Source organism: Pseudoalteromonas sp. S8-8 (assembly GCF_000497875.1).
Classification (GTDB): Bacteria; Pseudomonadota; Gammaproteobacteria; order Enterobacterales; family Alteromonadaceae; genus Pseudoalteromonas; species Pseudoalteromonas arctica.
This window is the reverse complement of record NZ_AUTR01000017.1, coordinates 1-57671: the sequence shown is the minus strand read 5'-3', so window position 1 is coordinate 57671 and position 57671 is coordinate 1. Positions and strand designations below refer to the sequence as shown.

The following is a 57671-nucleotide window of genomic DNA, read 5'->3' as shown; positions in this document are numbered from 1 at the left end:
GCAACGCAAATGTTAGTTGAGCGTAAACTGCATGCCGAAGAAGGCAAAACACGCCACGATTTAGGCCGCGAAGATTTTATTAATAAAATCTGGGAATGGAAAAAAGAATCGGGCGGCACTATCACTAAGCAACTTCGCCGCCTTGGCGCATCTGTTGATTGGGATCGTGAACGTTTTACAATGGATGATGGTTTATCTGAAGCTGTTAAAGAAGTGTTTGTACGCCTTCACAAAGAAAACCTAATTTACCGAGGCAAGCGCCTAGTAAACTGGGATCCAAAATTACACACGGCTATTTCTGATCTTGAAGTTGAAAACAAAGACAAGCAAGGCCACATGTGGAACTTACGTTACCCACTAGCTGATGGCGTTACAACGCAAGATGGAAAAGACTACATTGTAGTAGCAACTACGCGTCCAGAAACCATGCTTGGCGACTCGGGTGTTGCAGTAAACCCTGATGACGAACGCTACATAGATTTAATCGGTAAAGAGATTTTATTACCTATCGTTAATCGTCGTATTAAAATTGTTGCTGACGAACATGCCGATAAAGATAAAGGCACGGGCTGTGTAAAAATAACCCCAGCGCACGACTTTAACGATAACGAAGTGGGCAAGCGTCATCAAATGCCGATGATCAACATTTTCGATAAAGACGCCGCTATTTTAACCCAAGGTGAAACATACACCTTTGACGGTAAAGAGCTTGAGTTTGATGCGCCAATTCCTGAGCGCTTGCGCGGGCTTGATCGTTTTGCAGCGCGTAAAGCAATTGTGGCAGAATTTGAAGAACTAGGCCTACTTGAAAAAATTGAAGACCATGGTTTAACGGTTCCTTACGGCGATCGCTCTGGCGTGGTAATTGAGCCACTACTTACCGACCAATGGTATGTACGTGTTGCACCACTTGCTGAACCTGCAAAAGACGCTGTTAAAAATGGCGATATTCAATTTGTACCTAAGCAATACGAAAACATGTACTTCTCGTGGATGAACGACGTACAAGATTGGTGTATTTCACGCCAGCTTTGGTGGGGTCACCGTATCCCAGCTTGGTACGACAATGAAGGTAACGTATTTGTTGGTCGCGACGAAGCTGAAGTACGCCGTGAAAACAACATTGCAGATAGTGTAACACTAAGCCAAGACGAAGACGTACTTGATACGTGGTTCTCATCAGCGCTTTGGACGTTCTCTACACAAGGTTGGCCAGAAAATACCGATGATTTAAAAACCTTCCACCCGTCTGACGTGTTGGTAACTGGTTTTGATATTATTTTCTTCTGGGTTGCGCGCATGATTATGATGACGCTGCACTTTGTAAAAGACGAAAATGGCAAACCACAAGTCCCGTTTAAAACTGTGTATGTAACTGGCTTAATACGTGACGACAATGGCGATAAAATGTCTAAGTCAAAAGGTAACGTACTTGACCCACTAGACATGATTGACGGCATTGAACTTGAAGACCTAGTACAAAAACGTACTGGTAACATGATGCAGCCAAAACTTGCCGCTAAAATCGAAAAAGATACGCGTAAAGTATTTGCAGGCGGTATTGAAGCACACGGCACCGACGCCCTTCGCTTTACCCTTGCTGCAATGGCATCTACCGGTCGTGATATTAACTGGGATATGAACCGCCTTGAAGGTTACCGTAACTTCTGTAACAAATTATGGAACGCGAGCCGTTACGTATTAATGAATACAGAAGAGCAAGACTGTGGTTTTGCAAACGGTGCTCAAACGGAGCTTTCATTAGCTGACCGCTGGATTTTAGGTCAATATGAAGCAACCGTTAAAACCTACACAGAGCATTTAGATAACTACCGTTTTGACTTAGCTGCTAACACACTTTACGAATTCACTTGGAACCAGTTTTGTGATTGGTACTTAGAGCTAACTAAGCCGGTATTATTTAAAGGTAATGAAGCGCAGCAACGTGGTACACGTAATACACTTATTACCGTACTTGAAAGCTTACTGCGTTTAATGCACCCAATGATGCCATACATCACTGAAACTATTTGGCAGCGTGTTGCACCACTTGCAGGCCTTGAAACAGCAAACACCAGCATTATGGTTCAGCCGTTCCCTGTATATAATGAAGCAAGCGTTGATGCTAAAGCAATGGACGACTTAGAGTGGGTTAAACAATTCATTTTAGCTATTCGTAATATTCGTGGTGAAATGGATATTAGTCCAAGTAAACCACTTAGCGTATTACTTGCTAATGCATCGAGCGACGACGTGCGACGCATTGAAGAAAACAAATCATTTTTAGCATCACTTGCAAAAATTGAAGAGTTTACAATGCTTGAAAACAAAGACGATGCACCAGCATGTGCCACGTCTTATGTTGGCAACCTTGAGATCATGATCCCAATGGCGGGCTTAATTGATGTGGAAGCCGAGCTTTCGCGTATTAATAAGCAACTCGAAAAAGCAGAAAAAGGCCTAGCACAAGTGCAAAACAAACTCGCTAACGAAAAGTTTGTAAACAACGCACCAGAAGCTGTACTTGCTAAAGAAAATGCAAAACTAGCTGAGTTTAGCGATGCTAAAACTAAGCTACTTGAGCAAAAAACTAAAATAGAAAGTTTATAAGCTTTCATAAAATGCCTATTAACACTATTTAATAGGCATTAAAAAAGCCGCTCACTTTAATTAAAGTGAGCGGCTTTTTTGTGCCCTGTGATTAACCACAAGACACTTCTACATTAAAACTTGTAGTTGTACTGAGCACCAACTAGTACTGCGTGACCTTTAGATTCAAAAGCCCACTGACTACCTGAGTCATCAGTTTCTGTAAACGTTTGTGTTTTACCACGGATAATACTCACACCAAGATCAACATTAGAGTTTTGATCAATTGTGTAGTTACCACCAAACGAGAACCAGAAACGGTCTGTATCAGGAATAGAGATTGATAAGTGCGTTTGTGATACCGGCGACTCATCAAATGCAACACCAGCACGAAGTAGTATGTCTTCATTTAACTGGTAATCAGTACCTACTGAGTAGCGGAAAGAGTCAGAGAAGTCTTCTGTTTTTTCAAAACCTTGCTCTGGTGGTAAACCAACTTCAGCTTCTAATTTGTCAAAGCTACTCCATCCAGTCCATAGTACGCTGTAGTGTAAACCTAACTTTTCATCTAACTGATGTGAACCAGAAAATTCAGCGATAGCGGGTAGAGTAATATCAACAGAACCTGAGCGCTCAGCGATACCACGTGCAGCGCTTGAATAAGTTCCTTCAAATGTTATATCTGTTTCTGTACGATAATTAAAACCAAAACGGCTATTTTCATCAAGTTGATACATTAGGCCAACATTTAAGCCGTAGCCAGTATCATCACCCTCAAGATCAACAACGTTCGTTGAACTTGGAACGCCAAAAGGGTTTACACCTATTTTTCGAACTATAGTTGCATCAGCATAAATTACATTTAGGCCAACACCAAAACTAAACTGCTCAGTTACTTTATAGGCAACACTTGCATTCATATTAACTGTAAAAATCTCAGTCTCACCCGCAATCTGGCCTGCGGCGTAGTCATCATTAAATTTAGTTGACAAACCAAAGTTAGAAAATGCACCAAAACCAAGCGATACTTTATCGTTGTAAGGCATAGTAAAGTAAGCTGCTGGTACCACTGCACTTGGTGCAATGCTATCGTCATCTAATGAAGATTGATCAATACCAGTTGGCGCGCCTTCACCTTCTAAGCTTACATCTGGGATTACGCCAATAGCAGCAACACTTAGTTGCTTTTCTTTAAATAAAGTCATTAGTGCAGGGTTACGTGCAACTACAGACGCGTCGTCTGCGATAGAAGCTTCACCAGCGTATGCACGGCCTAAACCCGATGCATTTTGCTCTGATAATTGAAACGCAGCTGCAAAGCTATCAGCTGAAACAAATGCAAGCGAAGCTGCAATAAGAGTTTTAGAAAATTTCATTGTTGAGTCCTTAACCAAACTGACTGTCTGGGTACTATGTGTGTTGTTATTAGGATTTAAAACTTGGCTACACTACCTTAATTTTTTGTAAAAAACTCTATGAAAGTGTCAAAAAACAGCAAAAAAACCGGTTTTTAACCACATTTTAACGACAAATTAACGGTAATTTAAAACTCATCGGACTAGAAGCGTGGTATTAGAGCAAACACTCTAAATGTAATTAATTATCATTTAGATTGACTTGAAATTAGTAGCAACTTACACTCATTATAAAATCGCAATGGAAGTAAAACTGTGATCATTTTATTTATTATTACAGGGCTAATATTTTGTGGGGCGAGTGTGTTTTGCTTTTACAAAGCAAACTACTGCGCATGTACTCAAGCAGGACAATGCGATAACCCCGTAAACCATTATTGGCTAGGGGCAATGTTAAATGCGTTAATATCTTTAGCGCTGTGTTGTTTTGCATTGCACGTAGAGCTAGGCACTTTGTTATGGTTAACACTGATGGGAAATTGCTTTTTGGGTGCGTTTATTTCTGCAAAACAAACTAAAAAAAGGCAATGCAGTAAAACTAGTTCAACAAATGCTCTTTTAGCAGGCGAGACAAATTAATCTGATAATCTAAGGGCTTAACACTTGATAGTATTTTAAGCTCTTGGGTGTGCTCACTTAAATCGATGTCTTTCGGTGTAACATGATGATTGTGCTTAGCATTATAAAATAGCTTAATTTTAGGTTTAATAGGATTTAATACGTTCCCTTCAAGCACTAAAGCTAAACGTTCATTCGTTAATTTTACAATAGTTCCTACTGGATGAACCCCTAAACACTTTATAAAACGCTGTACTAACTCACCATCAAACAATTGCTTATTGGCTAATAAGTACCGCAATGCGTTGATTGGTTCATCACCATCTTGATGCATTCTATCGGCAGTCATTGCATCGTACACATCTACAATTGCCATTATACGCGCTGGACGACTTAACTTCTCTGCCTGTAGGCCTCGCGGATAACCAGAGCCATCTAAGCGCTCATGATGATTCACTATCATATCAAGCATAAGGGGTGTTATACCCTTCTCGCCTTTAACTAAACCCAAACCTTGCGCTACATGCTTTTTAATCGCTAAGAGCTCATTATTAGTAACCTTAGTTGGCTTTGAAAATATACCCTGCGGTAATTTAGCTTGGCCTAAATCATGAAGTAACGCGCCCATGGCAAGCTCTTGCACAACAGCCATTTTGTACCCTAAGTATTTAGCAAATACAGCGGTAAAAATGGCGCAGTTGATCATATGCCGCCAGTTATAGCTGTGTTTATCTTTTATACGAGTAAGAATAGTCATGGCGTTGGCGTTACGAAAAACTGAGCTGACTATTTCGCTGGCTATTTCATCAAGCACTTTTATATTAACACTCAGGCCAGATGTTAAGTCACCGTATAACGACTGTAGCTTTCGGCCATGCTGATCGTAATTGACACTCGCTTTAGCAAATTCTTGTTCAATTGAGATTGCTATAGGTGTTTTTTCGGCTTTTTGCTGGCTATTAGATGTTTTAGGTTTGCTTTGAGGCTTATATTTGGCAGGAACTGGGGCATCACCTTTAGCAAAATCTATAAGCAGCTCAAGCACCCCTTCGGAAACTAAACGCTTAATAATAGATCTATCGCGCACTAAGCCACTGGTCTTAATTTTTATGCTATTGATCCCTTCATGTTGCTTAGTAACGCTATCAACATACATACCAGGAGTAAGCTCAGACACGGGCAAAGTAATTAGCATAAAGGCGGGATTTTTCTATTAAGGAATATGTACCTTAAATAGCATTAATTAAGCCTAAAAGTCTAGTTTTTGAGTTGTAAGTAGTTATATATAACTAAAACCATTATTTACAGCCCTATTAGAGCTGCACTGTAATTCTGATTATTTTACTTTTTAATAATTAAACGCTTTCATCTCAACTACACTAAATTGCTTATCACTAAAAAGCAGGTGATTTAGCTATAAAATTTATCTAATCATTATAAAAAAGCGAACTTTATTAACCTTTCTTGAACATAATATTGTTTTGCCTCGGTCTCAATATACACAGCACTTAATAACAACTGCTTTAAATTCTTAAGAGTACTAATATATGACAAAACTAAACCACCCCGTATCAAACCTAAGTGTGGCTGCAATAAACACAGCCTCGCCTTTGGGTCATATATTAAAAGTAGCCGCTCCACTGCTCGATAGCTTACTAGGTATAAATAAACTGCGTGATATATACCTCTCTAATAATTTATCGGGTTTAGATAAGCAGAAGTTTAGTGAAAAGCTTTTAAATGTATTGGGTATTAATGTACTTGGCGCACAAGGTGTTATTAACAAAATACCTAAGCAAGGCCCTTGCATAGTAGTATGTAACCACCCTTATGGCATGATTGAGGGCGTAATAATTGCTAAATTACTCACCCATTATCGTAGCGATACTAAAGTAATGGCTAACGTTGGTTTAAAAATATTTACAGAAATTAAAGACTATTTTATTTTTGCCAATCCGCTAAAACCAAAAGCAGCCATTAACACCAGTGCAATTAAACAGTGTTTTAAACATGTAAATAACGATGGTTTACTTGTGGTTTTTCCTGCTGGCAGGGTTTCGTTTTTTCAATCAAAAAAACAACGTGTAACCGACGGTCAATGGAATCGCTTAGCGGCTCAACTAGCCTTAAAAACACAAGCCCCTTTATTACCTGTGTTTATTAGTGGTCAAAATAGCCCTATGTTTTACAATTTGGGACGTATTTACTACCGATTTAGATTATTAATGCTAATACGTGAATTACTTAAAATTCAAAAAAGGTCCATTAATTTAGGTGCTGGTAATTTACTTACACCTAAGTTATTAAATAAATTTGAGAAAACTGACGACATTAACGATATTGCGCGCCTGCTTTGCTATTTAAACGATGAACGCTTTGTAACACCTTGGCAAGACGATGCCCAATCAATGCAACTAAAAGCGATTATGCAGGATGTTGATAAAACAAAAATGACGAGTGAACTTGCTAGCTTACCAAGCGAGCAGCACTTATTAGACTTTAAAAGTTACTCCGTTTATTACGGTTATCAAGATCAAATACCTAATTGTGTTGCTGAAATAACACGCCTTAGAGAAATAACCTTTCGTACATTGAACGAAGGAAGCGGTGAGCCATGTGATACCGATAAGTTTGACGCAAGCTACATGCATTTATTTATTTTTGATCATAAAAATGAAGAGATCATTGGAGCTTATCGAATTGGACAAACTGATTTATTACAAAAAAATAGCGACGTGAGCGCCCTTTATTTATCGCAAATGTTTAATTTTGAACCCTCTTTTATTAATCAACAACAGCCGTGCTTGGAAATGGGTCGCTCGTTTATAGTTCAAAAACATCAAGGCAGTTACCATGGCTTATTACTGCTATTTAAAGGGATCGGTGCGTTTATGGCGCAAAACCCACGTTATAGGACTTTATATGGCACGGTTTCATTAAGTAAGCTTTACGACCCTCGTTCTGTCGCAATTATTGACCATGCAATGGTTAATAATAAACAAGGTGTTAGCGCCAATACGCCTTTTAATAATAAAATTCATCCAGAGTTTGAAGACTTCATTATTGATCACACGTTAAACATAGATCATGTATCAACATTGGTTATGGGAATAGAAGAAGATAAAAAAGACATACCGATTTTATTAAAGCAATATCATAAGCTAGGCGCTCAATTTCATTGTATGGGAATTGACAGTAACTTTAATCACACCCCAGGATTACTTTTAAGTGTGCACCTACCAAGTGCGCCTGAAAAGCTACTTAAACTCTACCTTGGTGATAAAAAAGATGATTATATAAATCACTCATAATTTTCACCTGCTGTATTAATACTGCAGATGAAAATAGAGCAACAAAAAAGTCGACGCAACTAATTGCGTCGACTTTTTTAGTTATGTAACAGCTATAAAAATATTTAGTTAAGCTGCAGCCACTTTTAAACAACTAATGCTGCTAATGAGCTGAGACTGCTTATCAAAATAATTAAAGCGTATAGTGTTACCAACTTTAATATGGCTAATACTGACTGTCATTGCATCTTCTCTTTGCATATTTACACCATATTGGCCTTGATCAGCTTTGCTGTAATGAAATGCTAAAAACTGCTCACTTGCAGGATATCTTAAGTCAATAAATTGCTTAAATTGTTGTTTACGCTTTTGTGTAACTGTTTCTAGCTCAACGCCAGATGACGTTGCAAGCGATTCAACTTGGCAATCGATTAATTGTTTTGAGTCCCATCGAACAAAAGCGATGTGACCATTATTTAGCGATAATTTATCCGGAAAAATACACAATTTAAAAGGCGCGTAACCCGATAAATCCATATTTTTTAATTGAGACAATGCAGGGGTATTATTGCTTAGTAAATGCGGGATTAAGAGGCCTCTGCTGTGCTTTACGGCATTTATATCAAATGCACTTTGATAATCGTTTAATAAAGCTAATGTTTGCCCCCAATGCGATACACCAAGCCAAGTACCACCCCCTTGCGGATCGATAGGGTAAATTGCGTTACCTGTGTGCTTACTCGGGGCGATTGCCATTTCTCGCGTTTTTTGTTCATCACGATTAAAAAACAACTCGTAGCCATCATCAGTTAGGAAGTAACTTAAAGTGCACATATTAACTTTGCAGTGATTTTAATTGGCTTTGTTGGCTTTTTTCTCTCAAAAAAGTGGCTGTACTTGGTGCTAACCCAAAGTTCTGGTCGAATGATGCTTTTTGTGCAAAGGTAATTTGTGAAATCATCGCATAGTGATGTACTGCATGGCTTCCTACAAATATAAGCTCTCGTGCTAATGAGGTTGTTACAGTTTGTACATTTTTACTTTTAATTGATACTTCGCTTGAAAGTAACAGCGGTTTATTAAAATCATCTGTACTTAGCTGTTCAATCCACGATGCTATCTCTGCAATTTTTTTTATAGCTTCACAGGGGTTACTTTCAATATTGCTGCCGCGTAGGCGACTATCGTAATCAATATTATTTATACCAAAGCCCGTCATTAAAGATTGGTAATGATCGATAATGTGGCGCATATGTGACCCAGCTGAACTAATGAAATTAGGAGCAACGATTTGCGAATAATCCTCTTTAGTTACACTTTCAAGATAAGCATGTCCTTGAGCGAGTATTTCTAACTGACTATTTAACATTGAATCGGTTTTCCTCATTTATAATTTCGTCGTATATGCATACATAACGTTAGATAACATTTTGAATAATGCAATTTTGCATTGTATAAATAACTAGAAAGCTGTTCTTACAATAAAATTTCAAAATTTATGCAGTAATACATTTTTAAATATAAAAGTAATTAATGAGAAGCTAGATAATATAGAGGGGAATATTAGTAGATGTAAAAGCAAATGGCGCTCTCGGTAGGGATCGAACCTACAACTCAGCCTCCGGAGGGCCACGTGATATCCATTTCACCACGAGAGCACATTTGTTGCCGCCACACCAACTCGCGATATCAGTGCTTTAGCATCAGCAATGATAAAGAGATCTTTAAATAAATACCAGTAACATCAGCTTATATGCTTATTAATTAAACTCTTTTAAATAAAACACTTCACAATGGCTTAAAAACACGCTATTTATTCTTATTGAATAGGAAACAGTAACGGTTTAGTAACATTGAAACTATGATTGTCGCTGTGCGGATGGATTTAATACGAGGAAATAATGATGAGTTTAATGTCTACTGAGCAAGTTGCTGAGTTTTTAGGTGTAAAAGTAGAGCGTGTAAAACGCCTCTCTAGAGAAAGTTTATTAATTGCTAAATCAGAAGATGAAAATGGTGAACCACAATTTGATACAGCCGAAGTAACAAAATACAAAGAGCTCGCCGAGCGCTTTGGTGGTCTTTAACATCTATAAAAAAGTATTATTAACGAGTTTAGTTAGCTGCGCGCGTAACATTACAGATTTACTAGTTATGCTGCGCTCTTCATACCAGCCAATACATAACACTAAAAAAAACAGCTTATAGTAATTCAGCTTATCCATTGAAGGATTAAACGTTTTTGTTTTATCGATACTATTTTTATAGTTATTTAACAATGCGCTTTCACTGCTCTTATTAAGATTAAAGCTCACTGCAAGGGCTGCCAAATCAAAATACACATCATTAGTTTGTGCATATTCAAAGTCAATTAAATACATGCCTGAAGCATTTACAATAATGTTATCTTTTACTAAGTCGTTATGACAAAAGCCTCCATTAAATGACATAGCTGCAACGGCTTTGAGTGCCTTCTCTATTTGAGGTTTATATTGCGTATAGACGTCGGTGCTTTGATAAAAATGAAGCTCTTTAGCTATATCCATTGGCGCGGTAGATACTTTGTAATTGTGCACTTGAGCAAGTTTATTAATAAAGCTAAGCGTTATATCCGATTGCGCGCTCTTGCCTTCAATATAATTAAATACCGCACGACCGTTTTCTTTATCAAGCCAAATAGGCGCAGGACATATATTAAAGTTACTTAAAAAGCGCTGCGCTTCAAGGCCGTCACTTGGCCAATGGCTTTTATAACACTTTAACAAATACCCTTGTTGCTCGGTACGTATTAAAAAATTATCGTTACTAAAGCCATTAAGTAATCGCTCGCTTGAAACAATGCTTGTAGGCTCTATAAACGCACTACACATTTTTACTAACTGAGTATGCTCAATCATTGATTAAAGCTGTGCTAGAGGCTTAGCTTGGCTTTGTTCGTACTCTTCGTACCAAGTTTTAAAGCCCCACGCTGCCATAATGGTATAAAATATAAAGAGTGCTAGCGTTGGGTAATAGCCTTTTTCGTAATATAAATACATAGAAGCGGCATCTATTACAATCCAGTACAGCCAGTTTTCGAGGACTTTCTTAGCCACTAAGTAAGTAGTTACTACGGCAAAACACGTTGTAAAACTATCAAGATAAGCAAAATCGGCATGAGTATAGTTTTGCATAACGTAACCAATAACTATTGCAGCTACGGTTGTTAAACTAATTAAAACAGCATGACGGTTTATCGACCACGATGTAATATTTAAATTTGCAGCTTTGCCTTTACGCCATACAACCCAGCCAAATACAGCCATATACATATAATAAAAATTAAGTAATGACTCCATAAGCAATGCGCCATTCCAGTACATTATTGTATAAATGAGCGTGCTAAAAAATGCCGCGGGCCAACACCATAAGCTTTCTTTTATTGCTAATAATAAATAAGCCATCGACAACCCTACCGCAATATATTCCCAATGCGACATTGCTGTAAAACCACTTAAGGTTTGTGTTAAAAAGTCCATATTATGCAGTTACCGTTTAGTTGTGCCGATTGTTATACCAATCTGCTTATATACGGGGTCTATTTAACGTTAAGAAAATTACGCTAGAACTAGGCAAAAATTTTTGTATCTAGTTGTTCTAAATAAAAAATTTTTAACGACGTTATAGTGCAATTTAATTCGTTAAATTGATCAAAGATTTATGCAGGTTGGTATTATAGGTTATTCAGGCGATAAGTCGCCAGAGAGAAACTTACATACAAAAATAGCTTTACCAAATTCTTCATATGAACGTTTAATTTCGGTATTTAACACCTGCATTACTAAATCGTAATCACCAAAAATTTGCGTTGATAACGTGTTAGTAATCACTTTTAAATCATCGTATTCGTTTAATCTGTCAATAAAGCCCTGAATAAACGGGATATAATCTTGGTGAAGTGGGTATTTACTGATCTCTACTGATAATTTCATTTTTGACTCTTTATTTTAATTACCGATTACAACAAGTCATTCAATGCTAGAGCCGTTATTAAATACAGTGTAAAATCGCTGCAACACTCAATTGAAATGAGCTTAATATGGCACGTAGAATAACCTACAAATATAAAAACGAACCGCGCGAGATTAATTTCGCTAAAGATAAATACCACGACATGTATCAAGCAATTGCTGCCGCCGAAGGTATTGATCTGACTAATTACTTAAGCATGGTACAGCAAATAGAAATGACCTCAAAAGGGTCTGCTTCTGTTCGTAACTTTCGCGACCAAGAATTTGCCCGTATGGGCTTTAGCGACGTTTACTTTATAAAAGAGTAAATACCGCTTTATAGCTGTATTAACGCTGATACTCATAACTTACGCGCGGTGTAATATTACATAATAGCTCGTAAGGGATAGTATCAGCGCACAATGCTATTTCTTCAACTGGTAGCTCAGGGCCCCACATAGTGACTCTGTCGCCCACTTTAATATTGTGCTCATTAGCGCCTATATCTACGCTAATCATATCCATAGCAACACTGCCAACAATACCATAACGCTGCTTACCAATTATTACTGGTGTGCCCTCTTTAGCGTGCCGAGGATAACCATCGCCATAACCCATAGCCACAACAGCTAATTTGGTTGGTTTATCGCTTTTCCAACGACCACCATACCCTACCGCCTCATTCGCTGGTACATTACGCACCGCAATTACGCGCGTAGTTAAGCGCATAACAGGCTTTAACTTGTGTTGTTGCCCAATACTATTTGCCATTGGTGATACGCCATATAGCATAAGCCCAGGGCGCACCCAATCACCATGGCCGCTCGGCCACGCGATAATACCAGCAGAATTTGATAAACAATGTGCTTGGTCAATACCATTCACTAAGTTATCAAATAACGTGATTTGTTGAACCGTTTTGGCATTATCAACATCATCAGCACACGAAAAGTGGGTCATTAAATTAACGGTATTTTTGGCGTTAGGTGTTTTTTGTAAGCGGTTATAAAACTCTTCAAACTGCTCTGGTGCAATACCTAGTCGATGCATACCTGTATTTACTTTTAACCAGCATGTTATTGGCGCATCAAGCTTTGCTTTTTCAAGCGCGGCTAATTGGTATTCATCATGAATAATAGTTTGAAAGTTATTAGCGAGTAAAATAGGTAAGTCGGCTTTGTTAAAAAAGCCTTCTAGTAAAACTATTGGCTTTGTTAAGCCCCCAGCTCGAAGGGCAAGCCCTTCATCTATACGCGCCACAGCAAATGCGTCAGCATTATTTAAATGCTGCGCAATCGTTACTAAACCATGCCCGTAAGCATTTGCTTTTAGCACCGCCATTACTTTGCTGTTAGGTGCAAAGCACTTAACTTGCGCTAAATTATGCGCAAGTGCAGCTAAATTAATTTCAGCAGTGGCTAAGCGCATTAGTAATCGTCATCTACCGCTGGTCCCGCGTAATTATCAAAGCGAGAAAATTGACCTTGGAATGTTAAACGCACTTTACCAATTGGGCCGTTACGTTGTTTACCTATGATAATTTCGGCAATACCTTTGTCAGTACTGTCTTCGTTATAAACTTCATCACGGTAAATAAACATGATTAAATCGGCATCCTGCTCTATCGACCCCGACTCACGTAAATCTGAGTTAATAGGACGTTTATCGGCACGTTGCTCTAGCGTACGGTTAAGCTGCGAAAGCGCAACAACCGGACATTTTAGCTCTTTTGCTAGTGCTTTAAGTGAACGTGAGATTTCAGCAATTTCGAGCGTTCGGTTATCAGCAAGGCTTGGTACACGCATTAACTGCAAGTAATCGACCATGATCATACTAATGCCACCGTGGTCGCGGGCTATACGCCTTGCACGTGAACGAACATCGGTAGGTGTTAAGCCCGATGCATCATCAACGTACATTTTACCTTTTTCCATCAACAAGCCCATTGTTGATGAAAGTCGTGCCCAATCGTCATCATCTAATTGACCAGTACGTACCTTAGTTTGGTTAATACGGCCAAGAGACGCTAACATCCTCATCATAATTTGTTCTGAAGGCATCTCTAGAGAGTAAATTAATACTGGTTTGTCTTGAGTCATTGCAGCATGTTCTGCAAGGTTCATCGCAAAAGTGGTTTTACCCATTGATGGACGCGCTGCAACAATAATTAAGTCAGAAGGCTGTAAGCCCGTCGTCATTTTATCAAGATCGGCATAACCTGTACTTACACCCGTAACACCATCTTGTGGTGATTGATAAAGCTCTTCTATTTTATCAACGGTTTTTTCAAGGATGCTATGAATGCTTTGCGGGCCTTCATTATTTTTTGTTCGTTGCTCAGCTATTTTAAACACTTTGCTTTCGGCAAAATCGAGTAAGTCGTGACTGGTACGTCCTTCGGTATTAAAACCCGCTTCTGCAATTTCGTTCGCTACGCCAATCATTTCACGTACAACAGCACGTTCGCGTACAATACTTGCGTAAGCGTCAATGTTAGCAGCACTTGGCGTGTTTTTAGCTATTTCTGCTAAATAAGCAAAGCCACCAATTCCTGCCAGTTTATTATTTTTTTCTAAACTTTCAGAAATAGTGATTAAATCTATCGGATCGCCAATCTCAGCAAGTGCCGTCATCGCCTCAAAAATTAACTTGTGCGTGCGGGTATAAAAATCCTGTGATACAACAAGCTCCGCTACGCGGTCAAAAGCTTGGTTATCAAGCATTAAGCCACCTAAAACAGATTGTTCAGCTTCTATTGAATGGGGAGGAACTTTAAGTGTATCGACTTGCTTATCTGGTTTGGCCATAACTTCACAGTAGTAAAATTGAATGGCTCTATTCTATCGACTTGAAGGGGCTGTGCAAATAGAAAAGCAGGAAATCTTTTCCTGCTTTTTGTAATCGTGAAGGTGAATGAGCGTTATTTAATACGAAGCTCTATGCGTCCACTAATTGTATCCATTTCAACATTAGCATTACCGCCATTAATGCTAAATTCTAAATCACTGGCTGGGCCGTATTTAGCTTTACTGACTTTATCGCCAGTAACTTTATTAATGATTTTGCCATTAGCGTGCGCTTTAATTTCAAAATTTGCAGATACGCTGTCAGGAAAGTAAAAATCACCATCGCCACTTACCGATTCAAAACGTACATCACCGCCTTTTAAAAGCTCTTTAATATGTACTTCGGCTTCGCCATTCACCGTGTTAATACGTAAGTTTTTAATTGACGATAGCGTAAAATCTATATCGCCATTTACATTTTCAAGGCGCACATCATTGGCACTTGAGGTTGATTTAATATCGCCATTAACAGCGCTAAAACGTAGTTCACCACTTGATTCTCTATCGTTAATTTCGCCATTTACGGTTTCAAATTGAATATTCCCACTTAGGTTTTCTGCATTTACATCGCCATTTACGGTGGTGAGCTTAATGTTGCCAGTAATATCATCTACCGTAATTTCGCCATTAACCACGTCAACTTCAGCGCCATTTTTTAGCTCTTTCGCAGTCACCGATACATTAACGCCAGCAAATTCTAAACTACTGCTTTTAGGCATAAATATGGTTAGGCTTGAGCCATCGCCATTATTACTCCAATTTGATTTACGTGGCATTTTTACAATAAACTGAGTTTTATCGCCATTTATTTTAAGCTCATAACCCTCGGCTTTGTCATCAAGCTCGCCAGATACTTTAAATTCGTTTTTATCCCAGCCTGTAATATGTATATCACCGCGTTGGTTTTCAATAAAAATAGTGCCGCCACTTGGTACGTCTATTTGCTTATCTATTTTTTCACCCGCTAATACTGCCAACGGAAATAAGCTCAGTCCTAATAAAATCGCTTTCATGTCGTACTCCTAAATGTGCTGCCAACGTGGCGCGTGCACCTTGTTAATTAAATCAAGTTGTTGTTGATATACTTGCGCTAACATTGTTAGTAGCGCTTGGTTTTGTGGCTCATTTTCAAGAACTTGCTTTATTGCTTGCTCTGCGTTTTCAAGCTCTTGTAGCTGCGTTTGCCAGTTAGTGGTCAATGCTTCTTTATTTTCATATTCAACCAACAAACTGTTTTTTTGCGCCGAAAAGTAATCACTTATAGCCACTACGGGTTGTGGCTCGGGCGCTATAACAAATAGATTTACAGCAATTAAAGCAGCTAATGTGCAGGCAGCTATTGCTGTTAGTTTTGGCCAAATAGCAGTGCCTTTTAGGTCCTGCTTATTACTAACCATTGCTCGCTCAATTCCCGCCCACAGGTCTTTTTGTGGCGTAATGTCTTTATCAAGCGTGTTTAATGACTCATTTAAATAGTCGTCAAAATTTGGTTTATTCATTTTCATACCACTCTTGTAGTAGCTGCCTAGCACGATGATATTGCGATTTACTTGAACCAACAGCCATACCTAATTGCTCGGCTATTTCCTCGTGCCTGTAACCTTCGATTGCAAATAACACAAACACCATACGTGCGCGCTCAGGAAGCCTTACTATTAATTTATCGAGACCATTTAAGCCTTTGCAGTCATTAGCTGATTGCTCATCCATACCGCAGTGTTCAATGCTCACTACTTTTTGCAGCCAATTTTTTTGCTTGCGTAAGTAACTAATTGCTACATTACTGGCAACGCTGTAAAGCCAAGTAGAAAACTGCGAGCGACCGTCAAATTGCGCTATTTTACGCCATACCTGTACAAACACTTCTTGGGCTGCATCTTCAGCATGCGCTTGGTCCGCTAATAAGCGTAAACATAAACCGTAGACTCGTTTTATATGTAACTCATAAAGCGTTGTGTATGCGCTTTGATCACCTGATTTAACACGCTCAATGAGTTTAGCTTCGCATAAAGGCGTTTGTTCGGGTTTAGCGTGTAACATCCGTTATGTCGCCTTTTAATTATTATTATTGAGTTAGTGTATTGATAAGTTAGACGTAATAACAGTTCGAAAAGGTTTAAAGGGAATGAAAAAATAATTGAATAAAAAAGGGGCTTATACGAGGTTGTATTTAACAGTGCCCTTAACTAATTAAAATTAGCCAAATTACAGACACAAAAAAGCCGTGCTAATAGCACGGCTTTTGTCGCTTAATTAAAAATTAAGCTTCAGCGATTACGATTACTTTAATAGTAGCCGTTACGTCTGAGTGAACTGAAATTGATACGTCAAATTCACCTGTCTCACGGATAGTACCTAGAGGCAAACGAACTTCTGACTTAGCAACTTCAACACCAACAGCTGAGATAGCGTCAGCGATGTCACGAGTACCGATTGAACCGAATAACTTACCTTCGTCACCAGCTTTAGATACTAATGTAACTTCTGCTAATGCTTCTAGTTTTTCAGCGCGTGCTTGTGCAGCAACTAACTGTTCAGCGATTTTCGCTTCAAGTTCTGCACGACGAGCGTCAAACGTTTCAATGTTAGCTTTAGTCGCAGGAACTGCCTTACCTTGAGGGAAAAGGAAGTTACGTGCGAAACCAGATTTAACTACAACCTGTTCACCTAGGCTACCTAGGTTAGCGATCTTATCTAGTAGAATAACTTGCATGTTTCTACACCTTTTAAAAACTGTTAATCCGCTGCTTACTTATGTAAGTCAGTGTATGGAAGAAGGGCTAAGTAGCGAGCACGCTTAATAGCAGTTGCTAGCTGGCGCTGAAATTTAGCGCTAGTACCTGTGATACGGCTAGGTACGATTTTGCCACTTTCTGTAACATAGTTTCTAAGAGTAGCTAGATCTTTGTAATCGATTTGTTTTACGCCTTCCGCTTTAAAGCGGCAGAACTTACGACGTCTGAAATAACGTGCCATGAGATTAATTCCTCAAATAATTCTTTCTATATGCTGAGCATGCAAAACCAATTGGCTAAGGCCGTTACGACCTTCGTGGCGATTTAAAAAACCACTCACTTGCAATGCCTGCCCAACGTGCAAATGTTGAGTCTGTTGTTGCATTTGCTTTCCACTGGCAACTACCTGAAGCCTCACGTAACTATTACGGTTAAGGTCTGCTTCGGTTTGCATCGATTTATGTTCTACAACAAAAATACAATGCGGGATGCCAGCAGGGCTTTGGCTAAACTTGGGAGTTTTACAAACTACCCCAGATATAACCAGCTGATTCATATATGGGCTAACCATTATAGTAACTGCTGATTACATGCCATGCTAGGACTCAAAACAATTAAGCAGCTGGTGCTTCTTTCTTCTCTTCTCTTGCAAGAGGAGACGCTTCAGTTTCAGCAGTTTTAGTGCGGATAACTAAGTTACGAAGCACTGCATCGTTGTAGCGGAAAGTAGTTTCTAGCTCGCTGATTACTTCAGTTGGTGCTTCAACGTTCATAAGAACATAGTGAGCTTTATGAAGCTTGTTAATTGGGTAAGCCAATTGACGACGGCCCCAATCTTCAAGACGGTGGATAACACCACCAGCTTCAGTGATAGAACCAGTATAACGTTCGATCATACCAGCAACTTGCTCACTCTGATCTGGGTGAACCATGAATACGATTTCGTAATGACGCATGGATATTCCTTACGGTTAATAGAGCCTTCTACCGTTTCGGCCGGTCGGTTTAAGGCAAGGAATTAATAGTTTAAAAGCCGAAATGAGCGCGCATTTTACGCTTAGACGGATAATTAAGCAAGCAGGTTTTTTAAGCTTTTATAGATAAGAGTTAAAAGGTAATTATTACGAGCTTCGCTCGTCGCGTCAGCAAGCTGCTCGCCTACCGAAAAAGTTAAGCACAGAGTGCAATGTCTCTTGTAGAAGCCGAGCTTACTCGCATGAAAAGCGATAGCTTTTAATTACTTAAGCTTTATGTTTACCCCGAAAATATAAACATTTACTCAAGCTTAAAGCCGTGCAATTATTAAGCAATACATTATTAAATAAGGATATTTATGAAGCTCTTACTATCGCTTGTATTAATACTTACTTTTAGTACACCATTTTTAAGCCACGCAAAAACCAATGCAACTGACATAACCGTTGGTAAAAAAGTCATTCTGCAATCAAAAATACTTAACGAAGACAGACCCATTAAAATTTTCATACCTGACACTGTAAAAGACGATCAGCCGCTTTATGTTATTTATTTACTTGATGGTGTTGAGCACTTTCATACGGCGTCTGGTGTTATTAAATCCCTTGTTGATTACGAGCAGATACCTAACGCAATGCTCGTTGGTATTGATACAACTAACCGTGTTCGTGATTATTTACCAAAAGTAGAAGGCGAGCCTAAAACAGAGTTTCAAACTTTTGTTAAAAACAAATGGCCTGACGCAGGACAAACCGACAAGTTTTTAAAGTTTGTGTCTGATGAACTCATGCCTTATATAAACAGTAATTACTCAACTAACGGCTACAACACCTTAATTGGCCACTCTAATGCAGGTACTTTGGCGCTTTATACTTTAGTTAATCAGCCTGAGTTATTTAATAACTATATAGCTATAAGCCCAAACAGTTGGTGGAGTGATGAGGAATTAAAAAATAATATTATAAAATACACTAAAAACCCTAAAGGTGATCAGGCGTTATTTATTAGTGTAGCAAGCGAAGGAGCACGCTTTTATACAGGCGTATTAAATACTTTGGTAAATTTAGAACAACAAACGCCCTCGCAGCTTAAATGGGAATATAAGCATTACCCCGCTTTTACTCATATGGGCACTATACTACCAGCGCTTAGCGATAGCCTAATTCACTTATTTAGCGACCTAATATTTAAGGTTACTGACGAGCACGGAAAGTTTGCTGATGTATCGCTCATTACAGGTTATTACCAAGCACTTAGTGATAAGTACGGGTTTGAGCTTAAAATTCCACAAGATGTATACGTAGAGTTTGCTCATAGCCAGCAAAAGTTTGGTAATACAGCTAAAGCTATAGCAACGCTTAAACATTTTACTACCGATTATCCCAATGCAACTTATTCTCACATGCGTTTATCGCAAGGCTATACTGCTAACAAACAATTTAAAGAGGCCGTCACTAGTATGAAAAACGCACTCGAGCTTGCAAAAGAAAACAAAAAAGACCCGCTGTTAATTGATGCGCTCAAAGATATGGTGAATGAAGCACAAGAGAATTTGTAACTGATTTAACGCAAAGCGCTTTTTAACTAACGATAGTAATTACGAGCTACGCTCGTCGCGTCAGCAAGCTAAACGCCTACAGGTAAGATAAGCTCAGTGTTAAACTTTGCATGTAGACGCCGAGCTTGCTCGCGTGAAAAGCGCGGCTTTAAATATGTTCAAAACTATTTTAAAACAAAAAACCGATGTTTAAACTAAACATCGGTTTTTTTAATCAAGCTCATCACTTTACTTTATCTGTTGGGTTTCGCTTCGCTCAACCCAACCTACTTATTTGCCTATCGCTTCTTTGGCGAACAGGTGCTTGATTGGCCCAAGATTATCAACTAATGATAGCCCTACTCCACGAATAAGTTTTTTAACTGGGTTTGCACCTTCAAATAACTCTTTTAGCCCTTGCATCATAGCTATGTGTTTTTGTGCATCGAGCTTACGAGTGCGCTCGTAATCGCGCAGTGTGCGAGTGCTTGCAAACTCCTTGCTATCGCTTGTTAAAAGCTCAATTAAATAAGCCGAATCTTTTAGGCCTAGGTTCATACCAAGCCCTGCAAGTGGATGGATTGTATGTGCAGCATCGCCAATGAGTACCACTTTGCCTGAAACCCATTGCTGGGCGTAGCGCATTTTAAGTGGGAAAGCAGTGCGCTTACTTTGCACTTCACACAAGCCACATTGACCATCTATTGCAGCCATTACGGCTTTATTAAAGGTGTTATCATCCATAGCAAGGAGCTCATCGCAGTGGTTTGGGCTGGTAGACCACACTATTGAATGGGTGTTGGCATCGCTCAGTGGTAAAAATGCGAGTGGGCCTGTTGGTAAAAACACTTGGCGTGCGGTGTTTGCATGTTGCTCTTTAGTCTTAACAGTGGCGACTAGCGCATGGTGATCGTAATCTTTAAAGCTAAGCGCCATATTAAATTGTTTACGTATAGCTGAATTTGCACCATCAGCCGCCACCAGCAGTTTTGCAATAATTGGCTCGCCGCTTTTAAGTGTTATAAATACATCAGATTCGCTTTGATGTATTTGCTGATACTGTGTATCGAACATTAACGTGGCACTGCTTTGTTGCTCTAGCTCTTTTATAAGCGCAAAGCGGATAATGTCGTTTTCAACAATATGGCCTAAATGTTCAAGCTCAAGTTGCTCGTTATTAAACGCTATTTTGCCAAAGCTGTCGGCATCACGTACATCCATATGCGTATAAGCACACGCTCGCTGTGCGATAATTTCGGGCCATACATTTAATTGTTCAAGCAAGGTTTGACTTGCAATGCTTAACGCACTTACACGCAAACCATATTCGTCAGTTGGTAACGCTTGTGTTGGTGCGCCGTCGAGTACAACGACGCTTATATCGGCTTTTGCCAATCCAAGTGCTAGTGTTAGCCCTACACAGCCGCCACCTACAATACAAACCTGTGCTTGCTTCATAAACGCCTACCTTGTTTAACTTGCCCCATTAACTGTTTGGCTAATGGCGCTTTTAATGCGGGAAATAAATCCATCGAAAACAACCCAATACTGCGCCCAAATGCGAGCACTCGCGATGAGTTTGAAAAAAGCCTAACAAGTGCATCGGTTAAACTCATTACGGTTTTTATATCATCACTGCGCTTTTTTGAATATTCACGTGTAAACGCATAGCTGCCTAAATCGTGTTGGCTATTTGCTATTAAATTACTAAGTACTTGTACGTCGCGAAGACCTAAATTAAAACCTTGCCCTGCGATAGGATGAATCGCATGTGCAGCATTACCAATAACCACTGTACGGTGCGCAGTTAAAGACTCAACTTGCCCGTAAACGAGCGGGTAACTCGTGCGCATGCCCACTTTAGTAAATTGACCACCGCGATAACCAAACGCGCTTTGCAGGGCAATTAAAAAAGCTTGTTCACTGAGTGCCATGTGCTGTTCAACTTGATCTTGGCTCATACACCATACTAACGAATAACGGTTATTGCTCATGGGTAATAACGCCATAGGCCCGTTTTGTGTAAAGCGCTCAAATGCATGATTATTATGCCCACCAGCCACTTCTACATTAGCAATAATAGCGCCTTGTTCATAAGGCTGGGTATTAAAACCAAGCCCAAGTAAACTACGTGTTGGTGATTGTGCGCCATCAGCAATAACCAATAGTGCTGCATTTAATTGCTCGCCGCTTTGTAGGGTGAGTGTATTGCTATGCAGAGTTTGCTCAATGGCAGTTACGCTATCGGGGCACAAAAGCGTAATATTTGACTGCGTTAAACGCAGGTGAAGCGCTCGGCCAAATGGATTTACTTCTACTACGTAACCAAGTGAGGGCTTAGCAAATTCGTCGCAATTAATGTGCGCTTTGCCAAAGTGGCCTCTATCAGACACGCTCACTTTTTTGATTGCTGCGGTGTAAGGGGCATTTTGCTCAAATAAATTGAGGCTTTGTAAATACTCTACCGATTGCTGAGCAAGTGCAATGCTTCTCTCGTCAAAGCTTGGGTGGTAGTCGCCGGTTACTTGATTCGCTTCTACAACGGCAATATTTAACGCGGGATTAGTTTTAGCCACACTTAATGCGCAGCTTGCTCCCGCTAAACCACCGCCAATAATAACTACATCAAACTGCTTAGCCACTTTACTCTCCGAGCTTTATACGTTTTTAGCACTTTGCATAAGTGCTTCTATATCACTAATTTTTTTAGGTACGCTTAGGGTCAAGTTTTCATGGCCGGTTTCGGTAACTAGCAAGTTATCTTCGATACGAATGCCAATGCCTTTGTATTTTTGCGGTGCGCTTGAGTCTTCGCTTATATAAAGCCCTGGCTCTATAGTGAGTACCATACCCGGCTCAAATGCACGCTCAGCGTTATTTACTTTGTAATCGCCAACATCATGTACATCTAAACCAAGCCAATGCCCAAGCCCGTGCATGTAATATTCTTTACACGCACCTTTTGCCATTAGCTCGTCAAAGTCGCCAATTAAAATACCTAAGTCGAGTAAACCTTGGGTCATTACTTCCATTGCTAGTTTATTAGCATGCGACATATAACCACCGGGTTTTACTTCATCAAAGGCAACTTCTTGCGCTTTAAGTACAATATTATAAAGCGCGGCTTGCTCTTCGCTAAATTGACCATTTACCGGAAATGTACGCGTTATATCAGCAGCGTAACCTTGTAACTCACAACCGGAGTCTATAAGTACTAGGTCACCATTTTTTAATACGTCGCTATTTTGCGTGTAATGTAAAATATTGGCGTTGTCGCCACTACCAACAATTGTGCCGTACGCAGGATGCGGCGCACCGTTCATTGCATAATGATGATGTAGCTCTGCTTCTAGCTGAAATTCAGTAGCTCCGGCATGTGAAAAACGCATGGCGCGCATGTGCCCTCGCGCACTAATTTCACAGCCTTCTCGCATAACATCTATCTCACTTGGCGATTTAAACAAACGCATTTCGTGAATAAGGCCGCGTATTTCTTTTAAATTACTCGGTGCTTTGAGGCCTTTTCGAGAGCCACTTCGAAGTGTACCTAGTAACGAAAACACTTTGGTATCAAATAAGGGGTAAGCACCTTGTGCAAAATAGAGCGCATTTTTTGCATTTAGCATATCGAGTGTTTTATCGTTTAATTCACTTAGCGGGTAAGCTTCATCAAACAAGTAGTCACTTTTAGCTTTATCAAAGCCAACTCTGCGGCCATGCCAAATTTCTGCAAGCTTGTCTTTATCTAGGCAAAATAAAGTACTGGGTGCATCGCTGTTATTACAGAGTACAAGTACGGCGTCGGGTTCGTTAAAGCCAGTTAAGTAAAAAAAGTCGCTATCTTGCCTAAATGCATATTCGGTATCGCGGCTGCGCGTAACTTCACTCGCAGCGGGAATAATAGCAACGCTATTTTCATCCATTTGAGCAAGTAAGCGCTCGCGACGTGCTTTAAATTCTGACTTTTGTACTTCAACCATTATTAACCAACCCGTTTTACTTTTTAAAAGTTAATGAAGTGTTTTTTTAGTACTTTGCGTGCTTTGCTCTTTACCAAGCTCTGCAAAACAAAGTAGTGCTGATACACGCACATATTCAATTACTTCGTGCAGCGCTTGGCTGTCTTCTTCGGTTTCTTCAAAAGTAGTATCTAGGCGAGTGATTTCGCTAAAGTCAGTAATAACTTCTTTAACATCGCTCGATAGTTTACCGTAGTCTTTTTGCTTTAAACCAAAACCAAGCATAAAACCCGCTACCCATGATACGAGGCCATTAGCCTGATCGATGAGTGTTTCGTCGTCGCTTGGTAAAAATAAATCAAACTGAAATTCATCATCATTAAAGCTCGCGACTACTTGCTTATAAATAGTGCCAAAAAACTGCTTTAAATCGTTACTAAACGATTCACCATCGTTAAACACATCGCTCAAAAGGCCTAAGTATTCTTTGTCGTCAATGGTTAAACCACACGCAAGTAAACCACTAATCACACCATGCGCTTCAGCAGGTGATACAAATATTTCGTTTTTTTCTAAAAGCAGTTGAGCTTTTTCGTAATCGGGTAAATCGTTCATAATCGAATCTTCGCTTTGCAAGTTAAGGCAATGCTACCACTCGATAAAAAGCAACTCCAATTAATTGTATGATCAAGCTCAAAAACCATGCGATAAAGTAAATGATGGGTTAAAGGTGCGGAAAAACTAAGCGAACGATATAATTTTTTACGTTTGGGGTTTAAGGATTGGATTATGTCTTATATACTTAAATTGTTCCCTGGGGTACCGGAGCTTAGTTAAGTCCCTGAGCCGATAAATTTTATACCAGGGTTTCTGTTCGTCTACTATTGTGCAGGCTCGGCATGTACCGAGAAGCCTACGGTAAACCGCAGATTCCCGCCCTGAAACCTTCTGGTTTCAGGACTGAAACCGAGCACCGTATCTTGGGGAACATCTTTTTAGCAAACCCTCGCCTTTAAAAGGCTTTATCAAAAAAAATTAACCTTCCTATTTACTCTTATATTTATCTAAATTTTTTATTCACTTATCTTCAATTGTCTAATATTACTTTTAACTTATAAAAAAAGCCGCAGGTAATTACTTACCTACAGCTTTAATAATCACGTATTTAAGAGTGAAGTTATTTAAACCAACCTTGAAAACGCTCCATTAGCATGTAGTTTATTGGTACTAACAATAAAGTAATAAAGGTAGCAAAAATAATCCCAAACCCTAAGCTCACCGCCATTGGTATTAAAAACTGTGCTTGAGTCGCTTTTTCAAACAGTAATGGCATTAAGCCAATAAAGGTCGTTAAACTAGTTAGCATTACAGGGCGAAAACGTGATGCACCTGCAATTTTTATAGCATCGAGAACTTTACCACCTTCACTGCGCTTTTTATTAATAAAATCAACGAGTACGAGGGAGTCATTTACCACCACCCCGGTTAGCGCAAGCATACCGAGTAAACTCATAATAGTTAAGTCCATTCCCATGATCCAATGCCCTACTACAGCACCTATCATGCCAAATGGAATAACACTCATTACTATGATTGGTTGTAAGTAAGATTTAAGCGGTATTGCTAATAGCGCATAAATAATAAAAAATACAAACACAAGTGCCCAAGCCAACGACCCAAACGACTCTCTTTGCTCTTTAGCCTCACCTTCTAGTTTGTAATCTACTCCAGGATATTGCTGCATTAACCCATCTAAATACTCCGTTAGGTCAGCCTGCAGTATGGTCATGTTGGTATTATTTTTTTCGATATCGGCTGTTACGTTTAATGTGCGGTAACGGTCTATTCGATTAATAGTTGATGGACTTTGCCCAGCAGTAAGTGTTGCCACGTGCGATAAAGGCACTGAGCCTCCATCAGGCGTATTTATAAGTATGTTTTGTAGGTCAGCTACAGAGCGGCGCTCATCTATAGGTAAGCGTACCATTACACGTACGTCATCCCTGCCTCGCTGAATACGTTGTGCTTGCGAGCCAAAAAACGAGTTACGTACTTGTCCTGCTACATTGACTCTATTTAAGCCCAGCGCTAAACCTTGTTGCGTAAGCTCTATTTGTAACTCTTCTTTACCGTCGGACATACTATCGGCAATATCAAATACCGTTGGATAGGTCGATAAACGGGTTTTAATGTGATCAGCCACGTCTTGTAAAATAGTCAACGAAGTGCCGCTAAGCTGAACATCAATTGGGTCTGAACTTCGGCCAATTTCGGCTCTAAACGTTAAACTTTCGGCACCTGGAATGACACCAATTAAATCGCGCCATTCGCTGGCAAGTTCTCGTGATCCTATGTCTGATTCACGCTTTTCAGCCGGTGTTATTTCAAAGCGTACAGAGCCTGAATTAGATACCCCACCACGCCCGCCTGTTGTGGCTAATATATTTAAAATAACGCTTTCACCCGTATCTGGGTCGCGGTACTTTTCTTGTAATTGCTGCGCCTTTTGCGACATGTCAATTACGTATTTATTCGTTACTTCAAACGGTGTACCTGTTGGTAGTGTTAAGTTAACGCGGACTGTTTCGCTTGGTATGCGCGGGAAAAATACAAACTTAGTCCAACCGCTGGTGATCATGGTTAAAATTATAACAAATACACCAATAAACAAGCTTACCGAAGCCAATTTATGGCGCAGTGCTAAATTTAAAGTGGGTTGATAGTATTTTAAAATCGCGTTTTCAAATCCATCTGCAAAACGCTGTTGAATAACATCAAACTTTGAAGGTTCGCCTTTTTCGTGGCGTAGTTTTATATATTTTAAATGTGCTGGTAGTACAAATTTAGATTCAATCAATGAAAACAATAATACCGGAATAACTACTACCGGTATTTGTGCAAACAAGGCACCACGCGCCCCTTCAATAAAGGCCAAAGGTAAAAAGGCAGCAACGGTAGTTAACACACCAAATGTTACTGGTGTTGCTACTTCTTGAGTACCTAAAATTGCGGCTTGCTCGCCCGACTTAGCTGTTTTTAGATGGGTGTAAACGTTTTCACCGGTAACTATGGCGTCATCAACAACAATCCCCAGTACCAATATAAAGCCAAATAAGCTCATAATATTAAGGGTTACGCCAAAAATAGGCATCGCTATAAACGCCCCCATAAACGAAACCGGAATACCAATAAATACCCAAAATGCAATTGCAGGGCGTAAAAACAAAGTAAGTAAAGCCAGTACTAAAATACCGCCTTGTAAAGCATTAGTAGTAAGGGTCGAAATACGACTTTTAACCAGCTCCGAATCATCATCCCAGTAACTTAGTTCAAACCCTTGCGGGAGAGAGCTTTGTTGCTCTTTTATGTAGTTTTTAACATCGTCAGCAACTGTAATCGCACTTTGTGGACCAATTCGATATACGTCGATAAATGCAGCTTGTTTACCATTAAAGCGAGTACGTACTGGTGTTTCTTCAAAATCATCTTTTATAGTTGCTATATCGCCTAAGCGAATAATAGTGCCATCGGCTTGGTTTTTAACAACAATGCTGGCAAATTCATCTTTACGATATGCTTGCCCTTTAGAGCTTATAAGTACGTCCCCGCCTTCTGTTTTTAAGTTACCAGCAGAAATATCTGAGCTTGAGTTTGAAATAGCACTCGATATTTGTGCCAAGCTTAAATCGTACTGACGAAGAATATCTTGGCTTACTTCAATGGCTATTTCGTAATCACGAACGCCACTTAGCTCTACCTGCGTTACATTAGGTAAACGTAGGATTTGATCGCGTACTGTTTCTGCGTATTCGCGGGTTTCTTTTTCGCCATAGTCACTCGATACGGTAACCGCGATAACTTCACGAATTCGCTCAGCAAGCGCTACTATCGGCTTTTCAGCATCGGCTGGAAAAGTGTTAATTGCGTCTACACGACTTTTTATATCAGCTAAAAGCTCACGAGGGTCGTAACCGCTTTCCACTTCTATTGTCACAGAGCCAGAACCTTCAGAAGAGCGACTAAATATTTGCTTTATGCCCTCTAAATCTTGTACGGCTTCTTCTATTCGTATAGTTACACCTTGCTCTACATCCTCTGGTGTTGAACCACGCAAACTTACATTTACGCTTATCATGTCAGTTTCGAATGAAGGAAATACCTCAAGCGGTATTTTGCTTGATAAGCTAAAAAGTCCCGACAGTAACAGCGTTACTAGCAATAAGTTAGCAGCAACATGGTTTTTGGCAAACCAAGCGATCATGGCTTATCTCCTTGTTTTGCTGCGCGGCGTTTTTTTAGCTCTTCAACACTAATACCCTGCTCTTTTGCTTTTTGCTCAAGCTGCTCTGGCGTCGGGCGCTTTCCTTTACCTTGCCCATTAGCTCCTCGGCTTTTAGGTTGCTCTGTGCTTTGTTCGCCTAAAATACTTACCTGAGTACCAGAACTCACTTGCCCTAGTGGAGTAATAACCAGTTTATCATTTGGATTTAATCCCGTTTTTATCATCGCTTGTGTCGCATTTTGCCAAGCAAGTGTAATGTCTTTACGTTTAAGTACACCCTCTTCAACAACATAAACATACGTCCCTTGATAAATAGTACTGTTAGGGATTATAAGTGCGTTAGGAACTGTTTTACCGGTAATTTGCGCCTTTATGTATTGCCCTATTTTTATTGGGTACTGGTTATTAGCCGTTGCTTTATATGGGTCGTTAATTTTAGCAACTACGTAAAGCTGTTGTGCACCTTCATCTATAGCACCTTCGGTACGCGCTAGCTGCCCTTGCCACGTTTGCTCACCCACTAAGTCAGAGGTAAATTTAACAATTGAACCTGCTTGATTTTTGGCGCCATCACGATATTGCTCTGGTAAATTTACGAACGGAAGATCTTTATTTTTAATCGGTAAACGAATCTCTACGCTATCGATTGCGTAAATAGTGGCAAGCTGGGTATTGTTAGTAACAACTTGCCCCAAATCAACACTACGGCTAAGTATACGACCCGCATATGGCGCGGTTACTTTAGTGCGCTCTAAATCAAGCATGGCTTTTTCAAGTACTGCTTGCGCCGATAAAACTTCTGCTTCGGCTGCTGCAAGTTGTGGTTCACGCAGTACTAGGCTGCTTGCCTGATTTGAGCCGCCAAGGCGTTTCCAATCAGTAATAGCTTGTTGCCCACGTGCCTTTTCTTCTAATAAGCCTTGCTCTGCCGTTAATAAATTGGCTTGAGCAGATTTAACTTCAGCTTGATGATCTCTGTCGTCTAGCTTTAAAAGTACATCGCCCTTTTCAAAAAAGCCGCCTTCTCTAAAGTCATCACTTACTTCAATTATTTGCCCAGATGCCTGAGCAACTAATAAACTTTGTGTACGTGGTTTTACCGTACCGTAGCTATCAATCATCACTTGGTAATTTTGTGGTTTAAGCTCAAGCGCAGCCACACTTATTGATGCTTTAGGAGGTGAGCCAAAGCGTTTAGCCTCTGGCGGATTACCTTTAATAAACATAACAATTAAAATAGTGGCAATAATAACCACCGCTGGAATAATAATTTTTGCTGTTTTAGTTTTCATCATTATTGCTCTTTAGTTCACTTGAGGGCTTTGCAAAATCACCACCAAGGGCAACGTGTAAGTTAATTCTGTTAGCTATTAATTGGTTTTTAATGTCGATTAAGGAGCTTTGCGCATCGAAAGACCTGTCTTGTGCGTCAAGCACCGTAGTGTAAGTTACCAAACCGCTTTGATATTGCTCAAACGACAATTGCTCTGCAGCAAGTGCATTTTCTTGCGCCTCAAGGGTGCTGCTATATTGCGCTTTGAGGGACTGCTGCTGCGAAATCGCATTTTCTACATCACCAAATGCATCGTAAAGCGTTTGCAAATAAAGTTGCTCTTGCTTTTGAGTATTAAGGCGCGCTATTTCTTCATTCGCTTTTAAACGTCCGCCCTCAAAAAGCGGTGCTGAAATACTACCTAATAACGACCATGCAAGGCTTGATGGAGAAAACAAGTCGCTTACTCTGTCGGTGCTATCACTTAGTGAAGCTGTTAAATCTAAACTTGGAAAGCGTTGTTTGTGCGCATACGCCAATGAAGCGTCGGTGGCTAAAAGATCATACCAACTTGCTCGCAGCGTAGGTTTACGTGTTATAAGTTCAGAAGGTAAGCCTAGTGGAATATCGGTATTAATAACGGGTAAGTCGCTTCTAGCAGTAATGGCACCTTTTGGGTATTCACCCAGTAAACGCTCAAGTACACGTGCTGAAGCCGATAGGTTCGCAGTTTGAGTAGCAATGCGAGCGCGTTCAGTATTGAGCTCATTACGGGCTAAATATACATCGAGTGCTTCGTTTATACCTTGGCGATAGCCAGACTCGATAATATCAAGGCTCTGCTGTGCATTGGCTTCGCGACGTTTAAATAAATCGAGTAATTGTTGCGATGTAACAACATCAAACCAGCCAGTTACTACATCAGCAACGAGTTGCTGTTTAGCTTGCTCAAACCGGGCCTGTTGCGCTAAATAGTTAAGATTAGCTTCGCGCTTTGAATCAGAAAGCTTACCCCATAAATCAACCTCGTAAGTTAAGTTTAAACTAACTGAACTTGCGTTGTCGTAGCTCACTGGACGGTTGTCTTTACTACGGCTAGTACGCGTTGATAAATCAAGGCTAGGCCAAAGTGCAGAGCCCGATACTATAAGCTGTTGTTTTTGAATTTCTACATCATAACTAGTTTGTAAAAGCTGTTGGTTGTTTTTAAGTGCTTGTTGTACAAATTTGTTAAGCGTAGGGTTTTGTAGTTGTGTAAGCCATTGCTCTTGTACTTTTAATACCGAGCTTGATGCTTCTTGCTGCCATTGCTGTGGCATATTATTAGGCGCTTGCATGCGCTGCGACGAGTTAAAATCACTCGCACAGCCGCTAAGCAGCATCACACTAATTGCCAATAGGGTTGGCTTGCATTGCCAAATCATAATTAAACCTAAATTACTGCTATTTATGAACGTAATTCAAGCACTTTGGCAACTTTTGCTCAACCTACTTTACATAACATTACATAGCTAGCGATGAACTAACATAATAGCCAGTTATACGGTAAAAATGAGCAAATGATCAGCAATTTTTAATAATAAAAAATTAACTTTTTGTAGTGTGTCTAAGAGATTATACCAATTCGCTTAATTAAGTGATCTATTTTGAGGTAAGAAAATCGTGTCGATAACAAGGAAAAAATTTCGTTATTTTTGTCTTATATCAGAAATTTTTAACGCAGTTAGCGTCAGGTTTAATCCCTAAAATTGATTAAGTATTATTGCGGATTGGTATTAGACATATAGAAACAGAAAAGCCCCGCTATAAGCGAGGCTTTTGAATAAATGGTGCCGACTAACCGAGTCGAACGGATAACTTATACAGACTACTGATTACAAGTCAGTTGCTTTGCTCTTAACTATGGGTATTTTTAATTCTCAAGTTAAAAACAAAAAAGCCTCGCTATAAGCGAGGCTTTTTAAATAAATGGTGCCGACTAACCGACTCGAGCGGGTAAATTATACAGACTACTGATTACAAGTCAGTTGCTTTGCTCTTAACTATGGGTATTTTTAATTCTCAAGTTGAAAACAAAAAAGCCCCGCTATAAGCGAGGCTTTTAAATAAATGGTGCCGACTAACCGAGTCGAACGGTTGACCTACTGATTACAAGTCAGTTGCTCTACCAGCTGAGCTAAGTCGGCACACAAAACTGTGTGCTAAGGCACGTTCAATTTTAAAGATTGAGAACTTTTATAAAGCACTTAAAATAAAAAAACCTTGCATAAGCAAGGCTTTTCAATAAATGGTGCCTCGACGCGGAATCGAACCACGGACACGAGGATTTTCAATCCTCTGCTCTACCGACTGAGCTATCGAGGCACATAAACTGTGCTAACTAAAAATAAAATAATTATTTAACTTTTAGCTTTATAAATGGTGCCGACTAACCGAGTCGAACGGTTGACCTACTGATTACAAGTCAGTTGCTCTACCAGCTGAGCTAAGTCGGCACACAAAACTGTGTGCTAAGGCACGTTCAATTTTAAAGATTGAGAACTTAAAGTAAATGGTGCCTCGACGCGGAATCGAACCACGGACACGAGGATTTTCAATCCTCTGCTCTACCGACTGAGCTATCGAGGCACATAAACTGTGCTAACTAAAAATAAAATAATTATTTAACTTTTAGCTTTATAAATGGTGCCGACTAACCGAGTCGACGGGTAATTTGAACAGACTACTGATTACAGCTTTCTTTTCAAACTACTTTAAATAAATGGTGCCGACTAACCGAGTCGAACGGTTGACCTACTGATTACAAGTCAGTTGCTCTACCAGCTGAGCTAAGTCGGCACACAAAACTGTGTGCTAAGGCACGCGTAATAATGTTTAAATTGTTGATTAAACACCACTACTTTAATAAATGGTGCCTCGACCCGGAATCGAACCAGGGACACGAGGATTTTCAATCCTCTGCTCTACCAACTGAGCTATCGAGGCACTTAAACAGTGCTAATTAAAAATCTTAAAGGATTTTTAATACAATTCCCACTCATCTCTAGCGACTGAGCTATCTGGGCGTGCGGCGTATTAAACGAGTTTTGCCCTTACAAGTCAACTTTTTTTTTATTCTTTATAACTGTTTGAACGGTTTTCAGACAACTCAGTGCATTTTTTATTAATAACGTTCGTTTTTACCACAAATCGAACTATAACTATAAATAAATATAACTAAATCAGACTAAAACCGTAGTGAATTATTTTTTGTAAATGTTACGATTAGCTTAGATACGTACGATAGGGACTTATCGTAGTAAAAACACATCAATTGGAAACAATCAATGCAGAGTAAATTCTCATCGCCAGTAAAAGGCTTACTGCCACTTTTTTTAATCATTAATATTGCTGTAACAGCGCTCGCTATTGTTGCCCACTCATTTTATACACAAACTGAAGTTAAGACAGCCCAACCAGCATCATCTATTAATATTGTAACGCTTGCCGATAGATTAGACTTACCTATGGTTGATGCATTAACTATGTATGGTCAAGGTAAAGTAGAACAGTTACTTGATTTAACCTCCTTATTAGACGGTGACTTTGAATATACTCTATATCGCTTCAATGCTACATCAGATACTCAGTTGGTATATAGCAGCAGTAAACCGGCCATCGCTTCTGTTAAAACTGAAAAGCACTTAAAAGAAGAAGGTATCCTGCATCACCTACTATTGTTAAACGATCAGCCCATTGGCGAGCTTATTATTAAGCAAAACATACCAGCCACACCTTTAAGCGCTCAAGACTCTCAAGTTATCGCTTACATCATCGCGATAGCGAGTGTTGCTGCATTATTTATACTTACTTTAATGTTTAATATGTACATTAATACGCGCTTACGTAAAAGTACTGACACTCTTACTCAAGAGTTACAGGCAATCACTGAAGATGCTAATTACAATAGTAATGTTGATGAGCAACTTGATATTGGTTTAGGTGTAGTAGCAAAAAACATCAACTTATTGCTACAAAAAGTACAAACTGCAATGAGCGAGAATGACTCTGCACAAAAAGAGCTTTATAAATTACAAAATGGCCTAGAAGCCGAAGTGCAAAATCGTACCTTAGCGCTTGAGCAAGCCACATTAAAAGCAGAGCGAGCAAGCGAAACTAAAACAACGTTCTTAGCAACGATGAGCCACGAAATAAGAACACCGATGAATGGTGTTATAGGTACTATTGATTTACTGCGCCAGACCGAACTTGATGGCGCTCAGCATCGTTTAAGTACGATTATTCGTGAATCAGCATTTTCGTTATTGAGCATTTTGGATGATATTTTAGATTTTTCTAAAATTGAGGCTGGAAAGCTAAATATTGATCCGATCCCATTTTCGGTAACCGATACTATTGAAGAAGTTGCTCGTGTGCTCTCATCTGTTGCTAAAAAACGTGAGCTTGATTTAGAGCTAGCAATAGCACCAGATATTCCTATAAATCTTACCGGTGATAGCGTACGTGTACGTCAGGTTCTTTATAACCTATGTAGCAACGCAATTAAATTTACGAGCACTGATGAAAAAACCCAAGGGCATGTAAAAATATCAGTAGAGGTGGTACATAATACGACTGATCACTTTACCTTACGCTTTTGCGTAACTGATAACGGTAAAGGCATGTCGCAGGCACAACTACGCGAAATATTTAATCCGTTTATTCAAGCCGAAAATTCAATTACCCGAGAATATGGAGGGACAGGTTTAGGTCTTTCTATTTGTAAAAGCTTAACTGAGCTTATGCTAGGGACTATTCATGTAACTAGCCATACAGGAATTGGCAGTGAGTTTACTGTTGAACTGCCGTTTAGCACATCGGGTAGAATTAAATATGCACACAAAGGTGCATTAAATGGTAAGCAAATTGTTGTAGTTAGTAATCACCTAGAACGTGAAAAAACAATGTACCGTTATTTATCGTTTATGGGCGCTAAAATAGTTTATGCACACACAGAAGAAGAAATTGAAGAGCACCAACATTCGCAAGATATTATTTGGGTGGCTGATGGCATAGACAATATGGATAAAACAAACGCGCTGCTAAGACGCTTATTTTATTCATTAGAGGATTATAAACAACAAGTTGTTGTACTAAGCAAGCTTGATGAAGCGGCTATAAATCATAATAATATTTTTTATATTAATGCCTCTCCTTTATGTAAGTCTAATTTTATGCTGTCTATTTTAGTCGCTGCAGGTTTGCATACACCTAAACAAATTAAAAAAACCAAAACACTTAATAATTATTTAAATGTTGAGCAAGCTCGTAAATCAAACAAATTGGTTTTACTTGTTGAAGATAACCTTTTAAACCAACAAGTGCTAACCGATCAATTACACATACTAGGTTTTGGCGTTGAGATAGCAAACAACGGTGAAGAAGGCTTAGATATGTGGAGAAAAGGTGATTACTCACTTATTTTAACCGACTTACACATGCCTAAAATGTCGGGTTACGATATGGTCGAAAAAATCCGTAACGAAGCAGAGCTATTAGAATCAATTGATGCACAGCCTTACATTATTGCTGTAACAGCAAACGCACTTAAAGGCGAAAAAGAGCGTTGTTTAGCCGTAGGTATAAACGACTTCATTACCAAACCTATAGAGCTAAACGCGTTAGAGGACACTTTAAAACGCTGGAGCGATAAGCAAAGCCAAAACCAGAATGTAGTTATCCATCAAACCATGGCGCTACCTATTGATATGGAAGCAGTTGCTAAATATGTAAATGGTGACGAAGCTAAACAGTTACGCTTTTTCAAAATGTATTTAGAACAAAGCCAAGGGCTAATTAAGGGGATTAATTCAGGCGTTATGGTTAACGATTTAGATGAGATTATTGAAGGGTGTCATCAATTAAAATCGATCTCCAAAACAATTGGTGCCCTAACGGTGGCAGAACTTTCAAGTGCATTTGAAGATAAATGTAAAAAAGGTGAACTCACAACCGATGAATTAATAGACTTAAGAGATAAGTTAGAAATTGAATACTCTAAAGCAGCTCAATTTTTAAAAGAACAAATTAAAATCTCTGAGCAAGAAGATGAGTTAAGTGATTAAATAATCGCACACAAAAAAAGGGCTATTTAGCCCTTTTTTTATGTTTAAAATATTATTTTTCAGGCGGTCGATAACCTTCAATTTCCACATCTTTGTTTTCAAACAAAAAGCCAACCATTTGCTCTTCTAAAAATGTGCGGTGCTCTGGGTCCATCATATTTAAATGCTTTTCGTTAATAAGCATTGTTTGCTTATGCTGCCACTGACCCCACGCTTCTTTAGAGATGTTATTAAAAATCTTTTCACCAACTTCACCAGGGTATAACTGAAAGCCAAGCCCTTCGGCTTCTTTTTGTAACTTTTGACAAAATACTGTACGTGCCATGATTGATTCTCTCTAACGCTAAATATGGGGCTATTCTATACTATTGCTGTAATTTGTTTAACCAACTTTTTAGTTGGCGCTGCTAGGCCAACCTCTATTGATTGATCAAGCGGATACCACACTAATTGTTTGTCATTTACTACATCAGGAATTTTCTGAACATTGAGCACATGCGGATTAATCTTCAGCTCAAAATGTGAAAACACATGAATAAACGCTTCAAGCTCTACTAAGTCGGCTTCTAATCCTTGCTGAGCTAAAAACATTTGAAGCTCCTCGTACTCATTAAATTCAAAAAAGCCAAATAGTCCTCCCCAAATACCGCTGTTAGGGCGTTTTTCCATAAGCACTTTATCGCCGCACTGAACAATTAACTGATGACAACTCTTCTTCGGCACTGCTTTTTTAGGTTTAGAATGTGGAAACTCTTTTACTTTACCTGCATTAAAAGCACCACAACCTGAATTTAATGGGCAAGCCTCGCAATCAAACCGGCTGCGTGAGCAAACACTCGCACCTAAATCCATCATAGCTTGATTAAATTCGGTGACATTATTTTTAGGTGTTAATTGCTCTGATAAATGCCAAAGCTGGTTTTCGACTTTTTTAACACCGTACCAACCTTCTATCATAAAGTAGCGCGCTAAGACTCGCTTAACATTCCCATCTAAAATTGGATGATGCTGTCCAAGCGACAATGATAAAACAGCCCCGGCAGTAGAGCGCCCTATTCCCGGTAAATCCATTACTTCATCAAGCGTTTGCGGAAATTCGCCTTGGTACTTGTCACGTACTATTTTAGCTGTTTTATGTAAGTTACGCGCACGAGCGTAATACCCTAAGCCGGTCCAGTGATGCAGTACTAAATCTTCATCAGCATCGGCTAAAGCAATAATATCTGGAAAGCTTTGCATAAATTTTTCAAAATATGGGATAACAGTAATAACTTGAGTTTGCTGGAGCATCACCTCAGACACCCACACTTTATAAGGTGCTTTACCCAACTGCCATGGAAGTGTTTTACGCCCATGAAGGTGATACCAATCAACGACTTGATTAGAAAACGAATTAGACTGTTCTTTATTTAAATCCAACATATTGTACTTTTACTGATGCTCAATGGCGGCTCAGTCTATTGTAGTTAATAAAAAGATCAAGCTATAGGGCGTGTAAAACCAGCTAATACTTGTGATTGCGGGCTCGGTCAGGGATAATATGCAACCATTTTTAAACACATTGTTTTTGTCAGGCCAATAATATGAGTGAATCAAGCAACACTAACCTTGAGCAAGCTAAGCAAGAAGGTAAATACATCCGCACCATTCGCAGTTTTGTAAAACGCGAAGGTCGATTAACCAAAGGCCAAGCCGCTGCAATCGAAAAATGCTGGCCAACAATGGGCCTAGAGCATAAAAACGGTATGCTTGATTTAAGCGAAGTTTTTGGCAACAACAACGATGTAGTAGTAGAAATTGGTTTTGGTATGGGTAAATCGCTTGTCGAAATGGCAACAAATGCCCCTCACCTAAACTTTATTGGTATTGAAGTACACCGCCCAGGCGTTGGTGCTTGTTTAATGGATGCCGATGAAGCAGGCATTACTAACTTACGTATTTTTGAACACGATGCAGTTGAAGTACTTGCAGACTGTATACCTAATGAAAGCTTAACAACACTACAGTTGTTTTTCCCTGATCCTTGGCATAAAAAGCGTCATCATAAACGCCGTATCGTACAAACTGAGTTTGTTGAAAAACTAAGAGCCCAACTGAAAATGGGTGGCGTTTTTCATATGGCAACAGATTGGGAAAACTATGCAGAGCATATGCTCGAAGTAATGAATGTAGCGCCTGGTTTTAAAAACCAATCAGAAACAAACGATTATGTTCCACGTCCAGATTTGCGCCCGCTTACTAAGTTTGAGCAACGCGGACATCGCCTAGGTCATGGCGTGTGGGATTTAATGTTTGAACGTACTGAGTAATTTGTAACTTTAAGCACTCACTTTTATTTTTGATAAAACTAAACATACTGTAAGGCAAAGCCATTTATGAGCGTACTAACCAACCCAAGTTTACTGTTACTTCGTAATAGCGAGGCACTAACGGGCAAATCTATCTTGGTGGTCAACTTTGTTCAAGATGGCTTTTTAACAGAGCTTAAAAAACTTAACCCGCAAAACAAGGTAACTGCATTTAGCTACAACCATGCTAACGGTGAGTTTGCTAAAAATACCAAAGACGTTGAGATTTGTGTAAATCACACAATACCAGGTAACGGCTACGATTTAGTTATTCTTTACTATCCTAAATCAAAACCTGAGTTATTAATGGCGCTTGATAATATTCGATCTACTATTACTGATGATGCCGAACTATTGGTGGTAGGTGAAAACAAAAGTGGTGTTAAATCAATTGAAAAGCAATTAGCTGGTAAAGCTGAGTTTAGTAACAAAATTGATTCAGCTAAGCACTGCGTTCTTTACTCATTTGCTGAGATTACCCAGCACCCTGATTTTGATATTACGACCTACCATAAAAAGTTTGTTGTTAATGTTGCCGACACCGAGTTTACAGCTATTAGTGTCCCAGGGGTGTTTAATCACGGTAGTTTAGATATGGGAACGAAAGTTCTACTCGAAAACGCACCGACAATTAAGCAAGGTAGGGTTCTCGACTTTGGTTGTGGTGCAGGTTTAATAGCAACCTTTTTAGGGCTGCATAATCCAGCACTTGAGTTTGTGTGTAGTGATGTAAGTGCACTGGCAACTTACGCAACACAGCAAACTCTAAAGCTTAACAACATCAAAGGCGAAGCGATATTAAGTGACGGCCTTAAAAGCATTACCGGTAAGTTTGATTTAATTATTAGCAATCCACCTTTTCATACAGGTATTGCAACCGACTACACAGTAGCAGAAACATTTTTAGCAAATGCAAAACAGCATTTAACTAAAGTAGGAAAGCTGAATATTGTTGCTAACAGCTTTTTAAAATACCCGCCTATTTTAGAAACGCAATTTGAAAGCTACCAAACGGTATTTAAAAATAACAAGTTTGCCGTATATAGCAGCTAGTATTATTTTTAAAAATGCTTGAGTGCAAACGCGCTCAAGCTAACCTTCGCATAAATATAAGAATTAATTTAGCTTTTTTCCTTCATTTTCTCCCGTCTTTGCTAAACTAAAACTCTAAATAATCAAAATTAATTCAGGCGATAACGAAATAATGCCTAAAAAAGTTCATCAAAGTAGCATTCGCAAAGCACTCATAAATTTAATTATGCTTATTACAGCTATTTGCTTGTCGCTATCTATTTCGATATCTACTTATTTAAGCGTAAAAGAGCAAAAGCAATTAATCATTAATAAACTCGTCATACTTTCTGAAATTGTAGCTTTTGATGCTGGTAAATCAGTAGTTGAAGATGATAGAAAAACAGAAGAAAAACGCCTCAAGTCATTTGAAAATATCCCCCTTGTAAAAAACATACATATTTATTCAATAGAAAAAGCATCTCAAAAACCTGTTTTTTTTATTAGCTTCAATGCAAAAAAAACGCCTCCAGTGCCGTTAAGAATAGACAGTGTTGATGAGCTAAAAACGCCACGAATTACGAGCGATCATATTGAACTAACCCGCCCTATTTACGATAACGAAAAGTTGGTAGGTTATGTATATATGCGAGGGAGCCTCGAAAGTTTAGAGACTTATATTGAGAGAAAAATATTAATAGACGTGCTATTAACTCTATTAATTTTGGTAGTTGTTTACTTTATTGCTATAAAAGTTCAACGACGTATAGCCAAGCCAATAGAGCAGTTAAGCATGCTATTGCAGGATGTATCTAAAAATCATAACTATGATGCACGCGCGCCAATAACCGATGTAAAAGAAATAACCGCTCTTTCAAATAGTTTAAATATCATGCTTACACGCACCAAAAAGCAACTTGAGCGCCACGAAAAAGATAAACAAGAAATAAAACAACTAAACCAAAGCCTTGAAGAAAAAGTAAACCAGCGAACAATCGCTCTCAGAGAAGCAAATCAAGAGCTTTTATCAACCCTTGAGCGAATGCATCAGTATCAAACGCAAATTGTTGAAAACGAAAAAATGGCATCGCTTGGGCAAATGGTTGCTGGGGTTGCCCATGAAGTGAATACACCAATAGGGCTAGGTATTACAGGCTCTACATTACTTCGAGATAAACTGGCAGATATACAGCAAAGCTTTGACGATAAAAAACTTACCTCAAGCCATCTAAAACGCTTTATAGATGAAGGTATTGAAAACTTAGACTTAATTTATCGTAATCTAAATCGTGCCGCAGACCTGATATCTAACTTTAAAAAAGTGGCCGTTATTCAAGATGACGGTGTTAATACCTATATTAATGTACATAAATTAATAAGTGATGTTTTAACATCGATTCAATCTGAACTACTGCCTAAAAAGCCTGTCGTTATTATTAACTGTCCGACCGACTTGGCTATTCATAGTAAGTCTGAACCTCTGCAACAAGTGTTTCAGCAGTTGCTTATGAACTCTGTGATCCATGGATTTATAGGTAAAGAAAATAATGAAATTCGCTTTGACGTAGAACTGGTAGGGAAAAAATTAACAATAGTTTATTCTGACAATGGTCAAGGCGTTGATAAAAACATTAAAAATAGAATTTTTGACCCGTTTGTAACTTCAAAGCGCGGACAAGGCGCAAGCGGCTTAGGCATGCACTTGGTCTACAACCTAGTAACACAAGCACTTGGCGGAAGAGTTATGTTTGATCTTGAAGAAAAACACGGTGCTCGCTTTATAATTACTATTCCTTAAATAAAGATCACTAAAAAGTGCATATATTTAAAATTTATCCTTGAATTAGCATTTAATGACCTCATTAATGAGGCATGTGATAAGCGCGTAACATTATTTAATTGCATTAAATAAATATTACCAAGCGATTTATGAACTTTTTTATCTTTGCTGTATCACATACATTGATGAAAGGTTAGAAAGTGATATAGTTTTGCTTTGAATTAGTCTGATTATTTTAAGTACCTTGTTTGATTGAATGATGTATCAATTATTAAAGGAAAATGGCTTCGACTTTATGATTCAAATAGCTACATCCACGTATATATCAATTAAACAGTAGTTTTTGCACTGCCCTTTTTAGTAGACTTTGGACACCCTACTGTTTTATTTTTATCCAATTTGTTTTTTCCTTGTTAACAAATGGGTATAATCCTATAATCTCTAGTAATCGGTTATAAATTCGTCACCGGTTTTTTATAAATAAAATATTCCAAAAGGTTAATTAATAATGCAAACGCCAGTCATTCTAATCGTAGAAGATGAAGACGTAACTCGACTGAACCTAGTTAGTTTATTTGAAGCTGAAGGGTACAAAGTTATTGAAGCCATTGATGGCGATGATATGCATGACAAGCTTACAAATAACGATGACGTTAATCTTGTAGTTATGGATATCAACCTTCCTGGTAAAAACGGTCTTATTTTAGCCCGTGAATTACGCCAAAAGCGTAAAGTAGGTCTTATATTCCTAACGGGTCGTGATAACGATGTTGACCGTATTTTAGGTCTTGAAATTGGCGCAGATGACTACGTTACTAAGCCATTCAACCCGCGTGAATTAACTATTAGAGCTCGCAACCTTATTACTCGTACTGCTTTAGGCGGTGAAGAGTCAGCACTAGAAACAAATGGTGTTATTACGTTTAACGGTTGGGAACTTGATGAGAATAGCCGTTGTCTTACTTCTCCAAATGGCGACGCTAAACGTTTGCCAAAAGGTGAGTACAGAGCACTTCGTTTAATGCTTGATTCTCCAGGTCGTATTTTTAGTCGTGAGCAATTAATCAAGCACATGACAGGCCGTGAGCTTCGTGCAAATGACCGTACTGTTGATGTTACTATTCGTCGCATTCGTAAGCATTTTGAGAGTGATAACTCAACGTCAGAGTTAATCAGCACCATCCATGGTGAAGGTTACCGTTTCATTGGTAAAATTGACGCTTAATTAGAGCTAATTAGTTTTACTCTAATTGCTGTAAAAATAAATGAAGGGCTTTTTGTCCTTCATTTATTTTATCTGCTAAAACATCTAACCACTGCTTTAACACTTCATCAGATTCATCAATCGCACCATGCTCCATTATTTTGGCATGAAGCTGCACATCATTTAAACCTACCGAGCCAGCCGCACCTTTAAGTTTATGCGCTACTGATTCATACTCTTCTCTATCGCCGGTATTTAATGAGGTAAGTAATTCTTGCTGATATTGTGGACTTAGCTTTTCGAATAACTGACTACTGCGTCTAAATACAACTAAGCCCATCGAATTTACAAAGTCTTCTATTGTTTCAATATCTAATAAGTGTGCATCAATGCCCTCTAGCGCTTCTTCACTTACTTTTAGCTGTGGCTCTGTGCATTCACTTTGCTTAATGCCAAATAAGTCAGCCAGCATTTTATCAAGCTTAACTGTGTTAATTGGTTTAGCCAACGCACCTTGTATTGATATACCTTCAAGCTCTTTTTCAGCACTGCGTACATTGGCAGTTAAAGCAACAATAGGTAATTTATCGAAGTGGCTATCTGAGCGTATTTGCTTAGCAACCACGTCACCGTTTATATCTGGCAATTGCATATCAAGTAGTACTAAGTCTAAGTCATCTTCGGTTTCGACAAACGAGAGTGCATCTTCACCGGTTTCAGCCCATAACACTTCATGGCCGCGTTGCTCTAATAGGTTTGTAGCAATTTCGGCGTTAAGAGGCACATCTTCTACTAGTAGAATATACAAACCACGGCCAACATAACTTTGCTCTGTTGGTGCAACACATAAACTAAGCGGTATTTGCACTGTAAAACAACTTCCTTCGCCTTCAGTACTATTTACCGTAATTATCCCTTTCATTGCACTTACAAGTGCCTTAGTTACAGCTAAACCAATACCTGAGCCTATCGCGTTAGTGCCTTTTAAATCCGGCGCTTTGTAATACATATCAAATATATGGGCAAGTTGCTCTGGTGGAATACCTTGACCGGTATCCAGTACCTTAATAACTAACCATGGGCCTTCTACGCGATTTTCTCTGCTGCATTCGAGTGTTACTTTGCCTTGCTGAGTAAACTTAACGGCGTTGTTAATTAAGTTCCAAACAACTTGGCGTAATCGAGTCGGATCGAGCTGCGCGTAAACATCAAGTATGCCATTGCGCTTAATATCAAACTCAAGCTCTTTTTGCTCTGCTATTAAGCCTGCAAAATTAACTACATCGTTTATAAAGTCTGACACATTAATAGAATTGGTTGCTATATCGAGCTGATCTCTATCTATTTTATCTAAATCTATAATATCGTTAAAAATATTGCCGAGTGTTTCAGCACTCGAAAAAATAGTATTGCCCCAACTACGCTGTTGCTTATTAAGCTCTGTATCTAATAACATACGCGTTAAACCAACAATGCCATTTAAAGGAGTACGTAGTTCATGGCTCAGCGTAGCAATAAACTTACCTTTGTCTTTATAGGCAGTTTCGAGCGCTTGTGCTGCCTCTTTACGGCTAGTGATATCACGACCAAAACCCAGTAAACCAATGTAGTCACCGTCATCATTTATAAAAGGTAATTTACGCAGCTCAAACCAACGTGTTTCACCATTTACTTCATAACCCACATCGATAGTTAGTGCTTTATGGCTTTGCTCTACTTCTTTATCGGTTGCCAAAACTTCAGCTAAAAAATGACTCGGGAATATCTGCTCTACCGTTTTTCCTATTAGCTCACTACTTGATTTTCCCATTACCTCTTCAAACATTTTATTACAGCCGGCAAATACACCGTTGTTATCACGGTAATAAAATAGATCGGGAGATGAATCAACGATTGAGCGTTGCAACATACTTTGTTGGGCAAGTTCTTGTTGTGTTTTTTTACGCTCAGCAATTTCTCGGCGCAGCTCTTCAATAGCGCGATGCTTGGCATGAAATGCCATTTTACGCTCATCAATTTCAATATTTAAACGGCTAATGTTGTCTTTTAGGGTTTGGTTTAAGAGTTTTTCCTGTTTGGTTGCGCTATCTAAATAAGCATACGAGGCATCTAATTGACGAATTGAATTAAGTAATACACTTATAATTAAAGGAGAAACCACAGCAGTAAAAAATACCACAGCCAAAATATCAACAAGGTGTAATTCGCCTATCGCAACATAATAAAACATGCTCGATAAAATAAGAGATACAGTTAAAAATAAAGTGTAACAAATAGCTGCGGTTTTAAATTCACCAAATCGCGTTATTGAGCTGGAAAGTACCCGAGCCCAAGGGCTCAAAGAATAATCGGTCATACGTAATTTTATCTCTTAGCTGTGTGCTTAAATATAAAGAAGGCAATGCGCATGTATAAACATACCATTTTCCCAGATTTTAGCATTTTTCTCCTACCACTACCCATGTTGTGCGATAAAAACAGAATTTTTCATGTTTGATTTTGCTCATCTCTTAAACTCATCATTTCAGCAATAAATTATTTAGTGTAAAATGCCCCGCTTTATTATCTCCAAAATACGAGTAGCGCACATGCAAACCAATATGCCAGATATAGCAGACACTGCACCCGCTTTACAAACAGGTAAATTAGACTGGGTTGGCATGGGCGAAATCGAACTGCCATTTATTTTTGAGTCACGAGACTTATCTCCAGTTACAGTAAATGCCAAAGCTCGTGCATTTGTAAATTTGCATAAAGAAGATGCCAAAGGCATTCATATGTCACGTCTATTTTTAGCACTTGACCTGCTTTCAACTGAGCAGCAAGTCAATCCGCAAACAATAGCGCAAGCACTCGATACTTTTATAACTAGCCACGAAGGGCTGAGCGATAAAGCACAAATTGAATTTAAATTTGAATTACCGCTACGCCGTAAATCACTATTAAGTGGTAAAGCGGGCTGGAAAAGCTACCCAGTTGTACTTACCAGTACAATTGAAAATAACATTATTAGCTACGAGCTAACTGTAGATGTTACCTATTCTTCAACGTGCCCTTGCTCTGCAGCACTTGCGCGCCAGCTTATACAAAACGCGTTTAACGAAAAGTTTAACCAAGAAACCTTAAGCCAAAAAGATGTGCACGAATGGCTAGGCACTACACAAGGCATAGTCGCTACACCTCACTCGCAGCGCTCTATTGCCAACGTAAAAGTAAAGCTTGATAGCAATATTCAAGAATTTGACGTAGTGACTCTAATAAATACCCTCGAAGCTGAACTTAAAACGCCTGTACAAGCGGCAGTAAAACGCGAAGACGAGCAAGAATTTGCCCGTTTAAATGGTCAAAATCTTATGTTTTGTGAAGATGCAGCGCGTAAAATTAAAGCTTTATTAGAAACAGATAATTACAGCGATTACTGGCTGCAAATAAACCATTATGAATCACTCCATGCACACGATGCTGTAGCTATTGCGGTTAAAGGTATTGAAGGTGGATACAAAGCTTAATAGCTACATAGTTTTAGCTTTTATAAACAGTTGGTAATTATTTTATAACTCATACTTTTTAGGCACGTAAATTGCTTTATTTGAGCAGTGTCAATTTGTTGTTATGGAGTTACCGTATGGAATTCGCTTTATTATTAATTCTAGTATTAGTTGTCGGGGCTTCTGTTGTTGCGTCAAAATTTAATGACGATGGCGGAAACCCGTATCCTTTTACCCGCAAGCAAACTGTTTTTACGCAGGTTGAAGGCGCTTTTTTAAATCTTCTCGAGCGTGCTGTAGGCGATCAATATAAAATTGTTAGTCGCGTTAAGCTAATTGACGTTATTGACTGTAAGCAAGGTCTTTCTATTAAATCTAAACGTGCTGCTTTAGCTAAAGCTAAAAATAAGCAACTCGACTTTGTATTAATCGATAAAGAAAAACTAACTATTGTTGCGGCCGTTGACCTAGTTAACAATGCTAATAAAGATGGTCACAAAGCTCAACGCGACTGGTTTGTAAACGGTGCACTAGAGTCTGCGGGCATTCCACATATTCGTATGAAAGTTAAATCAGGCTACCGTCCTTCTGAAGTACGCGATGCAATTATGTTTAAACTTGGTAAGCCTGCAGCAACACAAACGCAGCGCCCTGTTCGTAATCGCTCACATAAGCCAGCGGTACTTTCACCTTCTCAAGCCAAAGCACAAACAACTGCTTTAGCTGAAATTTAAAAACCAAATTAAATACTCTCCTAAAAAGTATTTAAAGCGAGCTCATAAACAAGCTCGCTTTTTTGTTTTTTATTGCTAACTTCACGTATAATCAAGTGATTCAAACTCAGGAATTAAACATTATGAATGTTGGTATTATTGGCGCAATGGAGCCAGAAGTTAAAATTTTACGTGAAGCGATGCAAAACCCACAAATTTTAACTAAAGCAGGTTTCACTTTTTATACTGGTGAATTGGCTGGTAACACAGTAACACTTGTTCAATCTGGTATTGGTAAAGTAGCATCAACAATTGCAACTACCTTACTGATTGATAACTTCAAACCTGATTGCGTAATTAACACAGGCTCTGCCGGTGGATTCGATCCTTCTCTAAGTGTTGGCGACGTAGTAATTTCGTCAGAAGTACGTCATCACGATGTAGATGTTACTGCTTTTGGCTACGAAATTGGCCAAGTACCACAAATGCCAGCAGGCTTTACAGCTCACCCTAAGTTAGTTGAAGCAGCACAACAAACAATCGAACAAATCAGTGATGTTAAAACACTTGTTGGCTTAATTTGTACTGGTGACACATTTATGTGTGATCCGGTACGTATTGATAAAGCACGCAGTGATTTTCCTACAATGCTTGCCGTTGAAATGGAAGGCGCTTCGATTGCACAAACGTGTTTTACGCTTAACACACCATTTGTTGTAATTCGCTCAATGTCTGATATAGCAGGTAAAGAATCACCACAATCATTCGAAGAATACCTAGAAACAGCATCAATCAACTCATCTAAAATGGTTGTCGCACTTTTAGAAAAGCTAACTGCAGTGTCTCTGTAAATGCTTAGCAATATTGTTCAAAACCACTTGGACTTTATTGCCTTCATACTAGCGCTCCTTGCTGAGCGCTTTATTCCCCTTATTAGCTGGTATCATCCTAATACGGCGTTAAATGCTGTTTTTAGTGCTATTGGCAAACGCATATACAAAAGCAAAGAACCTAAAAGCTATCAATATTTGGCAGCTATACTCGCAAGCACGCTCATTTTAAGTGTCATTCTCATTATTGTAGTGCTACTACTCGAGTTTGCTTTTTATCCTGAATTACTCGCTGGCCTTATTTTATACTTATGCTTAGAGAGTAAGAGTATTGATAAAAAAGCACTTCGCATTGCAAAGCTAACTAAACAAAATCAAAAATCGACGGCACGCGAATTACTAAAACCACTGCTTGCCCGTGAAGTTAATAGGCTTTCATCTCCTGGTATTATTAAAGCATTAATTGAAAGCTTAATACTGCGCACTGCTCGATACTATTTCGTAGTTATATTTATATTTTTAGCCTTTGGCCCTATTGCTGCCCTCGCCTATCGATTATTTACTTTAATACAACAAGCCTGGCGTAGTGATATATCCCCAAATAGCTACTTTTTAAAACCGCTTAAAACTCTGTTGTTTATTATTGAGTATATTCCAATGCGCTTACTCGCTTTAACTATTGCAGCAAGTAGAGCGAGCAAACAAAGCATGCACTACATAAAGCATTATGGTAGACATTTTTATCAAACAAATACAGGTTGGCTACTAAGCACATGCTCTGCATCACTTGGCGTGCAGCTGGGCGGGCCTGCAGTTTATTTAGGTACTCGCTTTAATAAAATGCGTATAGGTACTGATAGACTACCTACACCCGAGGATGTACCTGTAATAATTAATAGATTAAATCAGGCGCGTGTATTTTGGTTGTTAGTAATTGTAAGTATTGAAATATTAAAAGTGATTTAGTGACTATTTAGTGACTACCTCGTAACTATTTACAGACCCCAAAATACGAGCACAAAAAAACCAGCCTAGGCTGGTTTTTTAGTTTTCAAACGGTATTTAAGCTACAGTGATGTTTGCAAACTTACGTTTACCTACTTGGTAAATAGCCGTTGTGCCTTTTGCTATTTCAAGTTTGGTATCAGTGATTTTATCTTCACCATTAAGTTTAACTGCACCTTGCTTAATCATACGCATTGCTTCTGATGTACTTACTACTAAATTTGCTTCTTTAAGCAAGTTAGCAATTAAAATAGTGTCTTCTGCAATAGTGATTGTCAGCTCTGGGATTTCATCTGGTAACGCTTTTTTCTGAAAACGCTGAATAAAATCATCATGTGCACCTTGTGCATCAGCTTCACTATGAAAACGAGCAATTAGCTCTTTAGCTAGTTCAATTTTAATATCGCGCGGGTTAGTACCTTGCTCAACACGTTCTTTTTGAGCTGCAATTTCTTCAATAGAAAGCGCGCTTAATAAATCGTAATAACGCCACATTAGCACATCACTAATTGACATTATTTTACCAAACATATCGTTAGGCGCATCAGTAATACCAATGTAGTTACCAAGCGACTTAGACATTTTTTGAACGCCGTCAGTACCTTCAAGTAATGGCATCATTAATACTGTTTGCGGCTTTTGGCCTTCAACTTTTTGTAGCTCACGGCCCATTAACAAGTTAAAGCGCTGATCAGTACCGCCTAGTTCAACATCTGACTCTAGTGCAACCGAATCCCAACCTTGTACCAGTGGATATAAAAACTCATGAATTGCAATTGGTTGGCCGCTGCCGTAACGCTTTTTAAAGTCATCACGTTCAAGCATACGTGCTACAGTTTGGTTTGCAGCAAGTTTTATCATACCTGCAGCGCCTAACTTTTCCATCCAAGTAGAGTTAAATGCAACAGTGGTTTTAGCAGGATCTAGAATTTTGAATACTTGTTCTTTATATGTTTCGGCATTGGCTAGTACGTCTTCGCGAGTAAGTGGTTTACGCGTTACGTTTTTACCTGTTGGGTCACCAATCATGCCAGTAAAGTCACCAATTAAGAAAATAACCTCATGACCTAAATCCTGAAAGGTTTTCATTTTATTAATTAGTACAGTGTGCCCTAAATGTAAATCAGGGGCTGTAGGATCAAAGCCAGCTTTTATTTTTAGCTTTTTGCCCGACTTTAGTTTTTCAACTAGTTCGTCTTCAATTAATATTTCTTCTGCACCGCGTTTTATCTCTGCTAGAGCGGTTTGTAAATCCACTTTGTGTTACTCCAAAATTCTGCCTACGAAGGGGCGGACTAGTTACTTGTAATCACGGTTTAATATAGGTTTAAACCGAATATATATATGTAGCTAACATAACAAATTTCTACCTAATTAAAATAACTTTTTAAGTTATTAATGCAACTAAACAAAATGAATTGAGTCTTAGTTAGATAGGACGTTAAAAAAGGCTTCCTAACCCTGATTTTAGCGTAGTTTAAGGTTAGTTTAAATCTACAAAGCACTAGTATTCGTACATTATTAAGTATATCCTGCAATATTATGTATTTATTATCTTGACAGCAGAAAAAGGCACGTTATGGTTCACGTGGTTAACACTCTCCCAAAAAAACACAAATTGCTTATTTTAGGTTTAGTTTCTGCTATTGCCGGCTTGGCATTTCTTCCTTCTGAAAAAGCGACTGCTTCTAAAGACAATAATGCAGATGCATTAGAGATAGGCAAGCGCTATGAGTTACAAGTTAAAGTTGATGACAACGAAAAATTAACTGAGTTAAATTCAGAGCAAGCAGCAGAAAAGTTACCAGAATACGACTTTGTCGATCATAAAGTTAAAAATGGCGACAATTTAGCAATTATCTTCAAACGTGCTGGTTTTTCAGCTCAAACGCTCCATAAACTAATTAACACTAACGCAGAAACGCGCAAGCTAACTAAAATTCACCCTGGTGAAATACTTAGCTTTGCGACAGCTGAAGATGGCTCTTTGGCTCAACTGCGCTATGTGATTTCAAAAACCGATACTTTATTTGTTACCTTAAATGAAGAAGGTAACTACGATACAGCTATTGATAGTAAAGAAATTGAAACGCTAACCAAAACCGCTGGCGGCGAAATATCTAACAACTTTTGGACTTCAGCAATAGCGGCAGGTTTAAGCGAACGTCAAATAATGAACTTTGCTGACATATTTGGTTGGGATGTTGATTTTGCAAACGACATTCGTAAAGGCGATGTGTTTGGCTTAATTTACGAGTCTCACTATGTTGATGGCGAGTTTATTGGTACCGGTAAAATTATTGCCGCTGAATTTGTAAACCAAGGTCAGCGCTTTGCAGCGATTCGCCATACCGACGGCAATTTTTATACGCCTGAAGGGCGTAGCATGAAAAAAGCATTTTTACGTGCACCTGTAAGCTTTAAGTATATTAGTTCGAGCTTTAATCCTCGTCGCTTACACCCAGTTACTGGGCAAGTTAGAGCGCACCGTGGTATCGACTTTGCTGCACGCACTGGCACACCGGTGGTTGCATCAGGTAACGGTAAGGTAGTTAAAGCGGGTTACAGCAAGTACAACGGTAACTACGTATTTATTAGCCATGGCACACAATATGTAACTAAGTACTTACACCTAAATAAGAAACTAGTTAAAACGGGCCAAAAAGTTAAACAGGGCCAACAAATTGGTACTGTAGGTTCTACGGGTCGTGTTACTGGCGCGCATTTACACTATGAATTTTTAGTAAATGGCGTTCATCGTAATCCTAAAACAGTAAAACTTCCTAAGTCAGAGCCACTACCTCGCTCAGAACTTGCTAAGTTTAAACCGATTGCAGATAACTTTATTGCCCAACTTGAGCGCAATCGCGAGCTACAGTTAGCACTTAAATAAAGTTTATTAATAAACATTAAAAAAGCCTTTGCAGGTTTAACCTGCAAAGGCTTTTTTGTATACGCTAAAAACCATTAATACATTAATACATAAATGAGCTGAATCACTAAAGACACCATCACTAATGGCCAAATATATTTGCTGTATTTGGTTGCACCGTTGAGCCCTATTTTACTTTGATATTTTTCAAGCAATGGAATAAGTATCGCTAGCGCGACAAACAAACCAATTAAAATAACGAATATATTCATATTAGTGCCCTACTTATGGTAGCTCATGGCCTTTAGCGCTTACATAAAGTGCATACCAATGCTCACGAGTTAGTTGTACGTTTACAGCATCACAAGAGGCTTTAATACGCTTGGCATTAGTTGTTCCAATAATCGGCTGAATAGATGCGGGATGGCGCAGTAACCATGCAATAACAATAGCCTCAGCAGACGTATCATAAAGTGCAGCCAGCTTATTAACTAAAAGACTCGTGTTTATATCAGCCTGCGATGCGTTTGATAAATCACTGCCGCTGTATAATCCTTGGCATAAACTGCCCCAGCTTTGAATTTGAATTTCAAAATGGCGACAGTACTCAATACTACCGGGCGTAAAATTAAGATCTTTACCGTCACTGTTACCGGCATATACACCTTCATCAACAAACTGATGTTTTTGTAAACTAGCCTCAATTTGATTAGCCACAATCGGCATATCAAGTGCATGCTGTAAAAAATTCATTTGATGTTGCTGCATATTCGATACGGCAAAATTGCGCACTTTACCGCTTTCTTTTAAGCAACTAAATATACGAGCAATTTCGTTAACTTCCATGAGTGGATCAGGACGATGTAGCATAAGTACGTCTAAATAGTCTGTATTTAATCGCTTCAAGGATGCTTCAACTGATTGCTCAATCCACTTTGATGAAAAATCATAGCGCTTTGGCCCTAAGTCATCTTCAAAACGAATCCCACACTTAGATTGAATATACATGTGCTCTCTAAGCTCTGGTCGCTCGCTTAATGCTTTACCAAAAACCTGCTCCGCTTTACCAAAAGTATAAATATCAGCATGGTCAAAAAAGTTAATGCCACCTTCAATAGCGCTATCTATGCATTCATGAGTTTGCTTAACATGTGCATCAGTGATTGCGTCTTTATTCCAACCGCCGCCCAGACCCATGCATCCGAATACAAGTTTACTAACATGAGGTAAGTGCTTTGCTAAAGGTGTGTGAAGCATGATAACTATCCTTAAAATTTTGAAGAGCTGTTACTGTAAACAAAAAGCGCTGAACAAGAAACCATTTAGCGGTGAACAAATTAAGAACAAAAAAAAGCGCAGTAAACTGCGCTTAATGGTTAATCTATTTTAAATTACATTTTTAGCCAACGAGTGCTAGCAATATGCCCGCAGCAACTGCACTACCAAGTACACCCGCTACGTTGGGTCCCATAGCATGCATAAGTAAAAAGTTATGTGGGTTACTTTCAAGGCCAACTTTATTAACTACTCGTGCCGCCATTGGCACAGCCGATACACCTGCTGCCCCAATTAATGGGTTTATAGGTGTTTTAGATATGCGGTTAAGTCCTTTTGCCATAAATACGCCAGATGCCGTACCAATTGCAAAAGCCAGTGCGCCAAGCACTAAAATACCAATCGTCTCAACAGTTAAAAACTTATCTGCAGCAAGCTTTGAGCCTACAGCTAAACCTAAAAATATAGTTGTAACATTGATGATTTCGTTTTGAGCACTGTTACTTAATCTATCAACAACACCCGACTCTCGCATTAAGTTACCTAAACAAAACATACCTACAAGCGGTATAGCAGCCGGTAAAAACATAGCCGTTAAACTAAGCACCATAAGAGGGAAAATAATCTTTTCCTTTTTAGATACTTTGCGAAGCTCTGGCATCTTAATTTTACGTTCTTCTGGGGTTGTTAACGCACGCATAATTGGCGGTTGAATAATTGGTACTAATGCCATATATGAGTATGCTGCTACCGCTATTGCGCCTAGTAAATCAGGTGCCAGTTTTGACGCTAAAAATATTGCAGTCGGTCCATCTGCACCACCAATAATGGCAATAGCCGATGCGTCCTGTAGAGTAAACTCAAAACCTGGCACATAGTTAAGTAATATAGCGCCAAACAATGTAGCAAAAATGCCAAACTGTGCAGCCGCACCTAATAACAACATACGTGGGTTTGCAATAAGCGCGCTAAAGTCGGTCAGCGCCCCTACTCCCATAAATATCAACAACGGAAAAATCCCCGTATCAATACCCACGTAATAAACGTAATACAAAAGCCCACCTGGGTCTGACAAACCTGCCACTGGTACATTTGTTAAAATTGCACCAAAACCAATTGGTAATAATAATAGTGGTTCAAAGCCTTTAGCTATCGCTAAAAACAGTAATAAACACCCTACCGCAATCATAATTAATGATGGGATTGTAAAGTTAGCAATGCCAGTAGCATTCCAGAGGTTTAAAATACCTTCCATCCTCTATTTACTCCTAAGCTAATGCAATCATAGCGTCGCCGGTAGTTACAGCATCGCCTTCACCAACCAACACTTCAGCAATTGTTCCGGTATGCATTGCGCGTATTTCGGTTTCCATTTTCATGGCTTCCATAATAATCACTACATCACCTTCGTTAACAACTTGCCCAGCTTTTACCTTAATCTTAAAAATATTACCGGCTAAAGGGGCATTAAGTGTTTCACCTGATGCAACTGAAGCAGACTGAGGAATGTGCTCAGAGTCTTTTAATGTTACTTCTTTTAGCTCACCACCTTGCGCCACTACTACGTCGTAAACTTTACCATCTACTTTTACGCTGTATTGCTCAGCTTTAACGCTACTATTATTTGATCCCGATTTTGGTGCTGCCTTATTGCTCTTATCTTCAACGGTAGGAATAGGCTCAAATGCATCAGGGTTATTACGATTTTTAATAAATTTCAAACCAACTTGTGGAAATAATGCATAAGTTAGTACGTCATCAATTTGCTCATCAGCAAGTGTTAAACCTTGCTCTTGCGCTTCTTTTAATAATTCAGCTTCAAGCGTTGCAAGCTCTGGTGCAATGTTATCTGCAGGGCGACAAGTAATAACCTCTGCTCCATCAAGCACACGCTCTTGTAGCTCTTTATTCATTGGTGCTGGTGTTAAGCCATATTCACCTTTTAATACGCCAGCAGTTTCTTTAGTGATTGTTTTATAACGCTCACCGGTTAGCACGTTAAGTACTGCTTGAGTACCTACAATTTGCGACGTGGGTGTTACTAAAGGTAAAAAACCAAGATCTTCACGTACGCGTGGGATCTCAAGCAAAACTTCATTAAGCTTATCTGCCGCGCCTTGCTCTTTAAGTTGGTTTTCCATGTTTGTAAGCATGCCACCTGGTACTTGAGCTAGTAAAATACGACCATCAACCCCTTTTAAGCTACCTTCAAATGCCGCATATTTTTTACGTACATCTCTAAAGTAAGCAGCAATTTCTTCTAGGTGGTTTAAATCAAGGTCGGTATCGCGCTCAGTTCCTTCAACTATCGATACAATAGTTTCAGTTGCTGTGTGTCCGTAAGTCATACTCATTGATGAAATAGCGGTATCAAGCATATCAATGCCTGCATCAATCGCTTTTTGATAAGTCGCAGTACTTAAACCTGTTGTAGCGTGGCACTGCATAGCAATAGGAACCGATACGGTTTCTTTAAGTGCTTTAATTAGTTTTTCAGCATCGTACGGCTTTAATAAACCCGCCATGTCTTTAATACAAATTGAGTGACAGCCTAAATCTTCTAATTGCTTAGCAAGAGTCAGCCACATATCAAGCGTATGAACAGGACTTACTGTGTACGAAATAGTACCTTGAGCATGTGCGCCTACTTTTATAGCCGCTTTAATCGCTGTTTCTAGGTTACGTACATCGTTCATTGCATCGAAAATACGAAATACGTCAACGCCATTTTTATGTGCGCGTTCTACAAACTTTTCAACTACGTCATCAGCGTAATGGCGGTAGCCTAATAGGTTTTGACCGCGTAATAGCATTTGCTGTTTAGTATTAGGCATCGCTTTTTTAAGCGCACGAATACGCCCCCAAGGATCTTCGCCTAAATAACGAATACACGAATCAAATGTAGCACCGCCCCACGATTCAATAGACCAATAACCTGCATCATCTAGCTTGCTAGCAATAGGTAGCATATCGTCTAGGCGCATACGTGTTGCGAGCAATGATTGGTGCGCATCGCGTAATACCAATTCTGTTAATTTTAATTTAGCCATGTGTGTGCCCCTTATTTATTATTTGATTTGTACTGAGCAATGGCAGCACTAATAGCAGCGATGTGCTCATTAGGCACACCTTGAGATTTAAAAGACGGTGATTTAGCTGGTGATGCCTCTGGTTCGCTATAGCGCGTCACCAAATTAGACATAAGCGTTACTGCACCAATTAATATCGACAGAAATACAAACACCCCAACCATACCAGTTAGCATTAAGCTACCAGCCGTTGTGAGTAGAGCACCTATATCCATTTTTCTCCCCCTTGAAACCCATATCGAAAATAAAAAATCGATTTAATTAAATATTTATTCACTGGATAATAACAAAACTAGTCGCTTTGTCTACATCTTGTAAATTGGTAAAACCAATTAAACTATAAACAACATAACACTCAACAAATTTACATGCCATAACCCAGCAATCATGCGCCCTACAATACATACAGAAAATAACGACTATAGCTAATAGTTATATGGAAGTTGTTAATTAACTATTCAACTTAATAAAAATAACCGCCAAATTTTATAATAAGTACAAAAACACACATCAATTGTTAATTGGTCTTACCAAAAACATTATTTTTAGTGAATATTTACCAGTAACTTGTAACAGTGTGAATAACTTACATAACAAAGCGTAAAAATTACTAACTAACTAATAACTAAAAACACAGTTAAAAAACATAACTGTCTGATATAAAACAAAAATAAAATTTGGCATATAACTGGCATTAGTTATTGTGAGCAAATTTGATAACCAAGGAGAAAACAATGTTACGCTGGACAATTACATTTTTAGTTATTGCTTTAATCGCTGCAGTGTTAGGTTTTGGTGGCATCGCAGGTGCCGCAGCTGGTATAGCAAAAATTATATTTTTTATATTTTTAGTACTTTTAGTGATCTCATTAGTTTCAGGTGCACTACGTGGTAAATCACCCAGGTAGATAAAGCATTCAACTAACAAACACTAAAATTTAATTAATACTTACAAGGAATTACATTATGAATTCAACAACTGTAAAAGCAGCACTAATCGGTCTATTCGCAAGTTTCTTCATCATGGGTTGTGAAGACAATCATGCAGAAGACGCAGGCGAACGTATTGACGAAGCAGTAACTGACGTGCAAAACAAAGTAGAAGATGCATGTGAAAATGTTAAAGAAGGCGTAAACGCTGAAGAAACTAACTGTTAATTCTTCTTGTATCGCTAAAAAACGGCCTTAGGGCTAACACCATTCAGTTAAGCATGCTTTGACTTAATGGTGTACCGAGTTTTTGAAATTCGAACGGTCCTACTTTTGGGCCGTTTTCTTTTTTCTGGAAGAATATAACGTTTCACTCGTTCTCGCATTGCCCTTAATTTCTTTGGAATTGAACCTGGCGAAGCGATGGCACACCAGAGTATTTCATCCTGTATATCCCGCAAAGCCATGACAAAACTAATTCTCAGCGGGGAGACTTTAGCCTCTTTGGCTATTCGACTTATCTCTACTCGAATTAAATTGTAGGCTAGCAATATACCCCATAGCTCTTGATTGACTCCATCCACAGTCTGACTACGCAAAAGAATACTATCCTCAAGCATCTGGTGTTTTATTTCTCCATAGCTATTTTCAATTTCCCAGCGCTCGAAATAGACATCAAGAATGGCCTGTGCACCAAAAGCCTGTTTATCATCCAAAGAGCACAGCAGACCTTTTATTTTTCCAGGCCCCATTGGCTCAGGATAAAGAACCAGTCTGGCCTGCCAGCACTCAGGAAGCGAAGGGTCTTGTTTTCTGGCATGCGCAGATACACTCATCTCTACTTTGAAGTCATGCTCAGAGTAAGATTCAATGACGGTGTATTGCGTGTTGCTTTTAATCGGGACCATCCAGTGCGACTGTGGGTGTTGCTTACGCCAATTAATCAGTAGCTCAGCGCTGAGATAACATCGGTCAAAAATAGTTAGACTGTTATCACTTACATGACCAAATAACTGCTTTGCGTAGTTCACCTCACCTTGATAACTGGGCCCGAAGGCAACGTGGTGTATCAACCGGCTACGCAAGGAGCTTAAGGCGCATAGGCGTACAATAGGATATTCTGTATGACGGTTTTTACTGTGCTTAATATAGTGAAAGTGCTCAGCAAGAGCAGGTGTATCAGGTGCACGAAATTGCGTTCCATCAACAGAAAATAACCGGAGTCCATACCACGTATCATCAGCATCTTCTTCTTGTGTCCAACGGGCTGCACATAGGTGAAATAAGGCTTGGAGGGGGTCGCTACTCAGGCGCTGTCTCGCTTGAGGAATAGCACTTGGAGCAACCGTATCGCCCAGGGTATCAGTGAGTGTTAAATCTAACTTCTCAACAACGTCACTAATAGAGCGGTCGCGAAAAAGACCCATTGCAATGATAAGCCAGACGACAAGCTCAGCAGGTAACTTACGTTTGCGAATACTTGCTTTATCGGTCTGCTCGAGCACATTAGAAATCCACTCAAGAGGGATATGTTTCTGAAATGTAGATAAAGAGTCAGGAGTGGCGAATATATC

Annotated in this window: 51 protein-coding genes, 7 tRNA genes and 1 other RNA gene (1 of these 59 running past the window's edge); 19 read left to right on the top strand and 40 right to left on the bottom strand. The window is 39.1% G+C overall.

What is annotated here, in order from left to right; all coding sequences use genetic code 11:
* Nucleotides 1-2610: the 3' portion of a valine--tRNA ligase gene (locus L659_RS0104350; protein ID WP_024589714.1), read on the top strand. It extends 246 nt beyond the left edge of the window; 2610 of the gene's 2856 nt are visible here — the last part of the coding sequence; its start codon lies beyond the left edge, outside the window; the stop codon is at nt 2608-2610.
* 113 nt (nt 2611-2723) lie between these two features.
* Here the strand turns inward: L659_RS0104350 and L659_RS0104345 are convergent, their stop codons facing one another.
* A complete protein-coding gene (locus tag L659_RS0104345) occupies nt 2724-3965 on the bottom strand; it encodes an outer membrane protein transport protein (RefSeq protein ID WP_024589713.1) in 1242 nt (413 codons plus the stop codon).
* A gap of 294 nt (nt 3966-4259) precedes the next feature.
* On the opposite strand from L659_RS0104345, the gene L659_RS1000000123890 reads away from it, so the two are divergent.
* Nucleotides 4260-4583 carry a hypothetical protein gene (locus L659_RS1000000123890; RefSeq protein WP_024592106.1) on the top strand — a complete coding sequence of 108 codons (324 nt, stop codon included), beginning with the start codon at nt 4260-4262 and terminating at the stop codon, nt 4581-4583.
* Here L659_RS1000000123890 and L659_RS0104340 read toward each other — a convergent pair.
* The gene (locus L659_RS0104340; protein WP_007587289.1) at nt 4543-5757 is read right to left on the bottom strand and encodes an HD-GYP domain-containing protein; all 1215 of its coding nucleotides are present in this window, start codon (nt 5755-5757) and stop codon (nt 4543-4545) included. The two genes, L659_RS1000000123890 and L659_RS0104340, sit on opposite strands and share 41 nt — an antisense overlap.
* 352 nt (nt 5758-6109) lie before the next feature.
* Here L659_RS0104340 and L659_RS0104335 point away from each other — a divergent pair, with 352 nt between their 5' ends.
* Nucleotides 6110-7873 (top strand): lysophospholipid acyltransferase family protein, encoded by a 1764-nt coding sequence (locus tag L659_RS0104335; protein ID WP_024589712.1) that lies wholly within the window; start codon nt 6110-6112, stop codon nt 7871-7873.
* Between the two features lie 108 nt (nt 7874-7981).
* Here L659_RS0104335 and L659_RS0104330 read toward each other — a convergent pair whose 3' ends face one another.
* The 3 genes from L659_RS0104330 to L659_RS0104320 all read right to left on the bottom strand — a co-directional run bounded on the left by L659_RS0104330 (nt 7982) and on the right by L659_RS0104320 (nt 9510).
* Complete coding sequence (locus L659_RS0104330) at nt 7982-8686, bottom strand: NRDE family protein (RefSeq protein ID WP_024589711.1); 705 nt, start codon at nt 8684-8686, stop codon at nt 7982-7984.
* 1 nt (nt 8687) lies between these two features.
* Nucleotides 8688-9221: a hypothetical protein gene (locus L659_RS0104325; RefSeq protein WP_024589710.1), complete on the bottom strand. Its 534-nt coding sequence runs from the start codon at nt 9219-9221 to the stop codon at nt 8688-8690.
* A 214-nt stretch (nt 9222-9435) separates the two neighbouring features.
* A tRNA-Arg gene (locus tag L659_RS0104320) sits at nt 9436-9510 on the bottom strand.
* Between the two features lie 246 nt (nt 9511-9756).
* On the opposite strand from L659_RS0104320, the gene L659_RS0104315 reads away from it, so the two are divergent.
* Nucleotides 9757-9939, top strand: a complete 183-nt coding sequence (locus L659_RS0104315; protein ID WP_007587299.1) for a hypothetical protein — start codon at nt 9757-9759, stop codon at nt 9937-9939.
* Nucleotides 9940-9942: 3 nt separating this feature from the next.
* Here L659_RS0104315 and L659_RS0104310 read toward each other — a convergent pair whose 3' ends face one another.
* The 3 genes from L659_RS0104310 to L659_RS0104300 form a co-directional block, all read right to left on the bottom strand.
* The gene (locus L659_RS0104310) at nt 9943-10749 is read right to left on the bottom strand and encodes a phosphotransferase (protein WP_024589709.1); all 807 of its coding nucleotides are present in this window, start codon (nt 10747-10749) and stop codon (nt 9943-9945) included.
* 3 nt (nt 10750-10752) lie between these two features.
* Nucleotides 10753-11370 (bottom strand): nicotinamide riboside transporter PnuC, encoded by a 618-nt coding sequence (gene pnuC / locus L659_RS0104305; protein WP_007587303.1) that lies wholly within the window; start codon nt 11368-11370, stop codon nt 10753-10755.
* Between the two features lie 201 nt (nt 11371-11571).
* Nucleotides 11572-11823, bottom strand: a complete 252-nt coding sequence (locus tag L659_RS0104300; RefSeq protein WP_007587304.1) for a hypothetical protein — start codon at nt 11821-11823, stop codon at nt 11572-11574.
* Nucleotides 11824-11930: 107 nt separating this feature from the next.
* On the opposite strand from L659_RS0104300, the gene L659_RS0104295 reads away from it, so the two are divergent.
* Nucleotides 11931-12170 carry a DUF2960 domain-containing protein gene (locus tag L659_RS0104295; RefSeq protein ID WP_007587305.1) on the top strand — a complete coding sequence of 80 codons (240 nt, stop codon included), beginning with the start codon at nt 11931-11933 and terminating at the stop codon, nt 12168-12170.
* A 19-nt stretch (nt 12171-12189) separates the two neighbouring features.
* Here the strand turns inward: L659_RS0104295 and alr are convergent, their stop codons facing one another.
* From alr to rpsF, 9 genes are all read right to left on the bottom strand, one after another.
* Complete coding sequence (alr, locus tag L659_RS0104290; RefSeq protein WP_007587306.1) at nt 12190-13269, bottom strand: alanine racemase; 1080 nt, start codon at nt 13267-13269, stop codon at nt 12190-12192.
* On the bottom strand, nt 13269-14648 hold the full coding sequence (gene dnaB / locus L659_RS0104285; RefSeq protein ID WP_007587308.1) for a replicative DNA helicase: 1380 nt from the start codon (nt 14646-14648) through the stop codon (nt 13269-13271). Before dnaB ends, alr begins: the two co-directional genes overlap by 1 nt.
* A gap of 113 nt (nt 14649-14761) precedes the next feature.
* Complete coding sequence (locus L659_RS0104280) at nt 14762-15700, bottom strand: DUF4097 family beta strand repeat-containing protein (RefSeq protein ID WP_024589708.1); 939 nt, start codon at nt 15698-15700, stop codon at nt 14762-14764.
* Between the two features lie 9 nt (nt 15701-15709).
* Nucleotides 15710-16192: a hypothetical protein gene (locus L659_RS0104275; RefSeq protein WP_024589707.1), complete on the bottom strand. Its 483-nt coding sequence runs from the start codon at nt 16190-16192 to the stop codon at nt 15710-15712.
* Nucleotides 16179-16727: an RNA polymerase sigma factor gene (locus L659_RS0104270; protein ID WP_024589706.1), complete on the bottom strand. Its 549-nt coding sequence runs from the start codon at nt 16725-16727 to the stop codon at nt 16179-16181. The genes L659_RS0104275 and L659_RS0104270 overlap by 14 nt, the downstream gene beginning before the upstream one ends.
* Before the next feature lie 220 nt (nt 16728-16947).
* Nucleotides 16948-17400: a 50S ribosomal protein L9 gene (gene rplI, locus L659_RS0104265; protein WP_002962755.1), complete on the bottom strand. Its 453-nt coding sequence runs from the start codon at nt 17398-17400 to the stop codon at nt 16948-16950.
* Nucleotides 17401-17435: 35 nt separating this feature from the next.
* Nucleotides 17436-17663 carry a 30S ribosomal protein S18 gene (gene rpsR, locus L659_RS0104260; protein ID WP_007378475.1) on the bottom strand — a complete coding sequence of 76 codons (228 nt, stop codon included), beginning with the start codon at nt 17661-17663 and terminating at the stop codon, nt 17436-17438.
* A 12-nt stretch (nt 17664-17675) separates the two neighbouring features.
* Entirely contained in the window at nt 17676-17993 is a 318-nt protein-coding gene (gene priB / locus L659_RS0104255) for a primosomal replication protein N (RefSeq protein ID WP_004588456.1), read from the bottom strand.
* Between the two features lie 43 nt (nt 17994-18036).
* Nucleotides 18037-18378 (bottom strand): 30S ribosomal protein S6, encoded by a 342-nt coding sequence (gene rpsF, locus L659_RS0104250; RefSeq protein ID WP_007378473.1) that lies wholly within the window; start codon nt 18376-18378, stop codon nt 18037-18039.
* A 377-nt stretch (nt 18379-18755) separates the two neighbouring features.
* Here rpsF and L659_RS0104245 point away from each other — a divergent pair, with 377 nt between their 5' ends.
* On the top strand, nt 18756-19955 hold the full coding sequence (locus L659_RS0104245) for an alpha/beta hydrolase-fold protein (RefSeq protein WP_024589705.1): 1200 nt from the start codon (nt 18756-18758) through the stop codon (nt 19953-19955).
* A 270-nt stretch (nt 19956-20225) separates the two neighbouring features.
* Here the strand turns inward: L659_RS0104245 and L659_RS0104240 are convergent, their stop codons facing one another.
* From L659_RS0104240 to L659_RS0104225, 4 genes are read right to left on the bottom strand one after another with little or no spacing between them, the layout of a single operon-like run.
* On the bottom strand, nt 20226-21392 hold the full coding sequence (locus L659_RS0104240) for an FAD-dependent monooxygenase (RefSeq protein WP_024589704.1): 1167 nt from the start codon (nt 21390-21392) through the stop codon (nt 20226-20228).
* Nucleotides 21389-22576, bottom strand: a complete 1188-nt coding sequence (ubiH, locus tag L659_RS0104235) for a 2-octaprenyl-6-methoxyphenyl hydroxylase (RefSeq protein WP_024589703.1) — start codon at nt 22574-22576, stop codon at nt 21389-21391. Before ubiH ends, L659_RS0104240 begins: the two co-directional genes overlap by 4 nt.
* A 15-nt stretch (nt 22577-22591) precedes the next feature.
* The gene (gene pepP / locus L659_RS0104230; protein ID WP_024589702.1) at nt 22592-23914 is read right to left on the bottom strand and encodes a Xaa-Pro aminopeptidase; all 1323 of its coding nucleotides are present in this window, start codon (nt 23912-23914) and stop codon (nt 22592-22594) included.
* 30 nt (nt 23915-23944) lie between these two features.
* Nucleotides 23945-24508, bottom strand: a complete 564-nt coding sequence (locus L659_RS0104225; RefSeq protein ID WP_007587323.1) for a UPF0149 family protein — start codon at nt 24506-24508, stop codon at nt 23945-23947.
* Between the two features lie 193 nt (nt 24509-24701).
* On the opposite strand from L659_RS0104225, the gene ssrS reads away from it, so the two are divergent.
* Nucleotides 24702-24884: non-coding RNA, 6S RNA (gene ssrS, locus L659_RS1000000123350), on the top strand.
* Nucleotides 24885-25070: 186 nt separating this feature from the next.
* On the opposite strand, the gene L659_RS0104220 is transcribed toward ssrS, so the two are convergent.
* From L659_RS0104220 to L659_RS0104180, 9 genes are all read right to left on the bottom strand, one after another.
* A complete protein-coding gene (locus L659_RS0104220; protein WP_024589701.1) occupies nt 25071-28154 on the bottom strand; it encodes an efflux RND transporter permease subunit in 3084 nt (1027 codons plus the stop codon).
* Nucleotides 28151-29467: an efflux RND transporter periplasmic adaptor subunit gene (locus tag L659_RS0104215; RefSeq protein ID WP_010554901.1), complete on the bottom strand. Its 1317-nt coding sequence runs from the start codon at nt 29465-29467 to the stop codon at nt 28151-28153. Before L659_RS0104215 ends, L659_RS0104220 begins: the two co-directional genes overlap by 4 nt.
* The gene (locus tag L659_RS0104210) at nt 29457-30872 is read right to left on the bottom strand and encodes an efflux transporter outer membrane subunit (protein ID WP_024589700.1); all 1416 of its coding nucleotides are present in this window, start codon (nt 30870-30872) and stop codon (nt 29457-29459) included. Before L659_RS0104210 ends, L659_RS0104215 begins: the two co-directional genes overlap by 11 nt.
* 686 nt (nt 30873-31558) lie before the next feature.
* Nucleotides 31559-31634: transfer RNA gene (locus L659_RS0104205), tRNA-Thr, on the bottom strand.
* A 102-nt stretch (nt 31635-31736) separates the two neighbouring features.
* Nucleotides 31737-31812, bottom strand: a tRNA-Phe gene (locus L659_RS0104200).
* A 55-nt stretch (nt 31813-31867) separates the two neighbouring features.
* Nucleotides 31868-31943: transfer RNA gene (locus tag L659_RS0104195), tRNA-Thr, on the bottom strand.
* 57 nt (nt 31944-32000) lie between these two features.
* Nucleotides 32001-32076 (bottom strand) — tRNA-Phe (locus L659_RS0104190).
* 134 nt (nt 32077-32210) lie between these two features.
* Nucleotides 32211-32286: transfer RNA gene (locus tag L659_RS0104185), tRNA-Thr, on the bottom strand.
* Nucleotides 32287-32357: 71 nt separating this feature from the next.
* Nucleotides 32358-32433 (bottom strand) — tRNA-Phe (locus tag L659_RS0104180).
* A 341-nt stretch (nt 32434-32774) separates the two neighbouring features.
* On the opposite strand from L659_RS0104180, the gene L659_RS0104175 reads away from it, so the two are divergent.
* Nucleotides 32775-35552 carry an ATP-binding protein gene (locus tag L659_RS0104175; RefSeq protein WP_024589699.1) on the top strand — a complete coding sequence of 926 codons (2778 nt, stop codon included), beginning with the start codon at nt 32775-32777 and terminating at the stop codon, nt 35550-35552.
* Nucleotides 35553-35604: 52 nt separating this feature from the next.
* Here the strand turns inward: L659_RS0104175 and L659_RS0104170 are convergent, their stop codons facing one another.
* Together L659_RS0104170 and mutY are read right to left on the bottom strand one after the other, a co-directional pair.
* Nucleotides 35605-35877, bottom strand: a complete 273-nt coding sequence (locus L659_RS0104170) for an oxidative damage protection protein (RefSeq protein WP_007582954.1) — start codon at nt 35875-35877, stop codon at nt 35605-35607.
* Between the two features lie 35 nt (nt 35878-35912).
* Nucleotides 35913-36974, bottom strand: a complete 1062-nt coding sequence (mutY, locus tag L659_RS0104165; protein ID WP_024589698.1) for an A/G-specific adenine glycosylase — start codon at nt 36972-36974, stop codon at nt 35913-35915.
* 161 nt (nt 36975-37135) lie between these two features.
* On the opposite strand from mutY, the gene trmB reads away from it, so the two are divergent.
* From trmB to arcA, 4 genes are all read left to right on the top strand, one after another.
* The gene (gene trmB, locus L659_RS0104160) at nt 37136-37861 is read left to right on the top strand and encodes a tRNA (guanosine(46)-N7)-methyltransferase TrmB (RefSeq protein ID WP_007582957.1); all 726 of its coding nucleotides are present in this window, start codon (nt 37136-37138) and stop codon (nt 37859-37861) included.
* A 66-nt stretch (nt 37862-37927) separates the two neighbouring features.
* Nucleotides 37928-38953 carry a methyltransferase gene (locus L659_RS0104155; protein ID WP_024589697.1) on the top strand — a complete coding sequence of 342 codons (1026 nt, stop codon included), beginning with the start codon at nt 37928-37930 and terminating at the stop codon, nt 38951-38953.
* Nucleotides 38954-39104: 151 nt separating this feature from the next.
* Nucleotides 39105-40709 (top strand): sensor histidine kinase, encoded by a 1605-nt coding sequence (locus tag L659_RS0104150; RefSeq protein ID WP_024589696.1) that lies wholly within the window; start codon nt 39105-39107, stop codon nt 40707-40709.
* Between the two features lie 490 nt (nt 40710-41199).
* Nucleotides 41200-41916, top strand: a complete 717-nt coding sequence (arcA, locus tag L659_RS0104145; RefSeq protein WP_002962549.1) for a two-component system response regulator ArcA — start codon at nt 41200-41202, stop codon at nt 41914-41916.
* Between the two features lie 16 nt (nt 41917-41932).
* On the opposite strand, the gene arcB is transcribed toward arcA, so the two are convergent.
* Entirely contained in the window at nt 41933-44251 is a 2319-nt protein-coding gene (gene arcB / locus L659_RS0104140) for an aerobic respiration two-component sensor histidine kinase ArcB (protein WP_007582964.1), read from the bottom strand.
* 232 nt (nt 44252-44483) lie between these two features.
* Between arcB and folE2 the strand changes: the two genes are divergently transcribed.
* From folE2 to L659_RS0104120, 4 genes are all read left to right on the top strand, one after another.
* Nucleotides 44484-45404: a GTP cyclohydrolase FolE2 gene (gene folE2 / locus L659_RS0104135; RefSeq protein ID WP_024589695.1), complete on the top strand. Its 921-nt coding sequence runs from the start codon at nt 44484-44486 to the stop codon at nt 45402-45404.
* A gap of 116 nt (nt 45405-45520) precedes the next feature.
* Nucleotides 45521-46117: a DUF2726 domain-containing protein gene (locus tag L659_RS0104130; RefSeq protein WP_007582968.1), complete on the top strand. Its 597-nt coding sequence runs from the start codon at nt 45521-45523 to the stop codon at nt 46115-46117.
* 122 nt (nt 46118-46239) lie between these two features.
* Nucleotides 46240-46947 carry a 5'-methylthioadenosine/S-adenosylhomocysteine nucleosidase gene (gene mtnN, locus L659_RS0104125; RefSeq protein WP_024589694.1) on the top strand — a complete coding sequence of 236 codons (708 nt, stop codon included), beginning with the start codon at nt 46240-46242 and terminating at the stop codon, nt 46945-46947.
* On the top strand, nt 46948-47892 hold the full coding sequence (locus tag L659_RS0104120) for a cobalamin biosynthesis protein CobD/CbiB (protein WP_024589693.1): 945 nt from the start codon (nt 46948-46950) through the stop codon (nt 47890-47892).
* 96 nt (nt 47893-47988) lie between these two features.
* On the opposite strand, the gene tyrS is transcribed toward L659_RS0104120, so the two are convergent.
* Nucleotides 47989-49188 carry a tyrosine--tRNA ligase gene (tyrS, locus tag L659_RS0104115; protein WP_007585427.1) on the bottom strand — a complete coding sequence of 400 codons (1200 nt, stop codon included), beginning with the start codon at nt 49186-49188 and terminating at the stop codon, nt 47989-47991.
* Nucleotides 49189-49510: 322 nt separating this feature from the next.
* Between tyrS and L659_RS0104110 the strand changes: the two genes are divergently transcribed.
* On the top strand, nt 49511-50824 hold the full coding sequence (locus L659_RS0104110) for a peptidoglycan DD-metalloendopeptidase family protein (protein ID WP_007585425.1): 1314 nt from the start codon (nt 49511-49513) through the stop codon (nt 50822-50824).
* A gap of 74 nt (nt 50825-50898) precedes the next feature.
* Here L659_RS0104110 and L659_RS1000000123765 read toward each other — a convergent pair whose 3' ends face one another.
* The 5 genes from L659_RS1000000123765 to L659_RS0104080 form a co-directional block, all read right to left on the bottom strand.
* Entirely contained in the window at nt 50899-51075 is a 177-nt protein-coding gene (locus tag L659_RS1000000123765) for a hypothetical protein (RefSeq protein WP_007583822.1), read from the bottom strand.
* Between the two features lie 13 nt (nt 51076-51088).
* The gene (locus L659_RS0104100) at nt 51089-52060 is read right to left on the bottom strand and encodes an aldo/keto reductase (RefSeq protein ID WP_024589692.1); all 972 of its coding nucleotides are present in this window, start codon (nt 52058-52060) and stop codon (nt 51089-51091) included.
* A 142-nt stretch (nt 52061-52202) separates the two neighbouring features.
* Nucleotides 52203-53333: a sodium ion-translocating decarboxylase subunit beta gene (locus tag L659_RS0104090; RefSeq protein ID WP_002961942.1), complete on the bottom strand. Its 1131-nt coding sequence runs from the start codon at nt 53331-53333 to the stop codon at nt 52203-52205.
* Nucleotides 53334-53346: 13 nt separating this feature from the next.
* On the bottom strand, nt 53347-55128 hold the full coding sequence (gene oadA / locus L659_RS0104085) for a sodium-extruding oxaloacetate decarboxylase subunit alpha (protein ID WP_024589691.1): 1782 nt from the start codon (nt 55126-55128) through the stop codon (nt 53347-53349).
* Nucleotides 55129-55139: 11 nt separating this feature from the next.
* On the bottom strand, nt 55140-55382 hold the full coding sequence (locus tag L659_RS0104080) for an OadG family protein (RefSeq protein WP_007583814.1): 243 nt from the start codon (nt 55380-55382) through the stop codon (nt 55140-55142).
* A 519-nt stretch (nt 55383-55901) separates the two neighbouring features.
* Here L659_RS0104080 and L659_RS1000000123340 point away from each other — a divergent pair.
* Together L659_RS1000000123340 and L659_RS0104070 are read left to right on the top strand one after the other, a co-directional pair.
* Nucleotides 55902-56075, top strand: coding sequence for a DUF1328 domain-containing protein (locus L659_RS1000000123340; RefSeq protein WP_002961939.1), 174 nt, complete (start codon nt 55902-55904; stop codon nt 56073-56075).
* Nucleotides 56076-56133: 58 nt separating this feature from the next.
* Entirely contained in the window at nt 56134-56325 is a 192-nt protein-coding gene (locus L659_RS0104070) for a hypothetical protein (RefSeq protein ID WP_007378921.1), read from the top strand.
* A 47-nt stretch (nt 56326-56372) separates the two neighbouring features.
* Here the strand turns inward: L659_RS0104070 and L659_RS0104065 are convergent, their stop codons facing one another.
* Nucleotides 56373-57668, bottom strand: coding sequence for an IS4 family transposase (locus L659_RS0104065; protein WP_032826755.1), 1296 nt, complete (start codon nt 57666-57668; stop codon nt 56373-56375).
* Nucleotides 57669-57671: the final 3 nt, after the last annotated feature.

Excerpts from the sequence above, each read along its gene's own strand:
- L659_RS0104345 (WP_024589713.1), bottom strand. The coding sequence starts at position 3,965 with ATGAAATTTTCTAAAACTCTTATTGCAGCTTCGCTTGCATTTGTTTCA.
- L659_RS0104340 (WP_007587289.1), bottom strand. The coding sequence starts at position 5,757 with ATGCTAATTACTTTGCCCGTGTCTGAGCTTACTCCTGGTATGTATGTT.
- L659_RS0104335 (WP_024589712.1), top strand. The coding sequence starts at position 6,110 with ATGACAAAACTAAACCACCCCGTATCAAACCTAAGTGTGGCTGCAATA.
- L659_RS0104330 (WP_024589711.1), bottom strand. The coding sequence starts at position 8,686 with ATGTGCACTTTAAGTTACTTCCTAACTGATGATGGCTACGAGTTGTTT.
- L659_RS0104325 (WP_024589710.1), bottom strand. The coding sequence starts at position 9,221 with ATGTTAAATAGTCAGTTAGAAATACTCGCTCAAGGACATGCTTATCTT.
- L659_RS0104315 (WP_007587299.1), top strand. The coding sequence starts at position 9,757 with ATGAGTTTAATGTCTACTGAGCAAGTTGCTGAGTTTTTAGGTGTAAAA.
- L659_RS0104310 (WP_024589709.1), bottom strand. The coding sequence starts at position 10,749 with ATGATTGAGCATACTCAGTTAGTAAAAATGTGTAGTGCGTTTATAGAG.
- pnuC (WP_007587303.1), bottom strand. The coding sequence starts at position 11,370 with ATGGACTTTTTAACACAAACCTTAAGTGGTTTTACAGCAATGTCGCAT.
- L659_RS0104300 (WP_007587304.1), bottom strand. The coding sequence starts at position 11,823 with ATGAAATTATCAGTAGAGATCAGTAAATACCCACTTCACCAAGATTAT.
- L659_RS0104295 (WP_007587305.1), top strand. The coding sequence starts at position 11,931 with ATGGCACGTAGAATAACCTACAAATATAAAAACGAACCGCGCGAGATT.
- alr (WP_007587306.1), bottom strand. The coding sequence starts at position 13,269 with ATGCGCTTAGCCACTGCTGAAATTAATTTAGCTGCACTTGCGCATAAT.
- dnaB (WP_007587308.1), bottom strand. The coding sequence starts at position 14,648 with ATGGCCAAACCAGATAAGCAAGTCGATACACTTAAAGTTCCTCCCCAT.
- L659_RS0104280 (WP_024589708.1), bottom strand. The coding sequence starts at position 15,700 with ATGAAAGCGATTTTATTAGGACTGAGCTTATTTCCGTTGGCAGTATTA.
- L659_RS0104275 (WP_024589707.1), bottom strand. The coding sequence starts at position 16,192 with ATGAAAATGAATAAACCAAATTTTGACGACTATTTAAATGAGTCATTA.
- L659_RS0104270 (WP_024589706.1), bottom strand. The coding sequence starts at position 16,727 with ATGTTACACGCTAAACCCGAACAAACGCCTTTATGCGAAGCTAAACTC.
- rplI (WP_002962755.1), bottom strand. The coding sequence starts at position 17,400 with ATGCAAGTTATTCTACTAGATAAGATCGCTAACCTAGGTAGCCTAGGT.
- rpsR (WP_007378475.1), bottom strand. The coding sequence starts at position 17,663 with ATGGCACGTTATTTCAGACGTCGTAAGTTCTGCCGCTTTAAAGCGGAA.
- priB (WP_004588456.1), bottom strand. The coding sequence starts at position 17,993 with ATGGTTAGCCCATATATGAATCAGCTGGTTATATCTGGGGTAGTTTGT.
- rpsF (WP_007378473.1), bottom strand. The coding sequence starts at position 18,378 with ATGCGTCATTACGAAATCGTATTCATGGTTCACCCAGATCAGAGTGAG.
- L659_RS0104245 (WP_024589705.1), top strand. The coding sequence starts at position 18,756 with ATGAAGCTCTTACTATCGCTTGTATTAATACTTACTTTTAGTACACCA.
- L659_RS0104240 (WP_024589704.1), bottom strand. The coding sequence starts at position 21,392 with ATGAAGCAAGCACAGGTTTGTATTGTAGGTGGCGGCTGTGTAGGGCTA.
- pepP (WP_024589702.1), bottom strand. The coding sequence starts at position 23,914 with ATGGTTGAAGTACAAAAGTCAGAATTTAAAGCACGTCGCGAGCGCTTA.
- L659_RS0104225 (WP_007587323.1), bottom strand. The coding sequence starts at position 24,508 with ATGAACGATTTACCCGATTACGAAAAAGCTCAACTGCTTTTAGAAAAA.
- L659_RS0104220 (WP_024589701.1), bottom strand. The coding sequence starts at position 28,154 with ATGATCGCTTGGTTTGCCAAAAACCATGTTGCTGCTAACTTATTGCTA.
- L659_RS0104215 (WP_010554901.1), bottom strand. The coding sequence starts at position 29,467 with ATGAAAACTAAAACAGCAAAAATTATTATTCCAGCGGTGGTTATTATT.
- L659_RS0104210 (WP_024589700.1), bottom strand. The coding sequence starts at position 30,872 with ATGATTTGGCAATGCAAGCCAACCCTATTGGCAATTAGTGTGATGCTG.
- L659_RS0104175 (WP_024589699.1), top strand. The coding sequence starts at position 32,775 with ATGCAGAGTAAATTCTCATCGCCAGTAAAAGGCTTACTGCCACTTTTT.
- L659_RS0104170 (WP_007582954.1), bottom strand. The coding sequence starts at position 35,877 with ATGGCACGTACAGTATTTTGTCAAAAGTTACAAAAAGAAGCCGAAGGG.
- mutY (WP_024589698.1), bottom strand. The coding sequence starts at position 36,974 with ATGTTGGATTTAAATAAAGAACAGTCTAATTCGTTTTCTAATCAAGTC.
- trmB (WP_007582957.1), top strand. The coding sequence starts at position 37,136 with ATGAGTGAATCAAGCAACACTAACCTTGAGCAAGCTAAGCAAGAAGGT.
- L659_RS0104155 (WP_024589697.1), top strand. The coding sequence starts at position 37,928 with ATGAGCGTACTAACCAACCCAAGTTTACTGTTACTTCGTAATAGCGAG.
- L659_RS0104150 (WP_024589696.1), top strand. The coding sequence starts at position 39,105 with ATGCCTAAAAAAGTTCATCAAAGTAGCATTCGCAAAGCACTCATAAAT.
- arcA (WP_002962549.1), top strand. The coding sequence starts at position 41,200 with ATGCAAACGCCAGTCATTCTAATCGTAGAAGATGAAGACGTAACTCGA.
- arcB (WP_007582964.1), bottom strand. The coding sequence starts at position 44,251 with ATGACCGATTATTCTTTGAGCCCTTGGGCTCGGGTACTTTCCAGCTCA.
- folE2 (WP_024589695.1), top strand. The coding sequence starts at position 44,484 with ATGCAAACCAATATGCCAGATATAGCAGACACTGCACCCGCTTTACAA.
- L659_RS0104130 (WP_007582968.1), top strand. The coding sequence starts at position 45,521 with ATGGAATTCGCTTTATTATTAATTCTAGTATTAGTTGTCGGGGCTTCT.
- mtnN (WP_024589694.1), top strand. The coding sequence starts at position 46,240 with ATGAATGTTGGTATTATTGGCGCAATGGAGCCAGAAGTTAAAATTTTA.
- L659_RS0104120 (WP_024589693.1), top strand. The coding sequence starts at position 46,948 with ATGCTTAGCAATATTGTTCAAAACCACTTGGACTTTATTGCCTTCATA.
- L659_RS0104110 (WP_007585425.1), top strand. The coding sequence starts at position 49,511 with ATGGTTCACGTGGTTAACACTCTCCCAAAAAAACACAAATTGCTTATT.
- L659_RS1000000123765 (WP_007583822.1), bottom strand. The coding sequence starts at position 51,075 with ATGAATATATTCGTTATTTTAATTGGTTTGTTTGTCGCGCTAGCGATA.
- L659_RS0104100 (WP_024589692.1), bottom strand. The coding sequence starts at position 52,060 with ATGCTTCACACACCTTTAGCAAAGCACTTACCTCATGTTAGTAAACTT.
- L659_RS0104090 (WP_002961942.1), bottom strand. The coding sequence starts at position 53,333 with ATGGAAGGTATTTTAAACCTCTGGAATGCTACTGGCATTGCTAACTTT.
- oadA (WP_024589691.1), bottom strand. The coding sequence starts at position 55,128 with ATGGCTAAATTAAAATTAACAGAATTGGTATTACGCGATGCGCACCAA.
- L659_RS0104080 (WP_007583814.1), bottom strand. The coding sequence starts at position 55,382 with ATGGATATAGGTGCTCTACTCACAACGGCTGGTAGCTTAATGCTAACT.
- L659_RS1000000123340 (WP_002961939.1), top strand. The coding sequence starts at position 55,902 with ATGTTACGCTGGACAATTACATTTTTAGTTATTGCTTTAATCGCTGCA.
- L659_RS0104070 (WP_007378921.1), top strand. The coding sequence starts at position 56,134 with ATGAATTCAACAACTGTAAAAGCAGCACTAATCGGTCTATTCGCAAGT.